Annotated in this window: 54 protein-coding genes (1 of these 54 running past the window's edge); 34 read left to right on the top strand and 20 right to left on the bottom strand. The window is 71.9% G+C overall.

Going from position 1 to position 55991, the window contains the following annotated elements:
* Positions 1–303, bottom strand: the start of a protein-coding gene (locus OHB44_RS25935) for a helix-turn-helix domain-containing protein (protein ID WP_330438505.1). 504 nt of this gene lie to the left of the window's left edge; only the first 303 of its 807 coding nucleotides appear in the window; it begins with the start codon at positions 301–303; the stop codon falls past the left edge of the window.
* Between the two features lie 239 nt (positions 304–542).
* Here OHB44_RS25935 and OHB44_RS25930 point away from each other — a divergent pair, with 239 nt between their 5' ends.
* Both OHB44_RS25930 and OHB44_RS25925 read left to right on the top strand, forming a co-directional pair.
* Complete coding sequence (locus OHB44_RS25930; RefSeq protein ID WP_330438504.1) at positions 543–818, top strand: hypothetical protein; 276 nt, start codon at positions 543–545, stop codon at positions 816–818.
* Positions 815–1069, top strand: a complete 255-nt coding sequence (locus OHB44_RS25925; protein WP_330438503.1) for a hypothetical protein — start codon at positions 815–817, stop codon at positions 1067–1069. Before OHB44_RS25930 ends, OHB44_RS25925 begins: the two co-directional genes overlap by 4 nt.
* A 64-nt stretch (positions 1070–1133) precedes the next feature.
* Here OHB44_RS25925 and OHB44_RS25920 read toward each other — a convergent pair whose 3' ends face one another.
* Together OHB44_RS25920 and OHB44_RS25915 are read right to left on the bottom strand one after the other, a co-directional pair.
* On the bottom strand, positions 1134–3929 hold the full coding sequence (locus OHB44_RS25920) for a TIM-barrel domain-containing protein (protein WP_330438502.1): 2796 nt from the start codon (positions 3927–3929) through the stop codon (positions 1134–1136).
* Between the two features lie 192 nt (positions 3930–4121).
* On the bottom strand, positions 4122–4493 hold the full coding sequence (locus tag OHB44_RS25915) for a hypothetical protein (protein WP_238687261.1): 372 nt from the start codon (positions 4491–4493) through the stop codon (positions 4122–4124).
* Positions 4494–4655: 162 nt separating this feature from the next.
* Between OHB44_RS25915 and OHB44_RS25910 the strand changes: the two genes are divergently transcribed.
* The 3 genes from OHB44_RS25910 to OHB44_RS25900 all read left to right on the top strand — a co-directional run bounded on the left by OHB44_RS25910 (position 4656) and on the right by OHB44_RS25900 (position 7672).
* On the top strand, positions 4656–4982 hold the full coding sequence (locus OHB44_RS25910; protein WP_442932712.1) for a YciI family protein: 327 nt from the start codon (positions 4656–4658) through the stop codon (positions 4980–4982).
* Positions 4979–6175: an RNA polymerase sigma factor gene (locus tag OHB44_RS25905; RefSeq protein ID WP_238687263.1), complete on the top strand. Its 1197-nt coding sequence runs from the start codon at positions 4979–4981 to the stop codon at positions 6173–6175. The genes OHB44_RS25910 and OHB44_RS25905 overlap by 4 nt, the downstream gene beginning before the upstream one ends.
* Before the next feature lie 78 nt (positions 6176–6253).
* A complete protein-coding gene (locus OHB44_RS25900; protein WP_330438501.1) occupies positions 6254–7672 on the top strand; it encodes a hypothetical protein in 1419 nt (472 codons plus the stop codon).
* A 52-nt stretch (positions 7673–7724) separates the two neighbouring features.
* On the opposite strand, the gene OHB44_RS25895 is transcribed toward OHB44_RS25900, so the two are convergent.
* Both OHB44_RS25895 and OHB44_RS25890 read right to left on the bottom strand, forming a co-directional pair.
* Complete coding sequence (locus OHB44_RS25895; RefSeq protein WP_330438500.1) at positions 7725–8654, bottom strand: expansin EXLX1 family cellulose-binding protein; 930 nt, start codon at positions 8652–8654, stop codon at positions 7725–7727.
* A gap of 55 nt (positions 8655–8709) precedes the next feature.
* Positions 8710–9312: a TetR/AcrR family transcriptional regulator gene (locus OHB44_RS25890; RefSeq protein WP_330438499.1), complete on the bottom strand. Its 603-nt coding sequence runs from the start codon at positions 9310–9312 to the stop codon at positions 8710–8712.
* Between the two features lie 119 nt (positions 9313–9431).
* Between OHB44_RS25890 and OHB44_RS25885 the strand changes: the two genes are divergently transcribed.
* The 3 genes from OHB44_RS25885 to OHB44_RS25875 all read left to right on the top strand — a co-directional run bounded on the left by OHB44_RS25885 (position 9432) and on the right by OHB44_RS25875 (position 12583).
* Positions 9432–10259 carry an SDR family oxidoreductase gene (locus OHB44_RS25885; RefSeq protein WP_330438498.1) on the top strand — a complete coding sequence of 276 codons (828 nt, stop codon included), beginning with the start codon at positions 9432–9434 and terminating at the stop codon, positions 10257–10259.
* A gap of 155 nt (positions 10260–10414) precedes the next feature.
* Positions 10415–11641 (top strand): epoxide hydrolase family protein, encoded by a 1227-nt coding sequence (locus OHB44_RS25880; protein WP_330438497.1) that lies wholly within the window; start codon positions 10415–10417, stop codon positions 11639–11641.
* A complete protein-coding gene (locus OHB44_RS25875; RefSeq protein WP_266304804.1) occupies positions 11642–12583 on the top strand; it encodes a redoxin family protein in 942 nt (313 codons plus the stop codon).
* Here the strand turns inward: OHB44_RS25875 and OHB44_RS25870 are convergent.
* Positions 12570–13454: a transglutaminase domain-containing protein gene (locus OHB44_RS25870; RefSeq protein WP_330438496.1), complete on the bottom strand. Its 885-nt coding sequence runs from the start codon at positions 13452–13454 to the stop codon at positions 12570–12572. The genes OHB44_RS25875 and OHB44_RS25870 overlap by 14 nt on opposite strands.
* Positions 13455–13522: 68 nt before the next feature.
* On the opposite strand from OHB44_RS25870, the gene OHB44_RS25865 reads away from it, so the two are divergent.
* Together OHB44_RS25865 and OHB44_RS25860 are read left to right on the top strand one after the other, a co-directional pair.
* The gene (locus tag OHB44_RS25865) at positions 13523–14095 is read left to right on the top strand and encodes a GNAT family N-acetyltransferase (protein WP_330438495.1); all 573 of its coding nucleotides are present in this window, start codon (positions 13523–13525) and stop codon (positions 14093–14095) included.
* A 34-nt stretch (positions 14096–14129) separates the two neighbouring features.
* A complete protein-coding gene (locus tag OHB44_RS25860) occupies positions 14130–15029 on the top strand; it encodes a hypothetical protein (RefSeq protein WP_330438494.1) in 900 nt (299 codons plus the stop codon).
* Between the two features lie 123 nt (positions 15030–15152).
* On the opposite strand, the gene OHB44_RS25855 is transcribed toward OHB44_RS25860, so the two are convergent.
* Positions 15153–15743, bottom strand: coding sequence for a GrpB family protein (locus OHB44_RS25855; RefSeq protein WP_330438493.1), 591 nt, complete (start codon positions 15741–15743; stop codon positions 15153–15155).
* Between the two features lie 144 nt (positions 15744–15887).
* Here OHB44_RS25855 and OHB44_RS25850 point away from each other — a divergent pair, with 144 nt between their 5' ends.
* From OHB44_RS25850 to OHB44_RS25835, 4 genes are read left to right on the top strand one after another with little or no spacing between them, the layout of a single operon-like run.
* Positions 15888–16760, top strand: a complete 873-nt coding sequence (locus OHB44_RS25850) for an AraC family transcriptional regulator (RefSeq protein ID WP_266304809.1) — start codon at positions 15888–15890, stop codon at positions 16758–16760.
* Between the two features lie 20 nt (positions 16761–16780).
* Positions 16781–17116, top strand: a complete 336-nt coding sequence (locus tag OHB44_RS25845; protein ID WP_238687275.1) for a PadR family transcriptional regulator — start codon at positions 16781–16783, stop codon at positions 17114–17116.
* Entirely contained in the window at positions 17110–18144 is a 1035-nt protein-coding gene (locus tag OHB44_RS25840; RefSeq protein WP_330438492.1) for a hypothetical protein, read from the top strand. Before OHB44_RS25845 ends, OHB44_RS25840 begins: the two co-directional genes overlap by 7 nt.
* A gap of 31 nt (positions 18145–18175) precedes the next feature.
* The gene (locus OHB44_RS25835; protein WP_330438491.1) at positions 18176–19132 is read left to right on the top strand and encodes a hypothetical protein; all 957 of its coding nucleotides are present in this window, start codon (positions 18176–18178) and stop codon (positions 19130–19132) included.
* Between the two features lie 3 nt (positions 19133–19135).
* Here OHB44_RS25835 and OHB44_RS25830 read toward each other — a convergent pair whose 3' ends face one another.
* Positions 19136–19633, bottom strand: a complete 498-nt coding sequence (locus OHB44_RS25830) for an NUDIX hydrolase (protein ID WP_330438490.1) — start codon at positions 19631–19633, stop codon at positions 19136–19138.
* 59 nt (positions 19634–19692) lie between these two features.
* Positions 19693–20793, bottom strand: a complete 1101-nt coding sequence (locus OHB44_RS25825) for a M48 family metallopeptidase (protein WP_238687279.1) — start codon at positions 20791–20793, stop codon at positions 19693–19695.
* Between the two features lie 340 nt (positions 20794–21133).
* On the opposite strand from OHB44_RS25825, the gene OHB44_RS25820 reads away from it, so the two are divergent.
* The 6 genes from OHB44_RS25820 to coaD all read left to right on the top strand — a co-directional run bounded on the left by OHB44_RS25820 (position 21134) and on the right by coaD (position 25665).
* Complete coding sequence (locus OHB44_RS25820; protein WP_238687280.1) at positions 21134–21337, top strand: hypothetical protein; 204 nt, start codon at positions 21134–21136, stop codon at positions 21335–21337.
* Between the two features lie 83 nt (positions 21338–21420).
* Positions 21421–22287, top strand: a complete 867-nt coding sequence (locus OHB44_RS25815) for a histone (protein WP_330438489.1) — start codon at positions 21421–21423, stop codon at positions 22285–22287.
* An 80-nt stretch (positions 22288–22367) separates the two neighbouring features.
* On the top strand, positions 22368–23798 hold the full coding sequence (locus OHB44_RS25810) for an RNB domain-containing ribonuclease (RefSeq protein ID WP_238687282.1): 1431 nt from the start codon (positions 22368–22370) through the stop codon (positions 23796–23798).
* 114 nt (positions 23799–23912) lie between these two features.
* Positions 23913–24611 (top strand): NADPH-dependent F420 reductase, encoded by a 699-nt coding sequence (gene npdG / locus OHB44_RS25805; RefSeq protein WP_238687283.1) that lies wholly within the window; start codon positions 23913–23915, stop codon positions 24609–24611.
* A gap of 59 nt (positions 24612–24670) precedes the next feature.
* Complete coding sequence (locus OHB44_RS25800; RefSeq protein ID WP_238687284.1) at positions 24671–25204, top strand: DUF6817 domain-containing protein; 534 nt, start codon at positions 24671–24673, stop codon at positions 25202–25204.
* A 56-nt stretch (positions 25205–25260) separates the two neighbouring features.
* Positions 25261–25665 (top strand): pantetheine-phosphate adenylyltransferase, encoded by a 405-nt coding sequence (gene coaD / locus OHB44_RS25795; protein ID WP_330438488.1) that lies wholly within the window; start codon positions 25261–25263, stop codon positions 25663–25665.
* A 216-nt stretch (positions 25666–25881) separates the two neighbouring features.
* Here the strand turns inward: coaD and OHB44_RS25790 are convergent, their stop codons facing one another.
* From OHB44_RS25790 to OHB44_RS25780, 3 genes are all read right to left on the bottom strand, one after another.
* Complete coding sequence (locus OHB44_RS25790) at positions 25882–27132, bottom strand: HNH endonuclease signature motif containing protein (RefSeq protein WP_330438487.1); 1251 nt, start codon at positions 27130–27132, stop codon at positions 25882–25884.
* A gap of 225 nt (positions 27133–27357) precedes the next feature.
* On the bottom strand, positions 27358–28203 hold the full coding sequence (gene panB, locus OHB44_RS25785; protein ID WP_124855798.1) for a 3-methyl-2-oxobutanoate hydroxymethyltransferase: 846 nt from the start codon (positions 28201–28203) through the stop codon (positions 27358–27360).
* Positions 28204–28413: 210 nt separating this feature from the next.
* Complete coding sequence (locus OHB44_RS25780) at positions 28414–30171, bottom strand: NAD+ synthase (protein ID WP_238687288.1); 1758 nt, start codon at positions 30169–30171, stop codon at positions 28414–28416.
* A 285-nt stretch (positions 30172–30456) separates the two neighbouring features.
* On the opposite strand from OHB44_RS25780, the gene glnA (OHB44_RS25775) reads away from it, so the two are divergent.
* From glnA (OHB44_RS25775) to OHB44_RS25755, 5 genes are all read left to right on the top strand, one after another.
* Entirely contained in the window at positions 30457–31806 is a 1350-nt protein-coding gene (gene glnA / locus OHB44_RS25775; RefSeq protein WP_091409557.1) for a type I glutamate--ammonia ligase, read from the top strand.
* An 88-nt stretch (positions 31807–31894) separates the two neighbouring features.
* Entirely contained in the window at positions 31895–32320 is a 426-nt protein-coding gene (locus tag OHB44_RS25770) for a DUF350 domain-containing protein (protein WP_112582646.1), read from the top strand.
* 114 nt (positions 32321–32434) lie between these two features.
* Positions 32435–32815, top strand: a complete 381-nt coding sequence (locus tag OHB44_RS25765; RefSeq protein WP_330438486.1) for a helix-turn-helix transcriptional regulator — start codon at positions 32435–32437, stop codon at positions 32813–32815.
* On the top strand, positions 32806–33126 hold the full coding sequence (locus tag OHB44_RS25760) for a helix-turn-helix transcriptional regulator (RefSeq protein ID WP_330438485.1): 321 nt from the start codon (positions 32806–32808) through the stop codon (positions 33124–33126). The genes OHB44_RS25765 and OHB44_RS25760 overlap by 10 nt, the downstream gene beginning before the upstream one ends.
* Positions 33127–33274: 148 nt before the next feature.
* Positions 33275–33658, top strand: a complete 384-nt coding sequence (locus tag OHB44_RS25755; protein WP_238687291.1) for a VOC family protein — start codon at positions 33275–33277, stop codon at positions 33656–33658.
* 141 nt (positions 33659–33799) lie between these two features.
* Here OHB44_RS25755 and OHB44_RS25750 read toward each other — a convergent pair whose 3' ends face one another.
* Entirely contained in the window at positions 33800–34270 is a 471-nt protein-coding gene (locus OHB44_RS25750) for a hypothetical protein (RefSeq protein ID WP_266305291.1), read from the bottom strand.
* Positions 34271–34455: 185 nt separating this feature from the next.
* On the opposite strand from OHB44_RS25750, the gene OHB44_RS25745 reads away from it, so the two are divergent.
* Positions 34456–35343 carry a Vgb family protein gene (locus OHB44_RS25745; protein ID WP_330438484.1) on the top strand — a complete coding sequence of 296 codons (888 nt, stop codon included), beginning with the start codon at positions 34456–34458 and terminating at the stop codon, positions 35341–35343.
* A 183-nt stretch (positions 35344–35526) separates the two neighbouring features.
* Here the strand turns inward: OHB44_RS25745 and OHB44_RS25740 are convergent, their stop codons facing one another.
* Positions 35527–36462, bottom strand: a complete 936-nt coding sequence (locus OHB44_RS25740; RefSeq protein WP_330438483.1) for a S66 peptidase family protein — start codon at positions 36460–36462, stop codon at positions 35527–35529.
* Positions 36463–36564: 102 nt separating this feature from the next.
* Between OHB44_RS25740 and OHB44_RS25735 the strand changes: the two genes are divergently transcribed.
* The 5 genes from OHB44_RS25735 to mptB (OHB44_RS25715) are packed head-to-tail and all read left to right on the top strand — an operon-like array spanning position 36565 to position 45005.
* Entirely contained in the window at positions 36565–37332 is a 768-nt protein-coding gene (locus OHB44_RS25735) for a type 1 glutamine amidotransferase (protein ID WP_238687294.1), read from the top strand.
* Positions 37332–40394: a bifunctional [glutamine synthetase] adenylyltransferase/[glutamine synthetase]-adenylyl-L-tyrosine phosphorylase gene (locus OHB44_RS25730; RefSeq protein WP_330438482.1), complete on the top strand. Its 3063-nt coding sequence runs from the start codon at positions 37332–37334 to the stop codon at positions 40392–40394. The genes OHB44_RS25735 and OHB44_RS25730 overlap by 1 nt, the downstream gene beginning before the upstream one ends.
* Positions 40387–42006: a hypothetical protein gene (locus tag OHB44_RS25725; protein ID WP_330438481.1), complete on the top strand. Its 1620-nt coding sequence runs from the start codon at positions 40387–40389 to the stop codon at positions 42004–42006. Before OHB44_RS25730 ends, OHB44_RS25725 begins: the two co-directional genes overlap by 8 nt.
* Before the next feature lie 39 nt (positions 42007–42045).
* On the top strand, positions 42046–43455 hold the full coding sequence (mptB, locus tag OHB44_RS25720; RefSeq protein ID WP_442932626.1) for a polyprenol phosphomannose-dependent alpha 1,6 mannosyltransferase MptB: 1410 nt from the start codon (positions 42046–42048) through the stop codon (positions 43453–43455).
* 14 nt (positions 43456–43469) lie between these two features.
* A complete protein-coding gene (gene mptB, locus OHB44_RS25715) occupies positions 43470–45005 on the top strand; it encodes a polyprenol phosphomannose-dependent alpha 1,6 mannosyltransferase MptB (RefSeq protein ID WP_330438479.1) in 1536 nt (511 codons plus the stop codon).
* A gap of 164 nt (positions 45006–45169) precedes the next feature.
* On the opposite strand, the gene OHB44_RS25710 is transcribed toward mptB (OHB44_RS25715), so the two are convergent.
* The 3 genes from OHB44_RS25710 to glnA (OHB44_RS25700) form a co-directional block, all read right to left on the bottom strand.
* Positions 45170–46153, bottom strand: coding sequence for a hypothetical protein (locus tag OHB44_RS25710; protein WP_330438478.1), 984 nt, complete (start codon positions 46151–46153; stop codon positions 45170–45172).
* Positions 46150–46515 carry a PadR family transcriptional regulator gene (locus OHB44_RS25705; protein WP_266304823.1) on the bottom strand — a complete coding sequence of 122 codons (366 nt, stop codon included), beginning with the start codon at positions 46513–46515 and terminating at the stop codon, positions 46150–46152. The genes OHB44_RS25710 and OHB44_RS25705 overlap by 4 nt, the downstream gene beginning before the upstream one ends.
* 131 nt (positions 46516–46646) lie before the next feature.
* On the bottom strand, positions 46647–48071 hold the full coding sequence (gene glnA, locus OHB44_RS25700; protein ID WP_124822537.1) for a type I glutamate--ammonia ligase: 1425 nt from the start codon (positions 48069–48071) through the stop codon (positions 46647–46649).
* A 262-nt stretch (positions 48072–48333) separates the two neighbouring features.
* Here glnA (OHB44_RS25700) and OHB44_RS25695 point away from each other — a divergent pair, with 262 nt between their 5' ends.
* Positions 48334–48732, top strand: a complete 399-nt coding sequence (locus OHB44_RS25695; RefSeq protein ID WP_308193766.1) for an RDD family protein — start codon at positions 48334–48336, stop codon at positions 48730–48732.
* A gap of 330 nt (positions 48733–49062) precedes the next feature.
* Here OHB44_RS25695 and OHB44_RS25690 read toward each other — a convergent pair whose 3' ends face one another.
* The gene (locus OHB44_RS25690; RefSeq protein ID WP_088949492.1) at positions 49063–49749 is read right to left on the bottom strand and encodes a DUF4191 domain-containing protein; all 687 of its coding nucleotides are present in this window, start codon (positions 49747–49749) and stop codon (positions 49063–49065) included.
* Positions 49750–49956: 207 nt separating this feature from the next.
* Between OHB44_RS25690 and OHB44_RS25685 the strand changes: the two genes are divergently transcribed.
* Both OHB44_RS25685 and OHB44_RS25680 read left to right on the top strand, forming a co-directional pair.
* Positions 49957–50127: a hypothetical protein gene (locus OHB44_RS25685; protein WP_167493919.1), complete on the top strand. Its 171-nt coding sequence runs from the start codon at positions 49957–49959 to the stop codon at positions 50125–50127.
* Positions 50128–50276: 149 nt separating this feature from the next.
* On the top strand, positions 50277–53168 hold the full coding sequence (locus OHB44_RS25680) for a helix-turn-helix transcriptional regulator (protein WP_330438477.1): 2892 nt from the start codon (positions 50277–50279) through the stop codon (positions 53166–53168).
* Between the two features lie 44 nt (positions 53169–53212).
* Here the strand turns inward: OHB44_RS25680 and OHB44_RS25675 are convergent, their stop codons facing one another.
* The gene (locus OHB44_RS25675) at positions 53213–54931 is read right to left on the bottom strand and encodes a hypothetical protein (RefSeq protein ID WP_330438476.1); all 1719 of its coding nucleotides are present in this window, start codon (positions 54929–54931) and stop codon (positions 53213–53215) included.
* 53 nt (positions 54932–54984) lie between these two features.
* Positions 54985–55980 (bottom strand): lipoyl synthase, encoded by a 996-nt coding sequence (gene lipA, locus OHB44_RS25670; RefSeq protein WP_091407425.1) that lies wholly within the window; start codon positions 55978–55980, stop codon positions 54985–54987.
* Positions 55981–55991 lie beyond the last annotated feature (11 nt).

The raw sequence follows: 55991 nt of genomic DNA, 5'->3' as shown, positions 1-55991 counted from the left end.
GTTGGGCTCGAAGTAGCGGAGCTGTGTCGCTTCGCGCTCAGCGTCCAGCCAGGGCAGGAACCACGACGGTGCGCCGAACTTCGTCGCCAGGCGCTCGAAGAGCCCGCCGTTGTTCAGCGCTCGGTCGGCACCCTTGATGAAGTCGATTGTCAGCGCTCTCGTGCCGCTCTCCACGGCGCTGACGTGTGAAGCGCTGAAGCCCGCAGCGCGGCCGAACGACTCTTGCGTCATGCCGGAAGCCCCTCGGGCTCGGCGGATCTCGCCAACGATGAACGCTGATAACGGACCTGGTACGTCTGCCATTCAACGCCCCTCAACTCGAAGGTCGACTACCCGAGGTGCCACACGTCGGGGCCCTGTTGGGCCAGGTCACCCCGGACGCCGGAAGCACCTTCCGAGCGTAGTGGTCTCCACAGCAGAGTGTCACCAGGCGGCGCGGCTGGCAGGCCCACGAGATCCGGTGGTCGCGTTCGCAGCGGGGCCGCTCCCGGCGGGCGAGCACGCACGGAGCGGCCCCTTCCCAACGGCACCAAGGGGAGACCGTGCCCGACGACAAACCCGAAAAGCCCCTGAAGGCCGGCGACGTGATCCACCTGACCACGGCGGCGAGCGTGCAATTTCTGCGCCCGATCTTCGTACGCGTCATCCGCGAGTTGCCCGAGCGGCACACGTACCACGGTTGGGTTTGGATTGAGGGTTACCAGCTGAACGCGGCGGGCGACGCGGTCGCGCACCGCGAGTTGTACGTGCGGCGCGCAGGTGTGCGGATGCAGGCCCTGCCGACCAGACGCCCGCGACGTCCGGTGCGGGTCGGATGATCCCGCACCTGCCGATGCGCCCGGCGTGGCTGTGCCGCAACTGCGCCGCGCCCTGGCCGTGTGGTCCGGCCCAGCTCGCGCTCGTGACCGAGTTCTACGGTCATTCGATCGCGTTGGCGTTCTACCTGGCGGCGTCGATGCAGGAGGCGACCGACGACATGTACGGCCTGGGGCTGCGTCCGGACCTGGCCGCGCTGCACGCCAGGTTCCTCGGCTGGTTGTCGCGGGCCCGTCGGTCCCGCGGACGTTGAACCAGAGGACACCGGCCGGGTGGGTTGTTGCCCCCACCCGGCCGGCGTTCGGAACCCTGGAACGTCAGTGCTTCTTGAACACCGGCATGGTGTCCAGCGTGGTGGTGATGTTCTGCGTGGTGCCGCCCCGGTACGTCTTCCCGGTGAAGATGTCGGTCCAGCTGTTGCCCGGCGGGAACCACACCGACGTCGTGGCGGTGGTGCCGGGCGTCGTCACCGGTGCCACCAGGTAGTCCGGGCCGTAGAGGTACTGGGAACCGGCGGTGGCGTAGGCGGCCTGCTCCCTCGGGTACGCCAGGTACATCGAGCGGACGATCGGCGTACCCGTGCGGGTGGCCTCCTTGGCGGCGGCGTAGGTGTACGGCAGCAGCTTTTCCCGCAGGTTCAGGAACTTCTTGGCTGACGCGTTCGCCGCCGGGCCGTACTGCCAGGGCAGCCGGTCGCTGTGGTTGGAGTGCAGCCGGTCGATCGGCTGGAACGTGCCGAACTGCACCCACCGGGCGTAGAGGTCGTCGGGCAGCTTGGTGCTGCCCGGTTCGCTGCCCGGCTCCTGGAGGCCGCCGGTGTGCCCGCCGATGTCGTGGCTGACCGCGGCCAGCCCGGTCGCTGCCGACTCGCCCGGCGTGTAGCCGACCTCCATCTGCAGGGTGGACCAGTCGGAGGTGGTGTCGCCGGTGAAGTGCAGCGTGGTGCGCTTGTCGGCCCACGGGCCGGTCGACACCGGGGTCGGGCTGCTGTAGCCGCCGGCCTGCAACGAGCCGTACGCCCGGGAGAAGGCGAAGCCGGTCTTGTCGGCGTACTGCTTGTTGATCCAGGCGTCACCGGTCACCCCGGCGAGCGAGGACTTCGTGTTGTCGCAGCACCAGTCCAGCCACCACAGGTCCGGGCCCTTGGTGCCCTTCGGGATCATCCCGTCGTGCAGCTGCATGTAGGCCTTGAGCTGGTCCGGGTCGCCGAAGTCGAACGCGTAGCAGTCGGGGCCGCCGTTGCAGCCGACGCGTTGGAGCTTGCCCTTCGCGGTGGCCTGCGCCTGCGCGAACTTCGGGTCCGAGCCGAGGATGCTCGGGTGGATGTTGATGCCGGTGTGCAGGCCCTGCTTCCTGGCCCAGTCGAAGAACGCCTTCGGGTCGGGGATGCGGGTGGGGTCGATGCTCCAGCCGTTCCACTTGTCCGGCGCCTTGACGTCGGTGTCGAGGACGAGCACGTCCAGCGGGACACCCTCGGCCTTGGCCCGGGTCACCAGGTTCTGGAACTCGGCGGCGGTGCGGTCGTAGTACTCGGAGTACCACACCCCGTACGCCCACTTCGGCAGCAGTTTCGTGGGCCCGGTCAGGGTCGACAGGTCCTGCAGAGCACGGGTGAAGTCCTGCCCGTACGCGAAGACGTAGCCGTCCTGTTCGGCGGCGGGCCGGGGCTTGGTGGTGCTCAGGGCCGAAGCCGAGTCGTCGAGCAGGTACCAGCCGTCCTGGTAGAGCAGGCCCGGAGCGGTCAGAGCGGAACCGGTCACGCCGTCCAGGCCCCGGCGGTAGCCGCCGAGCGGCGCGTGCGGGGCGAGCAGTGGAGAATCCTTGCCCGTGACGGCGACCGTGTCCACGTTGACGTTGCAACTGGCGTCCGTGGGGCAGCCCAGCGTCACGGTGTTGGTGCCCTTGTCGAGGTGGACCGGGACGGAAACGGTGTTCCAGTAGTCCCACCCGCTGGTCGGCGGAAGGGTCGCCGTGACCGGCGCCGCGGTTCCCGCGGTGACCGACATGGTGCGCGTCTGGCTCGGCTGGGCGCCGGCCTGGCCGTTGGCGTAGCGGATCTGCACCTGGTAGTCACCGGCGGCCGGCACATCAGTCACTGTGAGCGTGTCGGCGGACGTGGTGCTTTCCAGGCCGGCCAGGAATCCCGTACCGGATGCGCCGTTGTGGTCGTTCGCGGGCCTCGCGCCGCCGGTCCGCGCGCCGGTCTCGGCCTCTCCCAACGTGCCGAACCGCAGGGGCTGCGGCTGGGGCGGGGTCGGCGCCGGGAACGAATCACCCGGGTTCACCACCGCGAGGCTGTCGACGTTCACGTTGCCGGAGTCGTTGGAACCCCGCACGACGCTGATCTCGTGCCGGCCCTTGGTGAGGTCGACCGGCACGGTGGCCAGGCCCCAGGTGTCCCAGTTCGCGGTGGGCGGCAGCGTCAGCGTGTGGCCGGCGTCGCCGTCGACCTGGACAGTCAGGGTGCGGTCCACGTTCTGGCCGTCGCCGCCGGTGCTGTTGGCGTAGCGGACGGCGAGCTGCTTCGTGCCGCCCTCGGGAGCGTCCAGCGCGAACGTGACCGAGTCGCCGGACGAGGCGAAACCGGCCGCGAAGCCGCGTCCGGTGAATCCCTGGTGGTCGGTGGCCACGCCGGGGCCGTTCAACTGCAGCGATTCGGCCTCGCAGAGCGCGCCGAACGCGCAGGTCGGGGCGGTGTGGCCGGCCCAGGGTTGGCCCTGCACTACCTGCTTGCCGGTCTTGAGCTGCACGGTGAGGTTGTCGGCGGTGAACGCGCCCGAGCCGACCCGGTAACGCACCGTCATCGCGCCCGTGTCGATGGTGAGCCAGCCGTTGTCGACGTGCTTCGTGAAACGCGTGCGGGGGAAATCGTCGCGCCCGATGGCGTTGAACGTGGCGGCGTCGGTGAACCTGCCGTCCTTCTGGTACTCGGTGCGGATCAGGGTCGGGGACAGCACCTCGAAGCGTGTGCCACCCGACCGTACGGCTCCGTCTTGCGCCCGGTGGCGGCTCGCCTGGGCCGGCGCGGACGGAGCGAGCGCCAGCCCCGTGATGAGAATGCCGACGGCGGCGGCTGCTGTCGCGCTGCGGCGGGGTGAGTTCCGATAGAGCAAGATGCGCTCCTCGTCTCAAATGGAGGAAATGAGTCGATGACAACGCTGTCACTCGCTCGAAACGCATGTCAACGGGCCTCGGAGGGTGTCCCTTCTCTCTTTCGTCACAGTCCGTACTCGTCCGACAGGCGTCGCTCCGCACGGTGACGAAGGCGGGTCGCCAGGGCCGTGGGCTACCGCACGACCACCGGCTCAGACGTACGGGTTCCAGGGCTCGGGCTGTTCGGCGTCCCAGCCCAGCCTGTCGAGTGCACGCAGGACCGCGCCCGCGCGGGGAGTCCAGAAGAGCAGGATCTGGTCGCGTCCCTCGACGTCGAAGGAGACGGCGGTCGCCGGCAGCGGGAACCGTCGGTAGAACGGATGGTGCGCCAGCGCCGCCACGTTGAACTGCTCCAGGGTGTCCGATCCGGAACGCGACGTGAAGGTCAGCCTCCTGTCGTCGGCATGCAGCGTCACTGTCGGCCAGGCCATCCGTCGAACGGCCCTGAGGGGGTTGCCTCGGGTGACGTCGAGGCGGTCAACGTAGGTGAGCCCGCCGCGCGCATCGAAGGTCTCCGAAATCATCGTCGGATGGTACGAGGGGCGTCGCTGACCGTGTTGACACGTACCCGGAAACAAGTTCGGCTGGTTGTCGGATTGGGACCCTCGCTGGTCGTCTGGTTGGTGGAGGCGCATACCCGCCTCGTCCCGTTGACCGCCGTTGGAGGAACGATGAAGTACGTGCTGATGTTCGTCGACACGCCGCAGTTCGCCGCCGACCTGGCCGCCATGGATGAGCCCGAGCGGAACCGGGCCTACGCCCGCGTGCAGCAGTGGTTCGCCGACCACCATGACAAGATCACTCATCATGCCTACCTGATGCCGCCGGACACCGCCACCACTCTGCGGCTGGACCGGGGCGAGCCGCTGGTTTCCGATGGTCCGTTCGTGGAAGGCAAGGAGATCGTCAGCGGCTACGCCGAGATCGAGGTGGCCAACCTTGACGAGGCATTGCGGGTCGCCAAGTCCTGGCCAGCCTGCCCCGTGGTGGAGATTCGCCCCATCGCCGGATGAGCCAACCGACGTACGCTGAGCTGGCCCGCGTGGTCCGCGATCACGCGGGCCAGCTCGCCGCGTCCCTGGTGCATCTGGTCGGTGACTTCAGCGCCGCCGAGGACCTCGTTCAGGACGCCATCGAGGCTGCGCTGACCCACTGGCCGGTCGAAGGGATTCCTGACCGGCCAGCTGCGTGGATGTACACCGTGGCCCGTCGCCGCGGTCTGGATCAGCTCCGCCGCGAGCAGCGCCACCGCCGGAAGATGGCGTTGGTGGCGTGGCCGGTCGAGCCGCCAGCGGACGACCGGCTTCGGCTGATCTTCACCTGCTGCCATCCGGCTCTGCCCCGGGCCGCCCAGGTCGCCCTCACCTTGCGGGTGGTCTGCGGTCTGACCACCGCGCAGATCGCCCGAGCGTTCCTCGTCCCGGAGAGCACCGTCGGGCAGCGCATCACCCGAGCCAAACGGAAAATCAGCGACGCGGCCATCCCGTACCGGATCCCGTCGGCCGACGATCTCGGCTCGCGGCTCACCGAGGTCCTTGCAGTCATCTACCTGCTCTTCAACGAGGGCTACCTGTCCACGGGCGGTGACCAGGCCCAAGCTCGCGACCTGACCGACGACGCCGAGTTCCTCGCCGCTCTGCTGCATCAGCTCATGCCCACCGAACCGGAGGTCGCCGGTTTGCTAGCGCTTATCCGGCTGCACCGAGCCCGAACCAGCGCCCGCTTCGACCGGCACGATGAGATCATCCAGCTCCAGCACCAAGACCGATCTCTCTGGAACCTGCGCGCCATCGCCGCCGCCGGCCGGCTGATCGCCCAAGCAGCTACGCAGAAAAGGCCAGGCCCGTACCAGCTGCAAGCCGCCATCGTCGCCTGCCACGCCGAGGCCACCAGCTGGGAGGAGACCGACTGGACCCAGATCACAGTGCTCTACGACCTGCTGCTGCGCCTGGCACCGTCACCGGTCACCCGGCTCCACCGGGCAATCGCGCTGCGCTACGTCAGCGGAGCATCAGTCGCGCTCGCCGAAGTCGATGCCCTGGCCAGGGAACTGGACGACTACCACCTGTTCCACGCCACCCGAGCCGAGCTGCTCCGCGACCTAGGCGCCACCGCCCGGGCCCGGACGGCCGACGAACGCGCCCTCGCCCTCGCCACCAACCCTGCCGAACGGTCCCTCCTGCGCCACCGCCTCAACTGGGCCTGAACTGGTATGCCGTCGCCCCGTGCCGGTTCACATCGTTTGTCGCGACGCCGGCTTGACCTCGTGCTGGACGATGAGCTGGTGAAGGTACGGCGACCGTACTTCGACCGTCTCGTCCCCCTGGTGTTCGGGATGCTGCTGCTCGCCGGAGCTGTCGGTATCGCGTACGGATTAATGGACATCGCCTGGGTCGGCCTGTTCTTGAGCGCGGCGGCTGTGGCGCTCGGCCTGGCGACAGGTGGCCGGCTGGTGCGCGACGCGGTGGTGCCGTTTCGCGTCGATGTCGACTCGCACGGCTTGTCGGTGCGGATTCCGAAGCTCAACCGCCATCTGCTGTGGGACGAGGTTGCCGCGGTCGTGCTCGCCGACGCGCCCGCGACCGCCGACGCGCCCGGCACCGCCGACGCGCCCGCGACCGCCGTCCGACGCATGCTGCGGGGTCCACGTCTGCTCCTGGTGCCTGCGGCCGGGGTGAGCCTGGGCGTCCCGCTGACCGAGAAGAGCCCGGTGGACGGCCAGGCGGCCGTCGAACTGTTCGAACTCGGTGAGGTGGCCTACAAGGAGGACCAGTTCACGCGGGACCTGGCGCTGCTGGCGGGTGAGCGCTTCCACCCCCTGTTCCGGCCACCGATCCCGCCGATCAGCGGTGTTCCCCTGCGGCACTTTCCGGACCAGACCGACCGTGCCCGGCTCAAGCGGTGGCTGGACCGGCGCAGGGCCCTGCTGTTCGTCGGCTGGTACCTGCTCGTCCTCGTCCCGTTGCTGTCGCTCACCATCGTGGCGACACAGCACAACGAGCTGCTCGGCGGCATCGTGTTGGTCGTGTCCCTGGTGGTGGTCGGCATCGTCACCACTGTCGTTCGGCACTTCACCGAGAGTTGCCGGGACCTGCTCGACGACGAAGCGAGGATCGACGGCACCGACCTCGTCATCGGTGCTGGTCCGGAGTCGCCCCGGATCAGCCTGGTGTCCGGGATCGTCACGGTGCGGCAACCGGGGCAGCTCAAGGGCTTCGGCGAAGCGTGGGTGCTGGCCCGCTCGGCAGACGAGGAACCTCCCGTTCCCGTGCTGCTCCTCGCTGATCCGCGTACCGGACTGCTTCGCGATCGGGACGACCTGCGTGCCGTGGAGGCGGTCCTGCGTGACTCCGCCGACGAACGGGACCGCGCCGCAGGTCGGCAACTCGACGAACTGGCGTCGCAGGCACCGACATCCGTCGCCTTGCCCGCCAGGCCATCAGAGGGAGCCCAGCCGGCCCGCGTGCACGCGACAGCCCTGTGGCAGGCGTCGAAGGGGGTGGGACGCGCTGTCGTGCTGCTCGGCGTCGTGGTCACAGTGATGATCGCGGGCGGCTGGGTGGTCGAGGAAACGACAGTCGTGGGGCCCGCCCTGATCGTCAGCGCCATCGGCATGTTCGTCGTGTGGATCGTCTACGCGGTGTACCGCGTAGTGGTGCTGCTCAGGGCGCTACTGATGCTTGTCGCGCGCGTGTTCCGCTGAGGCGGGTTTCCCGTCGCGCGGCAAGGCTGGCGATCGTGCCGCCACGGCTCGGTCAGCAGCGGGGGCGGTCGAGTGGAGCGGCAGCACCCGCGAGCGCCTCGACTGTCGCCGTCGGCGCGACCGACTCCGCCGGCGTCGGTGCGGGCGCGACGGTGGGGCTCGGCGGGGCCGAGGGCGAGTTGCTGGGCGTGGGGGAGGCGCTGGCGAGGGTGGCAGTGCTGCGTTGCACCTGCTTGGTGACCATGCGGATGCCGGTGGCGGTCGCCTGGCGTCCGTACACGTCGGTGACCCTGATGCTGTACGGCCCGGGGCCGATCCCGCCCTCGATGGTCCAGTGGTTGTCGCTCTGCCGGGCGGCCTTGCGGAAGCCGCCGCCCGGTCCCTTCGCCTCGACCGAGCGGAGCGGGTTGCCGTGATTGCCGACCTGCACCGCGAACCAGTACTTCGAGGCGCCGCCCTTCATCCGGAAGGTGAGCCCTCCGTCGAGCGGCGGGTTCACCACCGCCCGGTACGTCACGCGTGCGATGCCCTGCGACCGGTCCGCGATCCTGGTGAACGCCTCGGTGGACAGGTCGATCTTGCTGGGTCCGCAGCCGCCGCACTGGTCCATCACCATGACCCGGACCTTGCCCTTCGGGCCGCTCACCTCCAGGTAGCTGCCGCAGGCCGCCGATCCGGAGTACTGGGATGCGCCGAGGGCCACGTAGAGGCGGTCCGCCGGCGGACCCGGGAAGGAACAGTTGCCGCCCGAGCGGCCCGCGTCGTAGAAGCTGGCGGTTCCCTTGTGGATGGCGTTGCCCGACGGCGGCGCGGCACAGGCCGGGGTGGCGCCATCACGGACCGCGAGGGTGATGCCCAGGACGGCGGCCAGGGCGGTGACCCCGGCACCGGCCAACCAGTGTCTGACCCGCCGACTCGACCGAGGCGTGCCGTCGTCGGCCGCCGGGATGTCGTTGTCGGGAGCCGTGCCTGGTGCCGTCACGGCGCCTGATGTTGCCGCACCGTGCTGTGGCAGCGCAAAGCCGTCCCACCGATCGTCACTCGCCGGATCGGCGGGGGCGCAGTCCGTTGAGGGCGGTGGCGACGACGAGATCGGCGTACTCGGCGGTGAGCGGCCCGCTGCGGTGCAACCAGCGGTTGAGCACCGGCCCCCAGATCATGTCCACCGCCACGCCGAGGTCGACGTCGTCGGCGATCTGACCGGCCTGCTGGGCGCTGCGCAGGCGCTGCCGCTTGGCCTGCTTCAACGGCCCGTCCAACCGTTCGGCGTACGCCGCGGCCAGCTCGGGGTCGAGTGCGATCTCGGTGGCCAGCGCGCGCATCGGTTGCTCGTACCGGGGGTCGTTCATCTCCTCGACCGTCGCGCGCAGCACCACTGTCAGGTCCGCCGCCAGGTCGCCGGTGTCCGGCAGCGCCGGCGGCCCACCCTCGGTGGCCTCGCTGAGCATGAGGAAGGCGTCGAAGATGACAGCGCCCTTCGACGGCCACCAGCGGTAGATGGTCTGTTTGCCGACGCCGGCCCGCGCGGCGATGCCCTCGATGCTGAGCTTCGCGTACCCCGTTTCCTGGAGCAGGTCGAAGGCCGCGGTGAGGATGGCGCGTCGGGAGGTCTCTCTCCGCCGGGCCGTGTTGGGCGTCATGGACGGAACGATACCAGCGGACGAGACGAACCGTCTCGTCTTGACGGCGGCGACGTCACGGGCCTAGTCTCGGTCCATCGCGAGACGGACCGTCTCGTCTTGAAACGCTGGGAGAACACATGCGTACCTGGTTCATCACCGGTGCCAGCCGCGGCCTGGGCCGCGCCTTCGCCGACGCCGCACTCGACCGGGGTGACCGGGTGGTCGCCGCCGCCCGGACCATCGCCCAGGCCGACTTCGACGAGAAGTACGCCGACCGGCTACTGACCCTGACCCTCGACGTGACCGACCGCGCGGCGGTCATCGCCGCCGTGAACACCGCCGTCGCGCACTTCGGCCGGCTCGACATCGTCGTCAACAACGCCGGAACCCTGTCCATGGGCATGATCGAAGAGTTCACCGAGGCCGAGGCGCGCGCCCAGTTCGAGGTCAACCTCTTCGGCGCGCTCTGGGTCAGTCAGGCAGTGCTGCCGCACCTGCGCGCCCAACGGTCCGGCCACATCGTGCAGGTCTCCAGCATCGCCGCGCTCGGCGGCTTCCCCAGCACCGGCCTCTACAGCGCGAGCAAGTTCGCCCTGGAGGGCATGAGCGAGGCGCTGGCGATGGAGGCGGCAACCTTCGGCATCAAGCTCAGCATCGTGCAGCCGGGCGGATACTGGACCGACCTCTACACCAACCTGCGCGCCACCACCCCGATGGACGCCTACGCGCCACTGCGTGCCGAGCTGGAGCGCCAGTGGGCGGAAGGCTCGATCGACAGCGAACCGCGGCTCGCCGCCGAGGCGCTCCTGCAACTGGTCGACAGCGACGAGCCGCCGCTGCGGCTCCTGCTCGGCAGCATGGTGTACGACCTGGCGTTCGACATCGCCCGCCGACGGATGGACACCTGGGCGAGCTGGGAGCAGGTCAGTCGCGCCGCCGAACACGCCGTCGTGGCCCCCGAATGAGAGGGCTGCTCGTATCGCCACGAGCAACCGGTACGGCGTTCTAGGCTCCGAGATATGGCGGCGGCGTGCCCATCGTTGGCACATAAGTCCGGGCAGAGCCTTTCACCCATGATTTCTCCTCGCGAGGCGCACACCTAGACGGAGAGGAAACACGCATGGCTGTCAAAACCAAGACTCGTCCCGGCACCACGGAGATTCGGCCGTTCTCGGTCGACATTCCTCAGGCCGACCTCGATGACCTCAAGAGGCGCATCAAGGCCGCCCGCTGGCCGGACAAGGAAACGGTGGACGACCAGTCGCAGGGCGTGCCACTCGCGACCATTCAGGCCGTCGCCCGCTATTGGGAGAAGGAGTACGACTGGCGCAAGGTCGAGGCACGAATGAACTCTGTGCCGCAGTTCATGACCACCATCGACGGCGTCGACATCCACTTCATCCACGTGCGCTCGAAGCACGAGGACGCGCTGCCGCTCATCGTCACCCACGGATGGCCCGGGTCGATCATCGAGCAGATGAAGATCATCGAGCCGCTCACCGACCCGACGGCGCACGGCGGGAGCGCGTCGGACGCCTTCCACCTGGTGATCCCGTCGCTGCCCGGCCACGGCTTCTCCGGCAAACCGACCGAGCCGGGGTGGAATCCGCAGAAGATCGCAACCGCCTGGACCGAGCTGATGAAGCGGCTCGGCTACAACCGGTTCGTCGCGCAGGGCGGAGACTGGGGTGCGGTCATCGTCGACCAGATGGGCATCCAGGCGCCTCCGGAACTGCTCGGCATCCACACCAACATGCCCGGTGCGATCCCACCGGAGATCGACCTGCTGTTCCAGGGCGACACCACCGGCGCGAACAACGCCATGGGCTCGCTGCCATCCGGGCTCTCCGACGACGAAATGCGTGCCGCCGAGGAAGCCAACTACGTCTGGAAGCACGTCGCCTACGCCCTCATGATGGCGACACGTCCGCAGACGCTGACCGGGCTGGCGGATTCTCCGGTCGGTCTGGCGTCCTTCCTGCTCGACCACGACGCGAAGAGTCTGGCCCTTATCGCGCAGGTGTTCGACGGGGCCAAGGCGGGCCTCACCCGCGACGACATCCTGGACAACATCTCGCTCTACTGGTTGACGAACACCGCGGTCTCCGCGTCCCGTCTGTACGCGGAGAACAAGCTGTCGTTCTTCGCCGCCAAGGGCGTCAACGTCCCGGTCGCCGTGAGCGTCTTCCCCGACGAGCTGTACGAGGCGCCGCGGAGCTGGGCCGAGCAGGCGTACTCCAACCTCATCTACTACAACAAGCTCGACGTGGGCGGGCACTTCGCGGCCTGGGAACAGCCGAAGATCTTCTCCGAGGAGCTTCGCACCGCCTTCCGGTCACTGCGCTAGATGGCCGTGCACGTGCCCCCGCTCAACGGGGCGGCCGAGTGGCTCAACGCCGAGCCACTCGGCCCCGCCGACCTGGGTGGGCGCGTCGTCCTGGTCAACTTCTGGACGCTGACCTGCATCAACTGGCTGCGCCAGGAGCCGTACGTGCGTGCCTGGTCGCAGGCCTACCGCGATGACGGGCTGGTCGTCATCGGTGTGCACACCCCGGAGTTCGCGTTCGAGCACGACGTCGACTGGGTGCGGCGGGCGGTGGCGGCCCGATCGATCGACTACCCGGTGGCGGTCGACAACGACTACGCGATCTGGAGTGCGTTCGACAACCACTACTGGCCGGCGCTCTACTTCGTCGACACCGACGGCGTCATCCGCGACGAGCACTTCGGCGAGGGACGCTACGAGCAGTCCGAGCGGGTGCTCCAGCAACTGCTCGGCATCGAGCGGGAACCCGTACCCGTCAAGGGGCTCGGCCCGGAGGCGGAGGCCGACTGGGCCAACCTGCGCACACCCGAGACGTACCTCGGTTTCGGTCGCGGCGAACACTTCGCGTCGCCCAACGACCCCGCGCTCGACGAACGCCGCGCCTACCAGGTGCCGCAGAGCCTCGGCCTCAACCAGTGGGCGTTGGCGGGGGAGTGGACGATCAGGTCGGAGAACGTCGTGCTGGACCGGGCCGGTGGCGGCATCGCCTTCCGGTTCCACGCCCGCGACGCGCATCTCGTGCTGGCCCCCGGGGCGGGAGCGTCGATCCCGTTCCGCGTGCTGCTCGACGGTGACGCCCCCGGCCCGGCACACGGAGTCGACATCGACGAGGCCGGCAACGGCGTGCTCCAGGACGGCCGGCTCTACCAGCTCGTCCGCCAGGACGGCGCGGTCCGGGAGCGAACCCTGGAGATCACGTTCGACCAGCCCGGCGCCGAGGCGTACGCCTTCACCTTCGGCTGACGCGCAGATCGACAGTGCGCACCGTGCCGGAGACCGGTGAGAAGCTGCGTACCTGAGCGCCGGGACGCAAACGGCTGTCGGTCGCGTACCGGTCGGCGAGCGCCTTCTCCGCGGCCTCGTCGCCGTCGTCGGCTTCGAGCAGCAGGGCGGCGATCTCGTCGGCGAGCGTGAGGTCGGCGTTGGCGAGGTCGTCGGTCATCGCGCCGAAGCTGTCCCACAGCAGCAGCTCGTCCTTCTGCCGGTGGGCCAGCTCGTGCAGGACGTAGGTGTAGATGAACCAGGCGCCGTGGACGGGCACGTCGGGGGCCACGCCGTAGACGTTCGGATCGATCGTCCCGGCCCGGTACGCCGACCACACCCGCGCTGCCGAGTCGAAGAGCCCCGCCGTCGGGTCGATGTCGTAGCCGTCGAACCGCCGGTCGTCGGCCGGGTCGAGCTCCGGGTCGGCCCAGACCCAGCGTTCGCCGTTCCAGTACTCCAGCAGCACGTGATCGTGGTGCCAGCCGGGGGTGAAGTAGGAGGCGAAGCCGACCCGGCTGCGGCTGGGAATGCCGTGCTGGCGGAGGATCGCGACCGATAGCAGTGTGTGGTCTCGGCAGCAGCCGGCCACCCGGTCCACGGCCGGGCGCGCAGCGGGGAGCGGTAGGGGAAAGCGGGACTGGTCGGTGTCGAGGATGCGGTCCACCCAGCGGCGGTTCACCTCGTCCAGCCGGTCGACGGGCAGCTCGACGCCGCCGGCCCGGTAGTGGACGATCACGTTGCGGGCGGTCGCCGCCACTGTGGGGACGTCGGACGCCACGGCGTCGAGGAGCCCGCCGTGCCGACCGGGGTCGCTGTAGGGGGAGTGTCCACGGTAGAAATCGAGGTCCATGGGGGCAGTCTCCGGTCCGCCACCGTGTCAGGGTCAAGGCACCTTTTCGGATAGTGTCGACTGCTGTGATGACGCCCGAGATCACCATCGCCACCCCGGCGGACCGCGATGCGGTGGTTAGTACCCTGGTCGCCGCGTTCGTCAAGGATCCGATCCTGCGGTGCCTCTTCCCCGACGAGGAGACCTATCCGCGGTACGCCGCCACCTTCTTCGGGCACCTCTTCGACAAGCGGGTGCACCAGTCGTCGATCTGGACGCTCGGCGGGGGTGCGTCGGTCGCCATCTGGGAGCCACCGGCGGGGTCGCTGACCGGGTCACCGGCGGGCCGGCTCGCCGCTCACTACCCCGCTGACGTGCTGGCCCGCGTCCAGGGCTACGACGACGCCGTGCACGCCGCCCTGCCGACGTTCCCGTTCTGGTACCTCGGCGTCCTGGGCACCCACCCCGACAGCGCCGGACGCGGTTGGGGCCGTGCCGTCATGCGGGCCGGCCTGGCCCGTGCCGCCGCCGAGGGCCTGCCGGCGATCCTGGAGACCAGCAACCCGGGCAACGTCGAGCTGTACCGCCGGGCCGGCTGGGAGGTGGCGGGCTTCCTGCCGGAGCCCGTGCCCACCTGGATCATGCAGCAGCCGCCGCGCTGAACACGCTGATCGCGCGCCTCCTACGATCGGCGGCGTGCACACCACCCCCTCCAGCCCCATCGACGTGCCACAGATCTTTCCGGCGGTTGCGCCGTTGGCGCGGACGACCGTCCGGTTGCATCCCCGTCCGGGTTCGCCGACAGCGGAGCAGAGTTCGGTAGGCGGCCCGCTACTGTGGCCGGCCGACGAAGCCTGGCCGATGTGCGACGGGCCGGAGCCGGGCGACCATTACCTCGACTATCCGGGTGAGCCGGCGGCACCGCTGGTGCCGGTGGCGCAGTTGCTGGCCGAGGACGTGCCCGAAGTGCCGTTCCCGGCCGGCACGGACGTCCTACAGGTGTTGTGGTGCCCATTCGACCACGACCCGTGGACGTCACCTCGCCCTTCACTGCGGTGGCGTCGCCGCGCCGAGATCGGCGCCCGGCTTCACGACATGCCCGTACCGGATGTGGAGTCAGATCCAGCGCACGTCCCCAACCCGTGCGTGCTCGACCCGGAGCGGGTCACCGAGTACCCATCCTGGGACCTCCCGCGTGCCGTCTGGCCGCAGATCGAGGACACGATGAAGCGGGTGGCGCAGGAGACCGGTTGGGAGTACGAAAGCGATCTGGCGGTCGCCTCGGGGATCAAGGTCGGTGGTTACCCCGGCTGGACCCAGTCTCCGGACTGGCCGGTCTGCGGGTGCGGCTCGCTCATGGACCATCTGCTGACGGTCGCGAGCTGGGAGTTCAGCCGCGGTGACGAAAAGCGGTGGATTCCGGTAGAGGATCGTCCGGCGATGTCCGGTTGGGAGACGGCCACCACCGACGATCATCCGTGGTCGACGATCCAGAACCCCACCGGGCTCATGCTGGGCGACGTCGGCGGGATCTACCTCTTCGTCTGCACCGCCTGCCCCACCAGGCCGTTCGAGTACCGCTTCGACTGTTCCTGACGAACCCCGGTGGTCACTGGCATGCTCGCGTCCCCGGCCCACGGCCCAATCTTGGACAGTTTCCGTTAACTGATAACGGAAACTGTCCAAGATCTACGCGGGACCGCCGCCGACGTGAGGTCATCAGGCGGCGAAGATTCGCGCGTAGATCTCGTCGATGACGTCGTTCTTCGCGAGGCTGTAGTCGCGGGGCCGGTGCGCGGTGTCCCGTGCGAGGCGGCGCTTGGTCGCGGCGTACCGCTCCCGGTCGTGCGGATGCGCGCGCAGCCAGTCGCGGAAGAGCCGGTGCCGGATCGGCTCCGGCGCACCCTGCGGCCAGACGTGCAGGTTGACGTCCTCGGCGGGGCTGAGAAGCATCCGGTGCCCGTGCCACCAGGGTTCCCGGAGGACGAGCCGGTACCCGAGCCGTTCCAGGGCGGGGAGATAGGCGTCCTCCTGGGCGGTGTCCTCGATGACGAGGTCGACATCGATGACGGGCTTGGCGGCGAGCCCCGGTACCGCCGTCGACCCGACGTGTTCCACAGCGATGATCAGCCCACCCAGCGCCCCGGTGAGCGACGACCGGACGGCGATGAACCGCTGCGCCCAGGACGTGTCGTACTCCTCGATGACGACGGACTCCCACGTCCGCGGCGGCTCGCCCACCAGGCCGGCGTCGACCTGGTCGGGGGTGCCGTGGAAGCGCTGCACGACGTCCTGCGGATACTCGGCCACGTCAACCTCCTTGGGAAGCAAAGTCCGCCAGGCTACGACACGGGCTATCGGTGCCGCCGTACCCGACCGATGCGGGCATCGGATGTCGGGTGGGCGACCGACCCCGCGACCTAACGTCGGTGCTCGAAAGGGAAGGAGGCCCGGGTGCTGGATCGGCTCAACGAGGCCATGGCGTACATCGAGCGTCACCTCGACCAGAAGATCGAGGTGGCCGAGCTGGCGCGGATCGCGCTGACGTCGGAGTACCACTTCCGGCGGCTGTTCTCCGCACTGGCCGGAATGCCGCTGTCGGAGTACATCCGGCGGCGTCGGCTCACCGTCGCCGGTGCGGACGTGCTGGCGGGGGAGCGGACGTTGCTCGACGTCGCTGTGCACTACGGCTACGGCTCGGCGGAGGCGTTCGCCAGGGCGTTCCACGCCGTGCACGGCGTGGGGCCCGGAGAAGCCCGGCGTACGGGCGCAGCGTTGCGCGCCCAGCCCCGGATGTCCTTCCGACTCACAGTCGAAGGGAGTGGCAGCATGGAGTACCGGATCGTCGACAAGGACGCGTTCGCACTGGTGGGGCGCAAGGCCCGGGTCCCGTTGGTGCACGAGGGGATGAACCCGGCGATCGTCGCGTTCATCCGGAGCATCGACAAGGAGACGACCGAACGGATCGAGGCGCTCTCCGATCAGGAGCCGAAGGGGATCGTCAACGTCAGCGACAACCTCGCCGACAGCCGCCAGGAGGGCACCGAGCTGGACTACTGGCACGGGGTGGTGACCGCCGCCGAGCCGCCGGAGGACCTGGACGCGCTGCCGGTGCAGGCCGGGTCGTGGGCGGTGTTCACCACCTCCGGCGCGTTTCCGCAGGCGGTGCAGTACCTGTGGCGTGACGTGTTCACCCAGTGGTTTCCGTCCAACCCGTACCGCAGCCGACCTGGACCGGAGATCAGCCGGGTCCGGGTGTCGGCGGACGGCACCCAGGCGGACGCCGAGCTGTGGATTCCCGTCGAACGGGTACCCACCCCTATGTAGAGTTCCGATACAGTGGTCACATGCGGATGACCATTCCGGTCGCGAAGGTGCTCGCGGCGCTGCTCGCCGAGCCCGACGAGCAGCGCTACGGGCTCGACCTGATGCGATTGACCGGCCTGCCCAGCGGCACCCTCTACCCGGTGCTGCACCGGTTGCAGGGGGCCGGCTGGCTGGCCGCCGACTGGGAGGCGATCGATCCCGTCGCGGCCGGGCGGCCGGCCCGCCGCTACTACCGACTGACCGCCGTCGGGGTGACGCAGGCCCGGCAGGCGCTCGCCGACCTGCGGGCCGCGATCCCCGACGGTGGCCGTCGCCCGTGGGGCGGCACCGAGCCCACCGGAGCGCCGGCGTGGTGACCCGCCGTGCCGCCGAGCTGCTGCTGGAGTTGGCCGCGCGCCGTTGGCCGGCCGGCGTTCGCGACGACCTGCGCCGCGAGTGGGCCGCCGAGCTGCACGTGCTCGCCGAAAGCGGTCACCGGACGAGGATGCTGGGCTTCGCGGTGAGCCTGGCCGTCAGTCGCGCCGGCGCCCCGATCGTCGACCGCCGCCTGATGCGCGGTCGGATCGGCCACACCGTCGCCGCTCTACTGCTGTCCCCGATCGCCTGCGTCGGGATCGTGGCCCTCGGTGTGTTGGCGCTGTTCTTCGTCGACTCGTTGCTGGTGCGGGCGAGTTGGGTGGAGCGGGCGCAGAGGCCGATCTGGGCGGCGTTCACCATCGTGCTGGCGGTCGTGCTGGCCGTGTTCGCCGCCCGCTGGGCCCGGCACAACGCACTTGACGGCCCACTGCGTATCGCGCTCGGCGTGGTGCTCCCGGTCGGTGCGGCCGTCATCCTGTTCGTGTACGTCGTCAACTTCAGGTACGTCGTCAACGCCGAGGGCCTGGCCGACGCCGTACCCGGTCTGCTGCTCTGGTCGGCCGGCCTGACGCTCACGCTCTGGGCCGCGGCGAGCCTCGCCGCCCGGGGTCGCGTCCGCACCGCCTGGTGGGTCGGCGTCCTCGGCGCACTCGTCGCCGCGGACCTCGCGGTGATCCTCGTCATCGTCGACGCGTACCCCGCCGGATTCGGCGCTGGGCCGACGATCGAGGCACGGGAGCGCGTCGACCCGATCTCCGCGCCGCTGTGGCTCTTCGCCTGCTGGACGGACTGGAACTTCGGCCTGCCCCGGCCGATCGAGTGGGAGATCTTCCTGATCACCAACCGGGTGTTGATAGAGCCCATGCTCTACCTGGCCTGCACGCCGTACGCGCTCGCGTACACCATCCGGGCGGCCCGGTCCTCGCCCGACGCGCCGGTCGCTCTGGCCCAGACGCGCAGCGCCACGGGCTGGGCATACACGGCGAGCGGAAAGCCCCACCGGGGCACCCGAGCGGCGAACGGGTGAGGAAAACGGGAGCGACCATCGGAGCGCCGGCATGGTGACCCGCCGGATCGCCGAGCTGTTGCTGGAGTTGGCCGCGCGCCGTTGGCCGACCGATGTCCGCGACGACCTGCGCCGCGAGTGGGCCGCCGAGCTGCACGTCCTCGCCGAGAGCGGTCGCTGGACGACGATGGTCGGCTTCGCCATGAGCCTGGCCGTCAGCCGGGCCGGCGCCCCGCTCGTCGACCGCAGCATGATGCATCGGCGGGCCCGCCGTACCGCCGCCGCCCTGCTACTGGCCCCGCTCGCCTGCGCCACGATCGTGGTCGTCAGCGCGCTGGCCATGAGTCAGGTCCACAACGTGCTGTCGATACGGGTGAGCTGGTCGACAGCGGCGCAGTTGCCGCTCTGGTCGACGCTGACAGTCGGCTTCGCGGTGCTGTTGGCGAGGTACACGTCACGGTCGGCCCGGCACTCCGCACTTCGGGGCCCGCTGCGCATCGCGCTCGGCGTGGTGCTCCCCGTCGGTGTGGCCGCACTCGGGCTCATGTCCGTCGTCAACGGCAGTGTCTTCGGCAGGTTCGTACCCGGTCTGCTGCTCTGGTTGGCTGGCCTGACGCTGGCCCTGTGGGCTGCGGCGAACCTCGCCGCCCGGGGTCGGGTTGGCGTCGCCTGGTTGGTCGGCCTCGTCGGCGCGCTCGTCGCGGCCGACCTGGCAGTGATTCTCTTCGTGCTCCAGACCATTCCGGGGCCCGGCACCGTCCCGGCCGACGCGATGACACCGGACAGCGTCGACCGGATCTCCGCGCCGCTGTGGCTCCTGGTCTGCTGGACCGACTGGAACTTCGGCCTGCCCCGCCCCACGTCGTGGGAGATCTTCCTGATCACCGACCAGTTGTTGCTGGAGCCGATGTTCTACCTGGCCTGCACGCCGTACGCGCTCGCGTACACCATCCGGGCGGCCCGGTCGGCGCCCGCCGAGACGGTCGCGCTCGCGCCGACCCCGGTGTGAACCTCAGTCGGGTACGTCGTCCCACGTCGTACCCGGCTCCAGGTAACCGGCCACCTTGTTCTCGCGCAACGCGTACGCGATGACCAGCAGGGCGTGCTTGTCCAGCTCGGGCAGGCGGTCCAGCGGGAACCACCGCACGGCCAACGACTCGTCGTCGTTGACGCGGGCGGTGCCGGCCACCAACCGGCACAGGAACCCCAGGTTCAGGTATTCGCAGCGGTCGCCATTCGGGTACGTGTGCGGGTGCGACACGGCGCTGGACATCCGCACCGGCGCCACCTCCAGGCCCGTCTCCTCGCGCACCTCACGGACGAGCGCGGTGGCCGGCTGCTCGCCCGGCTCGACGAAACCGCTGACCACCGACCAGCGCCCGTCGTCGGCACGCTGGCCGAGCAGCAGCTCACCGGCGTCGTTGCGGACCACCGCGCTGACGCTCGGCAGCCAGAGCAGGTCATGGCCGACGTGCTTGCGCAGCCCCACGATGTAGTCCGGTGTCGCCATTCGGCGATCATAGGCCGCTGCCGCTCTGCCCAACGCCGCCCGCGGGTGCGCGTCCGGCGTCAGCCCGACCAGCTGACGGTACGGCGGAAGCGGTCGTACTCCTTGCCGAGTTCGGCGTCGATCCGTTCCATCCGGGCTTCGGTGAGCACCACCGAGGGATCCTGCCATCCGCGCCCGGCGAGCATCTGGCGACGCAGTCCGGTCGGTGGGTGAGCGGCGAACAGCGACGCCTCGTCGCGGACCGACAGCTGCCGCAGCAGCGGCAACCGGTCCGTCCTGGCCGCACGGGACTCGGCCAGCGCCGAGCGCCACCGGTCCGGGCCATGCCCCGCCCGGCTCTCCCGACGCACCGCCAGCGCCAACGACTCGGTGGCGAGCAGGGTGTCGAGGAAATCGGTAGCGGCGGTCGTGCCGGCCACCCGGGCGGCCAGTTCGTCGGCGAGGTACTCAGCGCGCTGGCTGTCCCGCAGTGCCACAGTCACCAACAGCAGGTACGCGACGAACAGCACCCGCGACACCACCCACTGGAACGCGCGGCCCACCGCGTCGCCCAGCATCTCCACCAGCCCCGCCCCGACGCTGGTCCGCACCGGCCGGAACAGGTCGGCGGCCGAGCCGAGCATGGTGAACGCGGGCTGGGTGAACAGGCCCCGGCGCGGGTCACCGTTGACGAAGTGACCGAGTTCGTGGCCGAGCAGCGCCACCCGGCCACCGGCGGGAAGCGAACCCCACAGCGGAAGTCCGAGACCGAGCACCTTCCGCCGCCGCAACCCGACAGTGCCCGCGTACGCGTTGATGGTGTCGTCCACGCCCACCACGTCCGGCGCAGGCGCCCCGACCGCAGCGGCCACCTCGTCGATCAGGCCGAACAACTCCGGCGCCTGGTCGCGGGTGAGCACCTCCAGTTCCGGGTCGAGGCGACCGAACCGGGGCCGCAACGCGATCGCCAGACCGACCATCGCCACACCCGGCACGATCGCCAGGTTGGGAAACGGGAACGCCACGATCAGCCAACCACCGACGACCGCGAGCGCGAGCACCGCGGCGATCAGGAGCAACGAGGCTGCTGCGGTGAGCGTCCGGGCGGCGTCGGATCCGTTGGTGCCCAACGGTCGCCCAACCAGTTCGGTGAACTGCCGCCTGGTCGCCCGGAACGCCATTCGGTAGGTCCACCGGTCGACCCAACTCCACCCGAACTCACGTTGGCGACGTGCCTGGTCATAGGCGTCCAGATTCCATTCACAGCTGGGACACCAGGGCACCGCGTCGCGTACCGATGCCGTCGTCGCCGCACACCCCGGGCACGCCCCCGCGCCGGTCACCGTATTGATCACGAGCGCAGATCATGCCTCAGCCCTGGATCGCACCGGAACTGACTGTTCGTCCGACCCTATTTCCGCGTTCCGCCCCGACGAACGCAATGCATATCTACTGTGGAGATCGTCGGCGACTTGTGCGATCCGGTGGCGGCCGGCCGGTTCGCGGTGCACAGTGATTCCCATGAGCGACAGCGGACGTGGTGGGCAGTTCTACTGGTGCACCCGGCATCACCGGGTCGAGACGGACACCAACGTGTGTCCGGCGAAGCACGTTCTCGGCCCGTACGACTCGGCGGCCGACGCGGAGAACGCCCTGCAACGAGTGCAGGAGCGGAACGAGGCGTGGGATGCCGAGGACGCTCGTTGGGCCGGGGACGACAGATAGGCGGCGCGGGACGGCTCGCGCCGAGGTATTTCGTGCTCCGCGAGGACGCACGCGAGAGCACGTCCCCCGAGGAGGGAACCACGATGGCCGAAGCACAGCAGGCCACCAAGCGCCCGGCCGCCCGACGCACCACCGCGAAGAAGACCGCCGCGGCGGAGCGGAACACGGCGGCGAGCCGGACCACCCCCGTGCGCAAGTCCACCGCGGCTGCCGCGAAGGCACCGGCCCGCAAGGCCGCCGGCGGGGCGGGCCGCGCACCGGCCAGGAAGACCACCACGGCGGCCACGAAGGCCCCCGCGAAGAAGGCCACGACCAGGACCACCGCCGCGGCCAAGAAGGCCCCCGCGAAGGCCTCGACCACCACCCGCAAGACGACCACCGCCGCCAAGCGGGCCCCGGCGTCCACCGCGCGCAAGACCACCACCGCCGCGCGCAAGACCACCACCGCCGCGAAGAAGACGGTGAGCGCGGCGAAGAAGACCACCGCCAGCGCGGCGAGAAAGACCACCACCGCCGCCAAGGCCCCGGCGAAGAAGACCACCACCGCCGCCAAGGCCTCGGCGCGCAAGACCACCACCGCCGCGAAGGCCCCGGCGCGCAAGACCACCAGCGCGGCGAAGGCCCCGGCGCGGAAGGTGGCGACCAAGGCGTCCGCCGCCAAGAAGACAGCGACGAAGAAGACGGCCGCTGCGAAGAAGACCGCGTCGACCCGCCCCAGCGGCGGCGCGCGCAAGGCTCCGGCCAAGAAGGCCCCGGCCGCGAAGGCGACGGGTACCTCGTCGACCACCGCCCGCAAGGCGGCGGCGAAGAAGGCCCCGGCGAAGAAGACCGTCGCGGCCAAGGCGCCGGCCCGCAAGGTGACAGCCCGCAAGTCTCCGGCCAGCCCGGTCGCCGCCCGAGCCACCGCACCCAGGGGGCCCCGCAGCGCCGCCCGCAAGGCGACCGGCTGAGCGCGGAGCATCCCCTCACCGGTCGGATTTCCGGCCGGTCACCGGAAGCGGATCACCCGTGGCGCTGTCAGGATTGACCCGTGGTCATCCGACGCGTACTCGCGCCCCGCATCGACTTCGGCGCGTTGCGCCGCGAGCTCGGCCTGCCCGAGGAGTTTCCGGCCGACGCCCAGCGTGAAGCCGACGAGGCGGCTGCGGCACCGCCGCAGCCGCCCGTCGACCGCACGGACATACCGTTCGTCACTCTCGACCCGGCCACCTCGCGGGATCTGGACCAGGCGATGCACCTCAGCCGCCGCCCCGACGGGGGCTACCGGGTGCGGTACGCGATCGCCGACGTCGCCGCGCACGTCAGACCGGGTGGGGCGTTGGAGGCGGAGACCTGGCGGCGGGGGCAGACCATCTACCTGCCCGACGGCAACGTGCCGCTGCACCCGCACACCCTCAGCGAGGGTGCGGCGAGTCTGCTGCCCGACGACGACCGGGCAGCTGTGGTCTGGACCATCGACCTGGACGCCGACGGCGGCACCGTGGCCGTCGAGCTGGAACGCGCCCTGGTCCGCAGCCGCGCCAAACTCGACTACAGCGGAGTGCAGGCGGCAGCCGAGGCCGGGCGGCTACCCGACCCGATCGCGCTGCTGCCGGAGATCGGCGACCGACTGACCGCGCGAGGGCTGAGCCGGGGCGCCATCAACCTGCCGCTGCCCGAGCAGGATCTGGAGCCCGACGGTGAGGGCTGGCGGCTGGTGCTGCGCGCGCCGGTGCCGATGGAAGAACACAACGCGCAGATCTCCCTGCTGACCGGGATGGCTGCCGCCGACATCATGCTGGCCGGCCGGGTGGGTCTGCTACGGACGATGCCGGCGCCCAAGCCGGAGGCGGTGCAGCGGCTCCGGGCCGCCGCCGCGCCGCTGGGCGTGCACTGGCCGGACGACGTGGGCCCGGGACAGGTCATCGCCGGTCTGGACGCCGCCCAGCCACGCGCCGCCGCGTTCATCGACCAGGCGGCCGAGCTGATGCGCGGTGCCGCGTACACATCCTTCGACGGGGAGCTGCCGGAGCAGCCGGAACATGGTGGCGTGGCGGCCGCGTACGCCCACGTGACGGCGCCGTTGCGGCGGCTGGCCGACCGGTACGCCACCGAGGTCTGCCTGGCCCTGCACGCCGGCCAGGCGGTGCCCGACTGGGCCCGCGCCGCGCTGCCCCGGCTGCCCGAGGTGATGGCGAGCACCGACCGGGTCGCCTCGGCGGCCGCTCGTGGTGCCGTCGAGTTGGCCGAGGCGGCGGTGCTGGAGCACCGGGTGGGCGAGACCTTCGACGCGGCCGTCCTCGACGTCGACGCCCCGCCCAACGGCAAGTCCCGGCCCCGACCGCCCGGCGGCACCGTCGCGCTGGACGCCCCGCCGGTACGCGCCCGCTGCCTCGGCCAACTGCCGCTCGGCGAACGGGTCCGGGTCCGTCTGGTCACCGCCGACCCGGCGGCCCGTACCGTCCTGTTCGAGCTGGCCTGACCGGGCCGCCGTCGCTGGCCCAATCCTCGCCCGGGGGTGCGGTCGCTCGCGGTAGCGGGGATTCTCACAGTGCTCGGCGCTGCTGCCGGACGAGCGGTTTGCGAGGATGAGGCCATGGCATACGACGCGAGCACGCTGCCCGACGTGTCCGGGCTGACTGTCGGCATCATCGGCGGCACCGGCGACCAGGGGCGGGGCCTCGCCTACCGCTTCGCGCGGGCCGGCCAGACAGTGCTGATCGGGTCCCGGTCGGCTGAGCGGGCCGCCGAGTCCGCGGCGGAGATCGCCGCCCTGCCCGGGGTGCCGGCCGGCGGCAGCGTCACCGGTGCGGCAAACGACGAGGTGGCCCGACGCAGCGACGTGGTGATCATCGCGGTGCCGTGGGACGGGCACGCCGCCACCGTCGCCGCCCTCGCCGAGCCGCTCGCCGGCCGGATCGTCGTCGACTGCGTCAACCCGCTCGGCTTCGACAAGCAGGGCCCGTACGCGCTGACCGTCGCCGAGGGCAGCGCCGTGCAGCAGGCCGCCGCGCTGCTGCCCGACTCCCGGGTCTGCGCCGCGTTCAACCACGTCAGCGCTCCGCTGCTGGCCGACCCCGAGGTCGACCGGATCGACCTGGACGTGCTGATCTGCACCGAGGACCGCGAGCTGGTCGACATCGTTGGCGCGCTGGCCGCCCGGATCCCGGGCATGCGGGGCATCTACGCCGGCCGGTTGCGCAACGCCCACCAGATCGAGGCGTTCACCGCCAACCTGATCGCCATCAACAAGCGCTACAAGGCGCACGCCGGCCTCCGCGTCACCGACCTCTAGACAGACGTGCCCACGCTCAGGGGCCGGCTAATCCGCCGGCCGACACATACCGTCGGGCCATGAGCACCGACGACGGTGTGCGGGTCTGGCTTCGCCGGCAAGGAGCTGAGCGGATCGCGCACCCCGGGGGCAACCTGTACGCCCACCTGTGTCGAGTCAGCGAACGACTCGCGCTGCTTGGCTGCGGCAGTGACGTGCAGGCCGCGGGCCTGACCCATGCCGTCTATGGCACCGACGGGTTCGACCTCGCCCTACTTGATCGGGCCGATCGTGCGGTGCTCCGGGATCTCGTTGGTGCCGACGCCGAGGAGCTTGTCTATCTCTACGGCGCCTGCGACCGTGGCCGCAGCTGGCGGGAGCTGGCACAGACCGGCCAGGTCTTCGACCGCTTCGTAGGTCAGGTGAGAACGCCGGATGCGGCTCACCTCCGGTCACTCATGGACCTGAGCATCGTCAACGAACTGGATGTCATCGAGCACGATTCCGCGGTGGCGGACCGGTACGGCGCCTACTTCCGGAACCTGTTCGCCTCTTGGGCGTCACTGGCCTCCGAGCAGGTCATCCGCGATGCGCAGCGGGTCTTGCGGCCGTGACACCCGAACCCTCGGCAGGGCCACGTTCGTCGGCACGCACCCCCGGTCGCGTACACGTGCGCGCCGTCTACCCCGGCAGCTTTGATCCCTTCACCCCTGGGCACCTGAATGTGGTGAAGCGGGCACATGCCCTCTTCGATGAAGTGGTGGTGCTCGTCGCGGTCAACAGCCTTAAGCATCCGGACAGCGACGAGGAGGAGCGCGCGGCCGCCGTCCGGGCCATTCTGCCGGTCGGCTGGACCTCCGTCACCGTCGTGGCCTGGAGCGGGTTGACCTCCACCTACTGCCGACGCCATGACGTGGGAGTGATCGTCCGCGGCGTACGTAACACCACCGACCTTCAGGCCGAGTACCCGCTCGCCGCGATGAACCAGTCGCTGGGCGTCCCCACGGTATTCCTGCCTGCGCAGGCCGACCTGGCCGCGGTGTCATCGACTGCGGTGCGCGCGCTGAGGACGTGACCTTCGTCCACCCGGCCGCAGACCGTCGGACAGGGGAGAACCCTCACCGGCCACAGTGCGGTCGTCGGTTGCCGAGTCCGGTCTCCATCGCCGTAGGGGCAGGACGGTGGTCGGTGACTGCGGCACCTTGCTGCTCGACGCTGGCCCGGCGTGACTGGGCCGTCCCGGTGAACGCCGCGCCGGCCTGACCAGGAGGAATGGTCGCCCCCGAAGTGCTCACGTTCGTCGGTGGTAGTGGTTGCGGCGGGGGAGTTGTGTGGGGTCGAGCCAGGTGGGCGGGATGAACTCAGGGTGGCCGTCTCCGCTGAGCCGCACGGTCCAGTCGCTGTGGTGGAGGTGTCGGTGATGGTGGCCGCAGAGCAGCACCGCGTTGGCGAGGCTGGTCGGGCCGCCGTCGGCCCAGTGCCGGATGTGGTGGGCGTCGCACCAGCGGGGCGGACGGTCGCAGCCCGGGAACGCGCAGCCGCGGTCGCGCAAGACGAGGGCGCGGCGGAGGGGCCCGGTGATGAGGCGTCGTTGCCGGCCGACGTCGAGTGGTTGGCCTGCGCCGCCGAGGATGGCGGGGAGGACGGTGGCGTCACAGGCGAGGCGGCGCACGGTGTCGGAGGTGAGCTGCAGGCCGGTGTCGAGGGCGCCGCTGCCCAGCTGTCGGGTCAGCTCGTCGTAGCTCGTGGTGACGACGACCTGGGCGACGTCACCGCCGTGCTCGGGTAGGTCGCCGGTGCGCAGAGCGAGTCGGCAGACGTCGGCAAGGGCGTCGTGGCGGCGTTGGCCCGGGGTGCGGGTGTCGTCCGGGCCGGATGGTGCTGTCAGCGGGTCGATGGCGGCGCGGAGCGCGGCGGCGGCTTCGGTGTCGAGGACGCCGGTGAGTCGGAGTCGCCCGTCGGGCTGTTCGTTGATGGTGACGTGCCGGTCGCGTGCGGCCCGCGACTCGGCCGCCCGCAGCGCGGCGTCGGCGGCAGCGTCGGCAACCTCGGGGGCGACGTGGTCGAGGATGCGGGTGCCGAGTTTGCGCAGCAGGCTGGCGTCGAACTCGGCTGCCCAGTCGACGAGGACGCCGACGGCCTTGTCGGCCGCTTCAGGCCCTGCGGTGGCGTGCACGGTGGTGATGGTGTCGGCGATGACACGGACCTGCTCCACGTCGACCGTCCCGCCGGTCAACGCATCGCGCACTCCGGGCGGCGCGCTGTCGAGGGTCGCGGCAAGCTCGACCAGGCGACGGGCGGCACCGACCCCGAGACGTAACCGGTCGCGCAGCCACACTGCCGTCGAGGATGTGCCGTGCGCGGTCGCGGTGCCGCGGCCGTCCACCTCGCGCACCAGCATCAGTTTGACCGCCGCGAGGCGTTGCTCAAGGCGGTGTGCGGCGTGGAGCGCGGTGATCAGGTCATGCTCGGTGAGGGCCCAGGCGGCGACACTGACGCAGGCCGCGACCGCGTCCTCTGCCAGCGCCAACTCCTCAACCATGAACCGAGACTAGAACACACGTACGACAAAATCGGTTTTGCCGTGATCGATTAGTTCGTCGTCGTCGGCGGGCCCGGTCGACGCTGGCGTTGGTGCCGGCGGCGTGGACACCAACCGTCCTGGTCGATGTGCTGGCGAACTGTCGGCTGGCCGCTGTGCCGGCTCGGACCAGTCCGTCCGGTGGGCCAGCCCGGTCCGTGGACCGAGCTGGCCGGTGGGACCGGGCTAGAAGGTGTGTTCGGCGGCGGGGAACTCGCCGCCGCGGACCTCGTCGGCGAAACGGCGGGTGGCGTCGGTGAGAGCGCCGGCCAGATCCGCGTACCGCTTGACGAAACGGGGCGCCTTGCCCGTCCGCAGGCCGGCCATGTCCTGCCAGACCAGCACCTGCGCATCGGTGTCCGGGCCCGCGCCGATGCCCACAGTGGGAATCGGCAGCTCGTGGGTGATCCGCTTGGCCACCTCGCCGGGCACCATCTCCAACACCACGGCGAACGCGCCCGCCTCCGCCACAGCCCGTGCGTCGGCCAGCACCTCGTCGGCGGCGTCGCCGCGACCCTGCACCCGGTAGCCGCCCAGTGTGTGCTCGCTCTGCGGGGTGAAACCGATGTGCGCCATCACCGGGATGCCGGCGCCGACGATCGCGGCGATCTGCGCGGCGTTGCGGCGGCCACCCTCCAACTTCACCGCGTGACAGCCACCCTCCTTCATGAACCGGACGGCGGTGCGCAGCGCCTGGGCCGGACCTTCCTCGTACGAGCCGAACGGCAGGTCACCGACGACCAGCGCCTGCCGGGTCGCCCGCACCACGGCCCGAACCAGCGGAAGCAGCTCGTCGGCGGTGATCGGCAGGGTGGTCTCGTAGCCGAACACGTTGTTCGCGGCCGAGTCGCCGACCAGCAGCACCGGAACACCGGCCTGGTCGAAGATCGACGCCGTGTACTGGTCGTACGAGGTGAGCATCGGCCACCGCTCGCCGCGCTCCTTGGCGGCCATCAGGTCGCGGGTGCGGACCCGTCGGGTGGCCGGGCCGCCGTACAACGCGGTCACCTCGTGCGGAGTGGACTCCACCATCTCTGTCTCCCTTCCTCGAGGCCGCCTGCGCGGTCCCCGGGTTCCGTCGCGATCGTCGCACCGCGAGACGGGCTGACGGCAGGGCCCAGTGCAAGATGTCACTCCACCAGCGCGGGGCCGCCCCCACCTGGCCAACCGGGACCGCGCCGCGCGGTCACCGCGAGGCGGCGCCGGGCCGCGCCACCGACCCGGCACCCCCAGGGGTACGGCTCAGCCGTGCTCGCGCCACCGGCTGGTGATCGGCAGACGGCGGTCCCGGCCGAACGCCTTCATGGAGATCTTCGTGCCCGGCGCCGACTGCCGTCGCTTGTACTCGGCGGTATCCACCAGCCGCAGCACCTTGTCCACGATCGCCGGGTCGTGACCCGACTCGACCAGCCCGTCGCGGCCGAGGTCACCGTCGACGTAGCCGATCAGGATCGGGTCCAGGACGTCGTAGTCGGGCAGGCTGTCGCTGTCGAGCTGCCCCGGGCTCAGCTCGGCGCTCGGCGGCTTGCCGATCGAGTTCTCCGGGATCGGGGCGGTCTCACCGCGCCGGGCCGCGTCCCTGTTGCGCCACTTCGCGAGCCGCCAGATCAGCGTCTTCCACACGTCCTTGACCGGGTTGAAGCCGCCCACCGAGTCGCCGTACAGGGTGGAGTAGCCGACCGCCAGCTCACTCTTGTTGCCGGTGGTCAGCACCAGGTGGCCCTCCTGGTTCGACAGCGCCATCAGGATCACGCCACGGACCCGGGCCTGCAGGTTCTCCACTGCTACGCCGGACAGCGACAGGTTGGCCAGGAAGCCGTCGACCATCGGCTGGATCGGCTCGACGCGGTAGTCCAGGCCGGTGCGCTTGGCCAGGTCGGCGGCGTCCTCCCGGGAGTGCTCCGAGGAGTGCTGGCTGGGCAGCGACACCCCGACCACCCGGTCCGGCCCGAGCGCGTCGACGGCGAGCGCGGCCACCACCGCCGAGTCGATGCCGCCGGACAGGCCGAGCACCACCGACGGGAACCGGTTCTTGTTGACGTAGTCACGCAGACCCAGCACCAGCGCCTGCCACACCTCGGCCTCGTCGGCCACCGGCTCGATCAGCCCGCCGGTGGCGGCCGGGCCGGACGGCGTGGGCGGAATGCCGTCCAGCGTGCTGTGCACGATCCGCATGCCGTCCGCGACGGTCTCCGTGGTCGTCGCGGCGCTCGCGGCCGGCAACTCGACGTCGTGCACGAGCAGGTGCTCGACGAACTGCGGTGCCCGGGTGAGCAGCTCACCGTCGGCGCTCACGATCATCGAGTCGCCCTCGAAGACCAGCTCGTCCTGGCCGCCGATCATGTTGACGTACGCGATGGCGGCGCCCGCCTCGGCGGCCCGGCGGCGAACCAGCGGCAGCCGGATGTCGTCCTTGTTCAGCTCGTACGGCGAACCGTTGATGTTGACGACCAGGCCGACGCCGGCCATCCGGGCGGCGGCGAACGGACCGCCGGCCTGCCACAGGTCCTCGCAGATGGTCAGCGCGACGTCCACGCCGCCGATCCGCACCACTGTCAGCGCGTCACCGGAGACGAAGTACCGGTCTTCGTCGAAGACCCCGTAGTTGGGCAGGTGGTGCTTGAAGTAGCGGGCGGCCACGACGCCCCGGTGCAGCAGCGCGGCGGCGTTGCGGGCACCCCGGCCCGGCTCGGCGTCCCCGCTGACCTGCGGCGGGCCGTCGGCGTCCAGGTAGCCGACCACGACCGGCAACTCGCCGAGACCGTCGGCGGCCAGGTCCGCGGCTAGCCGCTCCACGGCGGCCCGGGACGCGGCCACGAAGGAACGCCGGAAGACGAGGTCCTCGACCGGGTACCCGGTCAGCATCATCTCCGGGAAGAGCACCAGCTGGGCACCGGCATCGGCGGCCTGGCGAGTCCAGCTGCGGACCAGGTCGGCGTTTCCGGCGAGGTCGCCGACGCTCGGGTTGACCTGGGACAGGGCGAGACGCAGGGTGGGCATGCCTTCATCTTGCCCCAGCCTCGTCGCGACAATCCGTACCCTCCGACGAGATTGCCGCCACCCGCCCGCGACCGGCGTCCGAGAGGCCGCGGCGGCAGGAGCTCGGCCGTCGTGGAGGCGGTCTCGGCGGCACGGCGCTGGCCCGCGCTCGCCGGGCGGGGACACGAGAGGACGGCCGGCGGCAGTTCGCGTAACGTCTGCGTAACCAGGCCCGGGAACACTGGGCGATCAGGCCGGGTACAGCCCGGCCAAGGCGGACAAAAAGTGTCGCGAGGGGTTGGGGAAGTGGACCGTCAGCAGGAGTTCGTCCTCCGCACGCTGGAAGAGCGGGACATCCGGTTCGTCCGGCTGTGGTTCACCGACGTTCTGGGCACGCTCAAGAGCGTTTCGGTGGCACCCGCCGAGCTCGAGGCGGCCTTCGAGGAAGGCATCGGCTTCGACGGCTCGGCGATCGAGGGCTTCGCCCGGGTCTTCGAATCGGACATGGTGGCCATGCCCGACCCGACCACCTTCCAGGTCTTCCCCTTCGAGGGCGGCGTCAGCGGCGAGAGCGCCCGGATGTTCTGCGACATCCTGCTGCCCGACGGCGGGCCGTCCTGGGCAGACCCCCGGCACGTGCTGCGCCGCGCGCTGTCCAAGGCAGCCGAGAAGGGCTTCACCTTCTACACCCACCCCGAGATCGAGTTCTTCCTGCTCGAGAACGGTCCGCAGGACGGCTCGGTGCCCACCCCGGTCGACACCGGCGGCTACTTCGAGCACACCACCCACGCCGTCGCCCGGGACTTCCGCCGTCAGGGCGTCCTGGCGCTGGAACGGATCGGCATCTCGGTGGAGTTCAGCCACCACGAGGTCGCGCCCGGCCAGCAGGAGATCGACCTGCGCTACGCCGACGCGCTGACCACCGCCGACAACATCATGACCTTCCGGCACGTGGTCAAGGAGGTGGCACTCTCCACCGGTGTGCAGGCCAGCTTCATGCCGAAGCCGTTCACCGACCAGCCGGGCAGCGGGATGCACACCCACCTGTCGCTGTTCGAGGGGGAGCGCAACGCCTTCCACGACAGCGGCGACCCGATGAAGCTGTCCAAGGTGGCGAAGTCGTTCATCGCCGGCCTGCTGGTGCACGCCCGCGAGTACACGGCTGTCACCAACCAGTGGGTCAACTCGTACAAGCGGCTCTTCCCGCAGCACCTGCCCGACCGGATCACCGAGAGCCCGGCGTACGTCTGCTGGGGTCACCTCAACCGGTCCGCGCTGGTCCGGGTTCCCGCGTACGGCAAGCCCAACTCGGCCCGGGTCGAGGTCCGCTCGCTGGACTCGGCGGCCAACCCGTACCTCGCCTTCGCGGTGCTGCTCGGCGCCGGCCTCAAGGGCATCGAGGAGGGGTACGAGCTGCCGCCGGGCGCCGAGGACGACGTCTGGTCGCTGACCAGCGCGGAGCGGCGCGCCATGGGCTACGAGGCGCTGCCGGAGAACCTCGCCGAGGCGATCGACGTGATGGCCGGCTCGGAACTGGTCGCCGAGGTGCTCGGCGAGCACGTCTTCGACTTCTTCCTGCGCAACAAGCGGGCCGAGTGGGAGCAGTACCGCCGTGAGGTCACCCCGTACGAGCGGCAGCGCTACCTGGCCCTGTAGACGCGGGGGCTGACGCCGTTGCGCGCTGCCGCTATCGTCTCGATCACCGCGCCGGTACCCTCCGGGCGGAGAGTCGGGAGGCAAGTCGGTGCTGGAGGATCTGTTCAGCGGTGCCTGGCAGAGCGTCGTGTTCGGGATCGTCGGCGTCGGCCTCATGGCCGCCGGCTTCGGGCTCGTCGACCTGCTCACCCCGGGCCGGCTGCGAGACCTGATCTGGGTCGAGCGCAACGCCAACGCGGGGTTGCTGCTCGCCGCCAACCAGCTCGGCATCGCCGGGATCGTCTTCACCGCGATCCTCACCAGCTACAGCGACTTCGGCAAGGGGCTCGCCTCCACCGTGGTCTTCGGACTGGTCGGGTTGGCGATCATGGCGCTGGCCTTCGTGGTGCTGGACCTGCTCACCCCCGGCAAGCTTGGCGAGGTCATCTGCTCGCCCGAGCCGCACCCGGCCGCCCGGGTCAGCGCCGCGACCCACTTCGGGGCCGCGCTGATCGTCTGCGCCTGCATCGCCTGAGCCGGTTGTCCGCGTCGACGCGCGGGTTGTCGTCTGCGGCGCTGTCTCAGTCGTCCGCGTTGCCGTGCGGGCGGGCGCCGGTGGGCGTCGTACCCCGGCCGTAGCGTGCCGGGCATGAACCGCACTGATCGCCTGTACGCGCTGGTCGAGGAGCTACGGGCGGTGTCACCGCGGCCGCGCAGCGCCCGTTGGCTGGCCGCGCGCTTCGAGGTGAGCAGCCGGACCATCGAACGGGACCTGGGCGCGTTGCAGGAGGCCGGGGTGCCGATCTGGGCCGAGCCCGGGCGCACCGGCGGCTACGTCCTGGACCGCGCCCGCACCCTGCCGCCGGTCAACCTGACCGCCGCCGAGGCGGTGGCGATGGCAGTGGCGCTGCACCGGCTCGCCGGCTCGCCGTTCGCCGGGCCGGCCGCCACCGCGCTGCGCAAGCTGGTGGCGGTGCTGCCGGCCGCCGACGCCGCCGAGGCACACCGCCTCGCGGCCGGGTGCACCTGATCGGCGACGGGCCGGCCGCGCCCGTCCCGGCCACCGTCGCCGACGCGGTCACCGCGCGGCGGGTGCTGCGCATCCGGTACGCCGACCGCGCCGGCGCCGACTCGACCCGTGACGTCGAGCCACTCGGCTACCTCGGCAACTCCCGACACTGGTACCTGGTCGCCTGGTGCCGCCTGCGCGACGAACTGCGGTGCTTCCGCACCGACCGGATCCGGAGCGTCTGGGCGCTGCCCGACGTGGTGGCCCGGGAGCTACGCCTGACGGATCTCGACATCCCGCACGAGCGGGTCCGCCCGCTGAGCCTGGTGTGAGACGAGTTCGGCGCGGCGGGCTGGTGGGTCTCGTCGCGGGGAACCCCGCCGGGTGATCCGGAAACACCGACAGGACGCTGTCGCCAACGGCCCCGAGACTGCTCCAGACGACGGCCGAACGGCCGGCACGAAATTCTGGAGGCAGTAGATGTCCAGGTCCACCACGCCCATCACCTGGTTCGAGATCGGCACCGACCGGCCCGAGGACGCGGAGCGGTTCTACGGGGAGCTGTTCGGCTGGACCTTCGAGGAGCAGGGCTCGACCAACGGCGGGTCCTACCGCGTGACCGAGGCCGGCGGCGACACCGGGATCGGCGGGGCGATCCGGGCGACCGACGGCACGTCGCCGAACTACACGGTGTTTTACGCCGAAGTCGCCGACGTGGCGGAGACCTGCCGGCAGGCCGAAGCTGCCGGCGGCCGGGTCCTGGTGCCAGCGCGTACGGCACCGAGCGGTCTCACGTTGGCCCACCTACTCGACCCGGCCGGCAACCACTTGGGCGTGTTCACGCCCCCACCCCCGCAGCCCTGACCCCATTCCCAGGGCCGCGCTGATGCCCGGTTGGCCTGGCCGTGGGATCGGCACCGACAGAGCGGACCTGGCCTGCCCCGGGCACGACAGGCCAAAGCCGGCCCCGGCCTGCTGGTGCCTGCCGGGGCCGGGCTCGCCGGACTACTTGCCGGGCGTACCAGCGCCGTGGTGGCCGCCCGGACCGCGGTGGCCGCCGGGGCCGGGGAAGACGCCGGCCTCGACGGCCTTGGTGATGGCGTCGGCCTGCTCCTGGGTGAGCTTGCCGTCCTTGACGGCCTGGTCCAGGCGCTGCGTGAGCGCGGCCTGCCGGTCCTCGGCGGACGGGCGCTGCGGGCGGTCGGTCGGGCGGTGCTGCTCGCGGATCTTCTCCAGTGCGGCGGTCACCTTGTCGGTGGGCACGCCCAGCTCCTTGGCGAGCGCCTCGGCGAACTCGCCCTGCCGGTCGGCCTTCGCACCCGGGGCCCCGCCGGGAGCCGGGGCGGTGCTGGCGCTCGGTGTCGGCGTGGCGGTGTCGGCGGCGAACGCGATCGTCGGGGCCGCGATCCCGACGCCGAGGACGCCGGCGGTGGCCAGGCCGGCCAGCAGGTGCTTCCTACGGATGGTGCGGGACATGCTGTCCTCCAGAGGTTCGGTCATCCTGCGCTGTCATCACCGACAGTGACCGGGCAGTCTGGGTGGGAGCCGTGGCGACCCTGTCAGCGAGCTGACAATCAGGGCCGGCGGTGGGCGAAATCGGTTGTGTGGTCGCTGGCCGAGCGGTCAGGGTGGACGATCCACCGACGGAAGGACACCACGGTATGACCGTCGAGATTCGGGAGATTCCACTCGTCGAGGCGGGCGCCGGGCCGTACGGCATCACGCCTGGCCCGGACGGCGCGCTGTGGCTGACGCTGGCCCATGCCGGCGGCATCGCCCGGTTGTCGCCCGACGGCGCGGTCCGGACCTACCCGCTGGATCCGGCCGGCGGTCGCCCGTTGATCATCACGACCGGGCCGGACGGGGCGCTCTGGTTCACCCGCTCGGGAGACGACCGGATCGGTCGGATCACCGTCGACGGTGAGCAGCGCACCATCGCCCTGCCGGCCGGTACCGGGCCGGGTGGCATCGCGGCGGGGCCTGATGGCGCGCTCTGGTACGCCGGGATGACCTCCGACACCATCGGCCGGGTGGGGACCGACGGCACCCACACGGCATTCCCGCTGCCGGTGACCGGGGGATTCGCCTCGATGATCACTGCTGGCGCGGACCAGGCCCTCTGGTTCACCCTCAACCAGGCCAATGCCATCGGCCGGATCGACCTCGACGGCAGGGTGACGCTGCATCCATTACCGACCGCGAACGCGGGCCCGGTCGGCATCACAGTGGGCGACGACGGCGTCATCTGGTTCGTGGAGATCGCCGCCGGTCAGCTTGGCCGGATCGACCCGGACGGCGAGATCGTCGAGTTCCCGCTGCCGGACCGGGCCGCCCGCCCGCACGCGATCGTGGCCGACCCGGACGGCGGCGTGTGGTTCACCGAGTGGGGTGCCAACCGGATCGGTCACCTCGACCCCACCGGACGGATCGAGGGCCACGCCCTACCCACTCCCAACGCCGAACCGCACGGCATCACCCGCACCCCCACCGGCATCTGGGCCGCCCTGGAAGTGGGCGCAGTAGCCCACCTAACCCCACCCACCTTCTGACCGACCCCCGCCCGACCCCACCAACCCGCCGATCTCCCTCCCCCTCCCCCCGCCCCCCGCCCCCCGCCCTGGTTGATCAAGAGATTTGCGTCAGGATCCGCCCCGAACATGACGCAAACCTCTTGATCACCGGGGACGGCCGGGGGAGGGGGAGGGGCCGTAGGGGAGCGGGTGGGGTGGGGGTTAGTGGACTGCTGGGGTTGCGGTGAGGGTGGCGGTGTTGGTGTCGAGGGTGGCGGTCGTGCCTACCGGGACTGTGAGCTGGTCGGGGCCGTGGCCGATGGGGAGGCCGCCGAGGACCGGTACGCCCAGGTCGCCGAGGCGTTCGGTGAGCACGTCGACGATTGTGGTGTCCCAGCCGTCGCCGCAGTCGGTGAACTGCCCGACCGCCACCCCGGCCAGTCCGTCCAGCGCGCCGGCTCGACGTAGGTGGGTGAGCATCCGGTCGACCTTGTACGGGGGCTCCTGCACGTCCTCGATCAACAGCACCGCACCGGTCAGGTCGGGTAGGTCCGGCGTGCCGATCGAGGCGGCGATCATGCACAGGTTGCCGCCGAGCAGGGTGCCGGTGGCGCGACCCGGTACGCGTACGTCGAAGGTCTCCTCGGTGGGGACCGCGGTGATCGACACCGGTTCGGTGGTCATCAGCGCCGCGTGCAGGGATTCGGCGGAGCGCAGTGGCGTCCGCTCGTCGCGCCAGGCCGCCCCGGGGCCGTGCACCCCGGCCAGGCGGGCGCCCCGCCACAGTGCGAACTGCAACGCGGTGATGTCCGAGAAGCCGGCCACTACCTTCGGGTCGCGGCGGACGGCGGCCATGTCGATGGCGTCCACGACCCGCTGGGCGCCGTAGCCGCCGCGAGTGCAGATCACCCCGCGCACCTGAGGATCGGAGAAGGCCACGTTCAGGTCGGCGGCGCGCAGGTCGTCGGTGCCGGCGAGGTAGCCGTGGCGGGCGTACGCGTTCGGCGCCGGCACCGGGCGTAGACCCCAGCCGGTGAGCAGTTCCATGCCCCGGGCCACCCGCTCCGGCGAGGTCGGCCCGGACGGCGACACCAGTAGCACCGTGTCACCCGGGCGCAGCAAGGGCGGGCGTACGGCGGTGGTGTCCTCGCTGATCACAACCGCAGAGCCTAATCACCCCGACCATGGCCGGGCCGCCACCCAGCGGGCGGGCCCGTGCCGGGGGGTGGTGCCGTGCGGCGTACCGGCTAGCCTCGACCTGTGGCAACCGCGCTGGTGATCGAGAACGACCCGACGGACGACGCGCGCCGGCTGGGTGAGTGGCTGACCGAGGCTGGGCTGGAGCTGTGGGTGGTGCGCCCGCACGCCGGCGACGAGCTCCCCGCCGACCTGGAGGGGTACGCGGCGCTGGTAGTGCTCGGCGGCGACCAACAGGCGTACCCGTTGCCGGACGGCTCGCCCGGCGCGCGGTGGTTTCCCGCAGTGGAGGGCCTGCTGCGCAAGGCGGTCCGGTACCGGGTGCCGACCCTGGCGGTCTGCCTGGGCGCGCAGCTGCTCGCCACCGCGCACGCCGGGTTGGTGGAGCGCAGCCCGTCCGGGCCGGAGATCGGCCCCGGCGTGGTCGGCCGGCGCGACGCCGCCGAGAACGACCCGTTGTTCCGGTACGTGCCGTTGATCCCGGACGTGCTCCAGTGGCACGCCGACGAGATCACCGAGCTGCCTCGGGGCGCGACCCTGCTGGCCGCCTCCACCCGCTACCCGCATCAGGCGTTCCGCCTCGGGGACCGGGCCTGGGGGTTGCAGTTCCACATCGAGTGCGACGCCGCGATGATCGCCGACTGGGCCACCGACTCGGCGCAACTCGCCGAGCTGGGCTACGACCCGGAGCTGGTGGTCGCGGCCTGTGCCTCGGTGCTGCCCGACGTCGAGGAGGTCTGGCAGCCGTTCGCCGCCCGGTTCGCCGCGCTGGCCCTCGGCGAGTTGGACGACAGCACGACGCGGCGCGGCCTGCCGTTGCTCGGGCACTGATGAGCCGGCCGACCAGGGCACCGGGCCGGCTCGCCCGGTACGGCTTCGGCACCGCCGAAGGCGACGGCGGCGCGCGCGCCGCGGACCTGCTCGGCCCGGAGGGGCTGCGGCTGTGGCGGCCGGCCGAGCAGGAGCCGGTCGACGAGGCCGCCGCGGAGTTGCTCGCCGCGCTGTCCCGGGCCGCCGACCCGGACCTGGCGCTGCGCCAACTGCACCGCATCGTGGAGGCCGAGGGCCGCACCACCGAAGGCGGCGCCGGAAGCCGGGCCGCCGACGGCCGCACCGCCGAAGGCGGCACCGAATCGCCGCTGCTGGCGGACGTGCACGCCGATCCCGGACTACGGCGGCGGTTGATCGCCGTGCTCGGCGCGTCGGCGGCGCTCGGCGACCACCTGGTGGCCCACCCCGAGCACTACCGGGCGCTGCGGACCGCACCGGACGGGCTCGCCCCGATCGCCGAGGGGCGGCTGGAGCCGGCCGACGGCGGCACCGCGGTGGCGGCGCTGCGGACCGCGTACCGCCTGGCGTTGCTGCGGATCGCGGCGGCCGACCTGACCGGCGGTCGCGGCCTGGAACAGACGATGGCGGCGCTCTCCGCGCTGGCCGACGCGACGCTCTCCGCGGCGTACGAGATCGCTGTCGCGGAGCTGGCGGAGGGGACCGAGCGGCCCCGGCTCGCGGTGGTGGCGATGGGAAAGTGCGGCGGCGGCGAACTGAACTACGTCTCCGACGTGGACGTCATCTTCGTCGCCGCCGAGGACGCCGACCTGTCCGCCGCGACACTGGTGGCGACCCGGTTGATCTACATCTGCGGGCTGGTCGCCTGGCCGGTGGACGCCGCGCTGCGCCCCGAGGGCAGCCGCGGCCCGCTGGTGCGGACCCTCGCCAGCCACCTTGCCTACTACCGGCGGTGGGCGCGCACCTGGGAGTTCCAGGCGCTGCTCAAGGCCCGCCCGGCAGCCGGTGACCTGCCGCTGGCCCAGGAGTGGATCGACCAGCTCGCGCCGCTGGTCTGGCGGGCGGCCGAGCGACCCGAGGCGGTCGAGGACGTCCGCGCCATGCGCCGCCGGATCATCGACCACATCCCGCCGAAGGAGCTGGAGCGCGAGATCAAGCGCGGTCCCGGCGGGCTGCGCGACATCGAGTTCGCCGTCCAGTTGCTGCAACTCGTGCACGGTCGCGGCGACGAGACGCTGCGCCCACCGGGCACCATCCCGGCGTTGCGCGCGCTCGTCGCCGGCGGCTACGTCGGTCGGGCCGACGGCGAGGCCCTGCTGCGCGGCTACCGCTTCCTGCGCGGCGTCGAGCACCGGCTGCAACTCCAGGGCCTGCGTCGTACGCACACGGTGCCCGCCGAGCCGGGCGCGCTGCGCTGGCTCGCCGCCGCGCTGGGTTTCACTGCCGCGCCGGGGCGCAGCGCCGTGGAGAGCTTCCGGGCCGAGTGGGTCACCCACGCCACCGAGGTACGCCGACTGCACGCCAAACTGCTCTACCGGCCGCTGCTGGAGTCGGTGGCCCGGGTGCCGGCCGACGGGTTGCGGCTCACCCCGGAGGCGGCCAGGAACCGCCTGGAGATCCTCGGCTTCGCCGACCCGGCCGGGGCGTTGCGTCACCTCCAGGCGCTCACCGGCGGGGTGAGCCGCACGGCGGCCATCCAGCGCACCCTGCTGCCGGTGCTGCTCAGCGAGTTCGCCGACGCGCCGGAGCCGGACCGGGGGCTGCTCAACTACCGCAAGGTCTCCGACAAGCTGGGCAGCACCCCCTGGTATCTGCGGCTGCTGCGCGACGGCGGCCCGGTCGCCCGTCGGCTGGCCCGGGTCCTCGCCCTGTCCCGGTACGTGGCCGACCTGCTCGCCCGAGACCCGGAGGCGCTGCGGCTGCTGGCCGAGGAGAACGAGCTGGCGCCACGCGCGCCCGAGGTGCTGCGGGAGGGCTTCCTGGCGGCGGCGGCCCGGCACACCGACCCGGTCGAGGCCACCAGCGCGGTGCGCGCGCTGCGACGTCGCGAACTGGTCCGGGTGGCCTGCGCCGACGTGCTCTGCCGGGCCGGCGCGCTCGCGCCCAGCCCCACCCGGGCGGACGGCGCGAACCGGCCCGCCCGCGGGCTGTCCGACATCACCGCTGTCGGTACGGCGCTCGCCGACGTCACCGACGCCACACTGGCCGCCGCGCTGCGGGCCGCTCAGGCCAGCCAGCCGGCACCGGCGGGGCTGCGGTTCGCGGTGATCGGCATGGGCCGGCTCGGCGGGTACGAGTCGAACTACCTCTCCGACGCCGACGTGCTCTTCGTCTACGACCCGCCGCCGGGCACCAGCGAGAGCGCCGCTAGCGCCGCCGCGCACGCCGTCGCCGAGGAACTGCGCCGACTGCTCGGCGTGCCCGCCCCCGACCCGCCGCTGGGCGTCGACGCCGACCTGCGGCCGGAGGGCCGCCAGGGTCCGCTGGTCCGCAGCCTCGCCGCGTACGCGCAGTACTACGCCCGCTGGTCGCGGGTGTGGGAGGCGCAGGCGCTGCTGCGCGCCCGGTTCGTCTGCGGCGACGCCGAGCTGGGCGCCGAGTTCGAGGCGATGATCGAGCCGGTGCGCTATCCGGCGGACGGGCTGACCCGCGAGCAGGTCGTCGAGATCCGGCGGATCAAGGCCCGGGTGGAGACCGAACGGCTGCCCCGGGGCGCCGACCCGGCCACCCACACCAAGCTGGGGCGCGGTGGGCTCGCCGACGTGGAGTGGGCGGTGCAACTCGTCCAGCTCCGGCACGCCGGCGCGAACCCGGCGCTGCGCGGCACGCGTACCCTCGACGCCCTCGCGGCGGCCGAGCGGGCCGGCCTGATCGACCCGGCGGACGCCGCCGAGATGGCCGCCGGTTGGGCCCTGGCCGCGCAGGTCCGCAACGCGTTGATGCTGGTCCGGGGCCGGGCCGGCGACCAACTGCCCCGGCACGGCGTGGAGTTGGCCGGCGTGGCCCGGCTGCTCGGCCGAGACGACCCGGGGGAGTTCCTCGACGAGTACCTGCGCACCGGCCGCCGCTCCCGCGCCGCTGCCGAACGGGTCCTCGATGCCTGACGCGTCGCCGCCCCCAGTCGGGCTGAGCGTCACGGGTTGGGCGGCGGCGACCGGTGTGGCGGTGCTGCTCGCCGTCGCGTTCCTCCTCGCGCCGCCGATGGGCACCGACCTCGCCGCCCAGGTGGCCCGCGCCGAGTTCACCGAGCGGTACGGGGCCGCGCCGGTCGACTTCGGCTGGTACGGGGGCGTCAACCAGTACGGCTACAGCCTCTTCACGGCCAGGTTGGGCGCGCTGATCGGGGTGCGTCCGCTGGGGGCGGTCGCCGCCGTGGTCGGTGCTGCCGCGCTGGGTTGGCTGTTCACCCGCAACCGGGCCCGCCGACCGCTGCTGGCCGGCGTCCTCGGCGCTGTGGTGCTGGTCGGCAACCTGGCGAGCGGTCGCATCACCTTCGCGGTCGGGCTGGCGTTCGGGCTGCTGGCGCTCTGCGCGGTCAGCGCGCAACGCCCACCGCGCTGGCTCCGGTTGACGCTCGCCGCCGTCTGCGCCGCACTGGCGACGGCGGCCAGCCCGGTCGCCGGCCTGTTCACCGGGCTGGCCGGCGCGGCGCTGCTGCTGAGCGCGCTGCGCACCGGTGACGGGCCGGGCCGCCCGCTGCCCGGAGGCTGGCGAGCCGAGCGACCACTGGCCGAGGGGTTCGTCCTGGCCGTGGCGCCCGCCGTCACGCTCGCCCCGATGGCGTTCGTCTTCGGCAACGGCGGCACCCAGCCGTACTCGGCCGAGTCGATGCGCATCAACGTCGCGCTCGCGGTGCTGGTGGCGGTCGTGCTGCCGCGTCGCCGCCGGGTACTGCGCGTCGGCGCGGTGCTCACCGTGCTGCTCCTGATCGGGGCGTACTACGTGCCCAGCCCGATCGGTTCCAACGCGCTACGGCTGCCGATGCTGTTCGCAGTGCCCGTGCTGGCCGGATACGCCGCGTTGCCGGGACCGTGGCTGGCCGGGCTGCTCGCCGCGACCGTCTGGTGGCAGTCCCCGGTGATGACGAGCGACGTGACCCGGGCCGGCGCCCCGGAGAGCGCCGAAGGCTTCTACCAGCCGCTCGTCGCCGAACTCGACAGGCGGCAGCCGGTCGGGCGGGTCGAGGTGGTGCCGCTGCGCGACCACTGGGAGTCCGCGTACCTGCCGCCGACGGTGCCACTGGCCCGAGGTTGGGAACGCCAGGTCGACAGCGACCGCAACGCGCTGTTCTACGACGGCAACCTGAACGCGCAGACGTACGAGCAGTGGTTACGGCACGAGGCGGTGAGCTACGTGGTGCTCGCCCCCGACGCACCCGCCGACCGGTGGGGCCGCGACGAGGCCGCGCTGATCCGCGCCGGCCTGCCGTACCTGCGGGAGGTCTGGCGAGACGCCACCTGGCAGATGTACGCAGTGGTCGATCCGACCCCGCTGGTCGGTGCCCCGGGTCACCTCGTCGCCGCCGACCGCGGCGCGGTCCGCCTGACCGCCACGCCCGGGGACGTGCCGGTCCGGGTGCGCTGGTCACGCTGGCTCACTCTGAACGGCCCGGACGGTTGTCTGCGACCGGGCGCGGACGGGTGGACCGAGGTACGGGTCCGCGCCGCCGGCGACTACTCGATCTCCAGTGGGCTGGCACCGGCGCGCCACTGCTGACAGTGCCTGCCGTCGGCCTCCCACCGACGGGCTGGCAGCATGTCCGGCGTGCCCTCCCACCTCGCGCGCTGGACCGGCCTGGCCGGCTCGATGCTGCTCGCGCTCTCCGCTTTCCTCGGCGGCGCGTTTCCCAGCGGCCCCCTGCGCAGCACCCCGGTCAGCATCTGGCAGGGGCCCAACGGCCCGCTGATCCTCGCCGCCTGGGCGGTCGGCACCGGCCTGATGGCGTACGCCTGGTGGGCGCTGCGTGACGGGGGGCCCTCGACGCGGTGGGCACTGGTCACCGTCGGGCTCTGGCTGCTGCCGTTGCTGATCGCGCCGCCCTTCGGCAGCCGGGACGTGTACGCGTACACCTGCCAGGGCGCCAGCTTTGTCGGCGGCATCAGCCCGTACGAACAGGGCGTCTCCGCGCTGCCCTGCCCGTGGCTGGACACGGTGTCGGTCATCTGGCGCGACACCCCGGCGCCGTACGGGCCGCTGTTCGTGCTCATCGCGGGCGCCGTGGTGAAGGCCACCGGTTCGCTGACCGCCAGCATCGTGCTGTTCCGTGCGCTGTCGCTGGTCGGCGTGGCCGTCGCCGCGTGGGCCCTGCCGGCGCTGGCGCGTCGGGCCGGTGTGCCGGCGAAGCGGGCGGTGTGGCTGGCGTTGGGTTCCCCGCTGGTCGCCGCGCACCTGATCGGTGGCCCCCACAACGAGGCGCTGATGCTCGCCGCGTTGGTCGGTGGGCTGGCAGTGGTGGCGACGCACCCGGGCCGACGCGGAATGCTGCTGGTCGGCGGGCTGCTCCTCGGACTCGCGGTGGCGATCAAGGTGACCGCCGTGGTGGTGGTGCCGTTCGCCGCACTGGCGGCCACCGCCGGGCCGTACCGGATCCGCACGCTGATCCGTGACGGCGGCTGGGTGGTCGGCGGCACCGTCGCCACCGTTGTCGGTGTGACAGTCGCCGGTGGGCTGGACTTCGCCTGGGTCGGCGGACTGTCCCAGAGTGGCGCCGCCATCGCCTGGACGTCCCCGTCGACAGCAGTGGGCCAGACGGCCGGGTACGTCGCGGCGCTGTTCGGCGGTCACATCGACGCGCTGCCGGTCACCCGCGGGATCGCCGTGGTCCTCCTGGCCGTACTGCTCGTCTGGCTCTGGTGGCGGGCCCGCACCCGCGACCCGCTGTACCACGCCGGCCTCGCGCTCGCCCTCACCGTCGCGCTCGCCCCCGTCGTGCACCCCTGGTACTGGACCTGGCCGCTGTTCGTGCTGGCGGCCACCGCCCAACGGACCAGATGGTTCATCGTGGTCGCAGTGGTCGCGTCCTTCCTGGTCCTGCCCGACGGCACCGGGTTTCCCCGGTACACCAAGACGGTCGGGGCGCCGCTGATGACGCTGTTGGTGATCGTGCTGGTCATCCGGTTGGTACGGTCGGCTCGGGCGGCCCGTCAGCCGGTCGCCGTCGATTGAGGGAAGGTGCGCCGGTGACCGCTCCCGGCCCGCCTGTTCCGCCGCCGCCTGTGTCGTCGGCGTCATCGGGTGCCCGGTACGCGGGCCTGGCCGGCGCGGTCCTGCTCGCCGTGGCCGGATACCTCGGCGGGGCGCTGCCCGACGCCCCGCTGGGCGCGACACCCGCGTCGATCTGGCGAACCCCTGACGGCCCGGCGACGCTGACCTGCTGGCTGATCGGCACCGTGCTGCTGGTCGGGGCGTGGTGGTCGCTGCGCGAGGGTGCGCCGTCGACCCGTTGGGCGTACGTCACCGCCGGGCTGTGGGCGCTACCGCTGCTGGTCGCGCCGCCGCTGGGCAGCCGGGACGTCTACTCGTACGCCTGCCAGGGCTGGACGTACGCGCACGGCGTCGACCCGTACACAGTGGGGGTGGCGGCGGCGGGCTGCCCCTGGCTGGACACCGTGGCGCCGATCTGGCGGGACACCCCGGCACCGTACGGGCCGGTGTTCGTCCTGCTCGCGGCCCTCGCCGTCGGTCTCGGCGGCGGGCTCACCGGCACCATCGTGGCGCTGCGCGTGATCGCCGTGGCGGGGCTGCTGCTGGCCGCGCTCTGCCTGCCCGCTCTGGCGCGGGCGGCCGGGGTGCCGGCCCGGCAGGGGCGGGGAGCGTCGACCGGCTGGGCGGCCGGGGTGCCGGCCCGGCGCGCGGTCTGGTTGGCGCTGGCCGGTCCGCTGGTCGGCGTCCACCTGGTGGCCGGCGCGCACAACGACGCCGTGATGCTGGGCCTGCTGCTGTGTGGACTGCTGGTCGTGGTCCGTCGACCAGGTCGGCCGGCGGCGCTGCTGCTGGCCGGAGCGCTGCTCGGGCTGGCGGTCACTGTGAAGGCCAGCGCCGTGGTGGTGGTGCCGTTCGCCGTGCTGGCCGGGATGCCCGACCAGTACACAGTTCGGGCGTTGGTACGCCACTGTGGTTGGCTGGCCGGTGGGCTGCTCGGCGCGCTGCTGGTCACCTCGGCGGTGTCCGGCCTCGGCTTCGGCTGGGTGGGCGGGCTGACCCACAGCGGCGACTCGGAGCAGTGGACGTCACCACCCACCGCCGTGGGCTTCGTGGTGGACTACGCCGGCGCGCTGGTCGGCCGGGACCCGCAGGCGGTGCCGGTCCTCCGAGCGGTCGCGCTGCTGCTGCTCGTCGGGGTGCTGGTAGTGCTCTGGTGGCGGGCCTGGCAGACCCTGCGCGGGCTGAACGAGGTGGGGTGTTCGGGAGTGGCGCGGTCCCGGGTGGCGCTGCGCGGCGCGGCGTTGGCGCTGGTCGCCACCGTCGTCCTGTCCCCAGTCTTCCACCCCTGGTACGCGACCTGGCCGCTGGCGCTGCTGGCGCTCACCGCCGCCCGTACGACGTGGTTCGTGCTGCCTACCGCGGCGGCGGCCTTCCTGGCCCTGCCCGACGGCACCAACCTGGCCCGCGTCACCAAGGCACCCGGTGCACTGGCGATGACCGCCCTGCTCCTGACCGTGCTCGCCCGCACCCTGCGCACCCGGCGCGCCGCCCGCGCCGCCCGCCGCCGTTGATCATGAGGTTGACGGGGACAATCTGGACGGAACGCCCCGCCAACCTCATGATCGTCATCGTCGTGCGGGCAAGATCGTGCTCGAACGTGGATGTAGTGGTGTCCGACGCGATCGAGGCCACTACATCCAGGATCGAGCACGATCTTGAGGCGGGACGAAGGGGGTCAGGTTCGCGCGCCGCAGGTGGGGCAGGGCTGGCCCGAGGGCTGGGGGGTGGAGGTCCGGCGGGAGCGGAACACGACGGCCAGGAACAGTGCGGCCGGACCGGCGAGCGCGACGGCGACAGCGGTCACGGCCAGTTCCGCGAAGGTGATGGCGCCGTACGCCGGGCCGAAGCTGTCCGCCAGGCTGGGCACCGCCAGGAAGCCGGCGGGGGTGAGCAGTGTGACGAGCGCCCAGCCGCCCCGGGTGTCTCCGCCCAGTGCCAGACCCATGGCCAGCAGAGCCCCGACGACCAGCAACAGTCCGCCGACGGTGGGCAGGAAGACTTCCATGGCGACGCCGTAGTAGATGAAAACCGGGTCCAGGCCTCCCAGGAATTCCGTCGCCACCACCGCCGACAGCGCGGACAGCGCCGGCGCGAGGCGGGTCGCCCGGGATGCTCGGTCGGGCAGGGCGAGCCCCAGTAGGCCCAGGGCCACCTGCGGCAGCAGCACCATCAGCGGCGGTCGGAGTGCGTCGAGCGCCGCGGCCACCGGTGGCAGCGCGATCGTGACCAGGAGCGCGAGGGTGATGGCCCACCGGGCGACCCGGCTCGGCGCGACGGCGATCACCGCCGCCGCCAGCAGCCATGCCGCCCACGCGACGACGCCGAGCGAGACGAACGGGCCGACGTGGGGGAGGCCCCACTCCACGGGTGGCGGATGCAGCTCCGCCGTAGCCCAGACGCCGGCGAGGGCGCTCGCGGTGACCAGGGCGAGCAGCGCCGCGAGGCGTACCCCGGGGATCAGGTCGGTGATGCCCGCGGCCCGCAGTCGCTGGCGGAGGCCCCCGCGCAGCAGGTCCGCGGCGTCCACCGGCGCCGGCCAGCGTTGGTCGGGGGCGGCCAGGTCGAGGTAGGTACCGACGATTTCGGCGCCTCGGGCACGCCGGTAGTCGGCGGGGTACGCGCGCAGCAGCCGGAGGTATCGGCGTTCCAGGTCGTTCATGCCAAGCCTCCGGCCGTGCGTGGGGTGGTCGGGAGGGCGGCGCGAGTCCGCTTGGACAGCCGGGTGGTGGCGGCTTCGACGTTGCGGCGCAGCCGCTCGGTCTCGGTGCTCAACGTGGTCTCGCCGCCGGGGGAGAGGCGGTAGTAGCGGCGCAGTCGGCCGTCCACCACCTCTTCCCTGTCGACCTCGACGAGGCCGGCGTCGACCAGCCGGTCGAGCGCCCCGTAGAGCGTCCCAGGGCGTAGCGACACGCGGTTGTCGGAGAGGGCGGCGACCTCACCGATCAGCCCGTAGCCGTGCATCGGCTGGCCGGCCAGCGCGGTGAGGATCAGGAAGGTCGGTTCGCGCAGTGGTGTGTCCACCGAAGCAATATATCGGACGCGAAGGTATGCCGGAGGGCGGCGCACAGCGAGCCGGGCCGGCTCCGCGGTGAGCGGAGCCGGCCCGGCCGGTGTTCCAGCGACTGCTCAGCAGTCGTCGTGCGTCTGACTGCTCAGCAGTCGTAGTACATGGCGAACTCGTGCGGGGTCGGGCGCAGGCGCACCGGGTCGACCTCGTTGGCGCGCTTCCAGTCGACCCAGGTGGAGATCAGGTCGGGGGTGAAGACGCCGCCGTCGAGCAGGTAGTCGTGGTCGGCCTCCAGCGAGTCGAGCACGGCCGGCAGCGAGCCCGGCACCTGCTTGACGTCGCCCCACTCCTCCGGCGGGAGGTCGTAGAGGTCCTTGTCGATCGGCGTCGGCGGCTCCATCTTGCTCTTGATGCCGTCCAGGCCGGCCATCATCATGGCCGAGAAGGCCAGGTAGACGTTGGCCGACGGGTCCGGGACGCGGAACTCGACGCGCTTGGCCTTGGCGTTGCTGCCGGTCACCGGGATGCGGGTGCAGGCGGAGCGGTTGCGCTGCGAGTAGACCAGGTTGACCGGCGCCTCGTAGCCCGGCACCAGGCGACGGTACGAGTTGACCGTCGGGTTGGTGAAGGCCAGCAGCGACGGCGCGTGGTGCAGCAGGCCACCGATGTACCAGCGGGCCATGTCGGACAGGCCGGCGTAGCCGGTCTCGTCGTAGAACAGCGGCTCACCGTTGAGCCAGAGGCTCTGGTGGGTGTGCATGCCGGAGCCGTTGTCGCCGAAGAGCGGCTTGGGCATGAAGGTCGCGGTCTTGCCGTTGGCCCACGCCTCGTTCTTCACGATGTACTTGAAGAGCTGGAGCTGGTCACCGGCGTGCAGCAGGGTGGAGAACCGGTAGTTGATCTCGGACTGGCCGGCGGTGCCCACCTCGTGGTGCGAGCGCTCCACGTTGAAACCGGTGTCGACGAGCCGGCGCACGATCGAGTCACGCAGGTCGGCGTAGTGGTCGACCGGCGGGACGGGGAAGTAGCCGCCCTTGTACGCGGTCTTGTAACCGAGGTTGCCGCCCGCCTCTTCGCGGCCGGTGTTCCAGGCGCCCTCGATCGAGTCGATGTAGTAGAACGACTGGTGCGCCGAGGTCTCGTGGCGGATCGAGTCGAAGATGTAGAACTCCGCCTCGGCGCCGAAGTAGGCGGTGTCGGCGATACCGCTCGCCGCCAGGTACGCCTCGGCCTTCTTCGCCACGTTGCGCGGGTCGCGGCTGTAGGCCTCGCGGGTGAACGGGTCGTGGATGAAGAAGTTGAGCGCGAGCGTCTTCTGCGCGCGGAACGGGTCGATGAACGCGGTGGCGACATCCGGGAGCAGGAGCATGTCCGACTCGTGGATCGCCTGGAAACCGCGGATCGACGAACCGTCGAACGCGAGGCCGTCGGTGAAGAGGTCGTCGTTGACGGACTCGACCGGCAGATTGAAGTGCTGCATCACGCCGGGCAGGTCACAGAAACGAACGTCGACGAACTTCACGTCCTCGTTCTTGAGGTATCGCAGCAGTTCCTCGGGATTGGCGAACACACATCCTCCTGGCACGTCCACGGGGTGGCTAGGCTTCTGGCGACGCTAGGGCCGGGGGGTTGCCCGGCCGTGTCTCCGTTGTTTCTGCCGTGTTACGTCCCTCGCGGAGCGTCAGCGACGCCCCGGTCCGCGCCTCGGCCCGCCAGGAACGCCGTACCGACTGTGCCAGTGTAATGACATCTGATGCCTTTGGCCTGAATCGGCACACAGCGGCGGCGGCACCCGGCAAGCCCTCATCCCGGCGCGGATACCCTTGACCGCTGTGACCAATCCGCACCTTCCGGCAGCGCCGGCCACCGATCCCACGTTCACCGCGCCGAGCCTCGGTCGGCGGTTCGGGGCGCTGATCATCGACTGGGTGCTCTGCCTGCTGGTGTCCAACTTCTTCGCCGACCCGGTACGCGACGGATGGGCCCCGGTGCTGGTGCTCGTCCTGGAGTACGGCATCTTCCTCGGCCTGTTCGCCCAGACGCCGGGCATGTACATCACCAGGATCCGCTGTGTGACCTGGCACGACGGTGGCCGGATCGGCGTGCTCCGGGGGCTGATCCGTGGCCTGCTGCTTGCCCTCGTCGTCCCCGCGCTGATCATGGACGAGCACCGGCGTGGCCTGCACGACCGAATCGCCGGCTCGGTCATCGTCGACGCCCCCCGCGGCTGAGGCCGACCCCGCCAAGGCCGGTCCGGGGCCGCGCGACCCCGCAAGATCGCGCTGATCGCGCTGATCGCACTCGATCCTGGATGTAGTGGCATCCTCCGCGCCTGAGGCCACTGCATCCAGGATCGAGCACGATCATGGCGAGGGCGAGGGCGAGGGCGAGGGCGAGGGCAAGGGCAAGGGCAAGGGCAAGGGCAAGGGCAAGGGCAAGGGCAAGGGCGACGGCGACGGCGACGGGCAAGGGCGGGCGGAGCGTCGGGGGTGGGCACCTCAGGGTGTACGTGAAAAGAGCCGGACCCGTGCGGGTCCGGCTCTTTACGCGTACACCTGGGGTCAGCGGCCCCGCGACTGGCGGAAGGCGCCTGGGGGCCGCATGTTCTTCGGGATCGCGCCCTTGGGCATCTGTGGCCGGGCGGTGAGCGCCTTGAGTCGCTTGTCCAGCGAGTTGACGTCCTTGCCGGAGAGGGCGCGGGGCAGGCGCAGCAGCGTCGTCCGCAACTTGCGGATCGGCAGCTCGCCTTCCTCCTGCCCGATCACGTAGTCGTGCAGGGGAGCGGAGCCGATCACCTTGGACAGCCGCCGCTTCTCCTGGCCGAGCAGGCCGCGCACCCGCTGCGGGTTGCCCTCGGCCAGCAGGATCACGCCCGGGCGGCCGATCACCAGGTGGACCATGTCCATCTGGGTCGTCGAGCTGACCGCCGGGGTCACCCGCCAGTCGCCGCGCATGTTCTCCATGATCTGCGCCGCCGCGCCGGGTTGCCCCTCGGCGGCGTTCATCATTGCCTTGTTGGACCGCAGGTTGAGCACGATCAGCACCGCGAGCAGGACGAACAGGATGCCGATCGGCAGCCAGATCCAGCTCCAGAGGATGACCGCGACCACGGTGAGCGCGAGCGGGATGAGCACCGCGGCGGCGACCAGCGGCGCGAACCACCGGTCCTGCTTGGCGGTGAACTTGAACACCATCCCGATCTGCTTCAGCCGCTGGCCGAACGAGACCTTCTCCTGGGGCTTTGCCATGCCGCAGAGTCTAGTGGTCGCCGCCGGCCCGGTTGATCCGCGTCCGGGTGCCGGGGCAGCTGAGTACCTTACGTCGCCGTACGCGCCCGGACAGGACGGGTAAGGAGGCTGTGGGCGGCGAAGATGAGGCGCCATGCCCATGCCCGGGTGGGGCCTTCGCGCGAAGAGTCGTCAGCAGAAGACGACGACGCCACGAAGGAGCCCGACATGTTCGGCAACGACGCAGATTTCCTGCTCACACTGCACCGTACCCACGCCGCCGAGCTGCGCGCCGACGCGGCCGCGGACCGGCTCGCCCGGTCGCTGTCGCGTCCGGTCAGCCGAGGGTGGTTGGGCCGGCGCAGGCAGGCCGGTCGCACCAGCGACGCCCGCCGGTGACCGCGCCCACGGCGCCCGCCACGCCCAGCGCGCCCGCCACGCCCACGGCGCCCGGCGGGCTGACCGCTCGACCCGATCCGGCCCCGCCGCCCGGCCACCGGCCGATCGGCGGGGCCGGCGGGACGGGCCGCCATGGCATGCTCGAACACGTGACCGTACGCGCCGCCAGCTCAGTCCTCGTCGGGCGCCACCGCGAGACCGCGGCGTTGCGAGACGCGCTGGGCCGGGCGCGGGCCGGCGAGCCGACCACGGTGCTGGTCGGCGGCGAGGCGGGTGTGGGTAAGACCCGGCTGCTGGAGGAGTTCGCGGGCTGGGCCACCGACGGCGCGTCGCGGGTGCTCGTCGGCCAGTGCCTGGAGCTGGGCGAGGCGGGTCTGCCGTTCGCGCCGTTCGCCGCCGCGTTGCGCGCGGTGCTCCGCGCCGACGGCCCCGAGGTCTTCGCCGGCTACGAGGCGGAGTTCGCTCCGCTCCTGCCGGAGCTGGGCCGCGCCTCGGCGGCGCTGACCACCCCGCGCGCGGTCCCGCTCAGCGACGCCCCGCGTGGCTACCTGTTCGACCTGGTCGCCGAGCTGTTCCAGCGGCTGGCCGATGCTCGCCCGCTGGTCCTGATCATCGAGGACCTGCACTGGGCCGACCGCTCCACCCGCGACCTCATCGGCTTCCTCGTCCGGGCGGCGAGGCCGGGCCGGCTGCTGCTGGTCTGCACCTATCGCACCGACGAGTTGCAGCGCGGGCACCCGCTGCGCCCGTTCCTCGCCGAGCTGGATCGGGCCCGGGGTGTGGAGCGGGTCGAGCTGGCTCGCCTGGACCGCGACGGCACCGCCGCGATCCTCGCCGACCTGCTCGGCGCCGAGCCGCTCGCCCGCGCCGTCGACGACGTCCACGACCGCACCCAGGGCAACCCCTTCTTCATCGAGGAGTTGGCGGTCGCCGGTGACCCGATCGGCTGCGCGGCGCTGCCTGAGACGCTGCGTGACCTACTGCTGGCCCGGGTGGACCGGCTCCCCGAGCCGGCCCAGCGGGTGTTGCGGATCGCGGCCGCCGGCGGCACCCGATTCGCCCATGACCTGCTCGCCGAGGTCGCCGGGCTGCCCGAAACCGAGTTGGAGGACGCGTTACGCGCTGCCGTCGCCGCCCAGTTGGTGGTGGCCGACCGGGACGGTGACTACGAGTTCCGACATGCGCTGGTCCGCGAGGCCGTACACGACGAGTTGTTGCCCGGTGAACACGCCCGGCTGCACGCGCGCTTCGCCGCCGCCATCGAGGCCCAGCCGCATCTGGTCGCCGCCGGCCGCGCCCCGGCCGAGATCGCCCACCACTGGCACGCCGCACACGACCACCCGCGTGCCCTCGTCGCCGCACGAGCCGCGGCGTGCGCCGCCGCCGACCGCTACGCGTACGCCGAGCAGCGCCGACTGCTGGAGCGGGCGCTGGAGTTGTGGGAACTGGTGCCGGACGCCGCCGACCTGCTCGGCATGGACCACCTGGCGTTGCTGGAGCAGACCCTCGACGCCGCGGTCACCGCAGGCGACTTCAGCCGGGCCATCACGCTGACCCGGGCCGGGCTGGCCGAGGTGGACGCCGACGCCACGCCGCTGCGCGCCGCCCGCCTGCTGGACCAGCGCGGTCGACTGATGGCCCTGCTCGGCAAGAGCGACGGCAGCCGCGAGCTGGATGAGGCGTACCGGCTGGCGGCCGGTGGCCCGCCCGGCGGGGAGCGGGTCCGGCTGCTCGCCGACATCGCCACCCACCTGGTCAAGATCGACCCACAGAAGGCGGCCCGGGTGGCAGCCGAGGCCGCCACCGACGCCGAGGCGCTCGGAGAACACGTGGCCCTGCTGTCGACGCGGATCGCGTTGCTCTGTCACGGCGAGCGGGACCTGACCGGCGGGCTGGCCGAGCTGGGCCGGGCGGCCGCCGCCGCCCGTGCGGCGGGCGACGCGCCGACCCTGGTGCTCGCCATGGTGTTCGAGTCGGACATGCTCTGCGAGCTGGGCCGCTACGCCGAATCGGCGCAGGCCGCCGAGGCCGGCGTGGCCGAGGCGCGACGGGTGGGGATCAGCCGCTCCACCGGGGCGTACCTGCTCTCCAACCGGGCCGAGGCGCTCATCGCGCTGGGTCGGTGGGACGAGGCCGAGGCGGTCTGCGCGGAGGCCGCCCGGATCGACCTGTCCGGTGTCACAGGTCTGCACTGGCTGCAGTTGGGCGCCGGGCTGCGGCTGGCCCGCGCCCATCCGGGCGCCGACGAACTGGTCGACCGGGCGCTCACCTTCCTCAATCGACCGTACCTGTGGCCGAACCACCGCCTGCCCCTGCACGAGCTGGCGATCGAGGCGGCGCTGGCCGCGGACGACAAGGTCGAGGCGGTACGGGCGGCCCGCGTCGCCGTGGCCGACGAGAGCCTGCCACAGCTGCCCCGGGAAGGTTGGCCGGTGCTCAGCGCCGTCGCGCGTACCGCCGCCCGGGTGGGTGACCGGGAGTTGGCGGCGGCGGTGGGGGCGCTCGCCACCGACCTGCCGGCGCGACACCCGGCGGCCCGCGCGCACGCCGCCCAGGTCACCGCGCTGCTCGCGGTCGGCGACCAGGCACTGCCGGCCTGGCGTGCGGCGGTCGACGCGTGGCGGGCCGATGGGCAGCCCTACCCGTTGGGCAGGGCGCTGCTGGCACTGGCCGAGGCGACCGCCGCCGCCGGGGAACGTGACGAGGCGGCGGCAGCGGTCACCGAGGCCACCGAGATCGGCCGGCGGCTGGGCGCGACCCCGCTGGTCGAGGCGGCCGCCACCCTGGCGCGGCGGGTCGGCCTGCGCGCCGGGGGCGGGGCCGGAGCGGACCTGCTGACCGCCCGGGAGCGGGAGGTGCTGCGCCTGGTCGCCGAGGGGCACAGCAACAGCCGGATCGCCGAGCGGCTGTTCATCTCGCCGAAGACGGCAAGCGTGCACGTCTCCCGGATCATCGCGAAGCTGGGTGTGACCAACCGGGTGGAGGCCGCCGCCCTGGCCCACCGCCTCGGCCTGCTCACCGAGGCCGCCGAGCCGCGCTGACGCGCGCCGAGACCGCCGCGCCGCGCTGACGCGCGCCGCCGAGGTCAGCGCGGCAGGTAGATGCGCCAGCCCTCGATGGCCACCAGGTCGAGTCCGCCGGGCGTGACTCGCTGCCGCTCGTCGAGCACCTCCGCCAGGGGTGAGCCGGCCGGCGCGACCCAGGCCGGTGCCGCCGCGCTGTCCACCTCCCGCCGGTACGCGGGGTAGCGGTCGAAACCGGGGCGCAGAGTGTCGTCGACGACCGCGCAGACCACCTGCTCCGCGCTGGCGAAGGTGAGCCGGTTGCAGGTCCAGTAGCCGGCGCGCACGTGCCGTACGCCGAGCTGACGCAGGGTGCTCACCAACTCGGTGTGCCGGGCCTCGGCGGCCCGGGTCGCCGGTACGGTCTCCGCTGCCCGCCAGGTGGCGTGGGCCGCGGTGCCCAGCGTGGCGGCGAGCAGCACCGCCGCGAGCGACCGGGCCAGCGTCGACCCGACGCCGCGCCGGCCGGTCGCCGCCGGACGCGGCCCGTGCCGGGCCACCGTCCACACCGGCCAGAGCAGCGCCGGCAGGGAGATGAGCAGGCAGGACAGGTAGCGGGAACTCTCCACCGGGGTGAGCCCGGCGGAACTGCTGACCGTGTACGCGCCGAGGGTGGCCACCGCGGCCAGCACGAGCGCCAGGCGTGCCGCCGCCGCCACCCGCGGCGACACCGCGTCGGGGCCGACAGCGGCAGAGCCAGCAGGGTCGGGGTCGGGGGCGCGCAGGGCACGCCAGGCGGTGGCGGCGGCGATGACCAGCAGCAGTGGCAGGGCGAGCGCCCACCACAGTTGCCAGGCGGCGCACTGGCCGGGAGCGCAGAAACCCATGCCCAGCGGCGGGCCGAGCACCAGGCCGCCGTGCAGCCGGTCCGGCCAGCCCGCGCTGGCGTTCGCACCGCTGGCCGCGAGCACGGCGTGCAGCGGGTTACGCCCGGCCAGCAGGCTGTGCAACAGCAACGGGGCCGCCCCCAGCACGGCCGCCGCCGCGAGCAGCGCCCCGGGGGCACCCCGCAGCTCCCGGCGGCAGAACCCGACGAGGACCGCGCCGGTCGTCGCGACGTACGGCAACACGAGCGGGTCGACCCAGAGCATCAGCCCGGCCAGGAACCCCCACGCGGCCCAGCGCGCCAGCCGCCAGCCGGGTCGCCCGGTGCCGGCCGTCGGCCCGTCGGGTCGCCCAGCGTCGGCCGACCGCCGCCCCGGTCGACCGGTGGCCAGATCCACTGCGAGCAGGGCCAGCGCGGCCCCGGCCGCGTTCATCTCGGGGTAGCCGCCGCCGGCGATCAGCTGGTTCTTGACGATCCGGTCGGAACCGAGGGCCAGCAGCGCCACCATCAGCAGCCCGAACCACCGGTCCCCGGTCAGCCGCAGCGTCAGCCGCCAGGCCACCAGCAGGAACAGCGCGTACAGGGCCAGTGTGGGCAACCGCAGCCCGAGCAGCGACGGCCCACCGGCGAGGGCGAACACCGGCGCGGCCAGGTACGCCTCCAGCGTGCCCATGTACTGCTGGCCGTAGAACCAGACCGGGAAGCCCTCACCCCGGGCGATGTGCAGCGCGGCCAACCCCATGGTGGCCTCGTCGCTGTTGGTCGGCGGGGCGGCGTGCAGCAGCAGCCAGAGCCGGTGACCCACCCCGGCGAGCACTGCCAACCCGGTGAGCCAACCGACCAGGCCGGGGCGTGCGCCGGGTCGCGGGCGGGGCGAGTCCGCGCCGCGCGGCTGCTCGCGTACGCCGACGGTCATCACAGGATCATGACACCCGGGCGCCGAACGGCCGCGCGGCGCTGCCCGCGACGTCAGCTGGCGGTGGCGACCGAGGCGGCGGCGCGGGCGTCGATGGCCTGCTTGTAGAGCCGACCGGCCCGGTACGACGAGCGCACCAGCGGCCCGCTCATCACCCCGGCGAAGCCGATCTCCTCGGCCTCCTCGCGCAGCTCCACGAACTCCTCCGGCTTGACCCAGCGGGTCACCGGGTGGTGCCGGGGCGAGGGGCGCAGGTACTGGGTGATGGTGATCAGCTCGCAGCCGGCCTCGTGCAGGTCGCGCAGCGCCTGCGAGACCTCGGCCCGCTCCTCGCCCATGCCCAGGATGAGATTGCTCTTGGTGACAAGGCCGTCGGCGCGGGCCTGGCGGATCACGTCCAGCGAGCGGTCGTAGCGGAACGCCGGCCGGATGCGCTTGAAGATGCGCGGCACTGTCTCCACGTTGTGGGCCAGCACCTCGGGACGGGAGCTGAAGACCTCGGCCAACTGCTCGGGGACGGCGTTGAAGTCCGGGATCAGCAGCTCGACGCCGCAGCCGGGCTGCAGGGCGTGGATCTGACGGACGGTCTCGGCGTACAGCCAGGCGCCGCCGTCGGGCAGGTCGTCACGGGCGACACCGGTGATGGTGGCGTACCGCAGCCCCATCGAGACCACCGACTCGGCGACGCGACGCGGCTCGTCGGCGTCGAACTCGGCCGGCTTGCCGGTGTCGATCTGGCAGAAGTCGCAGCGCCGGGTGCACTGGTCACCACCGATGAGGAAGGTGGCCTCCCGGTCTTCCCAACACTCGTAGATGTTGGGGCAGCCGGCCTCCTGGCAGACGGTGTGCAGCCCTTCGCGCGAGACGAGCCCGCGCAGCTGGGTGTACTCCGGGCCCATCTTGGCCTTGACCTTGATCCATGGCGGTTTGCGCTCGATCGGCGTTTCGGCGTTGCGCGCCTCGATCCGCAGCAGGCGCCGCCCCTCGGGGGCCGCCGTTGCGGTGCGCGCTGCCTGGCCGGTCGTCGGCGCGGAGTGCTCGATCGTCACGAAAATGAGCC

The organism is Micromonospora sp. NBC_00821, from assembly GCF_036347035.1.
GTDB lineage: Bacteria > Actinomycetota > Actinomycetes > Mycobacteriales > Micromonosporaceae > Micromonospora > Micromonospora hortensis.
This window is presented reverse-complemented; position numbering and strand designations above follow the sequence as displayed.

Bases quoted from the DNA above. Each gene is read 5' to 3' on its own strand.
- OHB44_RS25890 (WP_330438499.1), bottom strand. From the start codon at position 9,312: ATGACGCCCAACACGGCCCGGCGGAGAGAGACCTCCCGACGCGCCATC.
- mptB (WP_442932626.1), top strand. From the start codon at position 42,046: ATGTCCGGCGTGCCCTCCCACCTCGCGCGCTGGACCGGCCTGGCCGGC.
- OHB44_RS25910 (WP_442932712.1), top strand. From the start codon at position 4,656: ATGTTCGTCGACACGCCGCAGTTCGCCGCCGACCTGGCCGCCATGGAT.
- OHB44_RS25755 (WP_238687291.1), top strand. From the start codon at position 33,275: ATGTCCAGGTCCACCACGCCCATCACCTGGTTCGAGATCGGCACCGAC.
- OHB44_RS25875 (WP_266304804.1), top strand. From the start codon at position 11,642: ATGGCCGTGCACGTGCCCCCGCTCAACGGGGCGGCCGAGTGGCTCAAC.
- OHB44_RS25865 (WP_330438495.1), top strand. From the start codon at position 13,523: ATGACGCCCGAGATCACCATCGCCACCCCGGCGGACCGCGATGCGGTG.
- OHB44_RS25745 (WP_330438484.1), top strand. From the start codon at position 34,456: ATGACCGTCGAGATTCGGGAGATTCCACTCGTCGAGGCGGGCGCCGGG.
- OHB44_RS25815 (WP_330438489.1), top strand. From the start codon at position 21,421: ATGGCCGAAGCACAGCAGGCCACCAAGCGCCCGGCCGCCCGACGCACC.
- OHB44_RS25915 (WP_238687261.1), bottom strand. From the start codon at position 4,493: ATGATTTCGGAGACCTTCGATGCGCGCGGCGGGCTCACCTACGTTGAC.
- OHB44_RS25885 (WP_330438498.1), top strand. From the start codon at position 9,432: ATGCGTACCTGGTTCATCACCGGTGCCAGCCGCGGCCTGGGCCGCGCC.
- OHB44_RS25765 (WP_330438486.1), top strand. From the start codon at position 32,435: ATGAACCGCACTGATCGCCTGTACGCGCTGGTCGAGGAGCTACGGGCG.
- OHB44_RS25820 (WP_238687280.1), top strand. From the start codon at position 21,134: ATGAGCGACAGCGGACGTGGTGGGCAGTTCTACTGGTGCACCCGGCAT.
- OHB44_RS25870 (WP_330438496.1), bottom strand. From the start codon at position 13,454: ATGGACCTCGATTTCTACCGTGGACACTCCCCCTACAGCGACCCCGGT.
- npdG (WP_238687283.1), top strand. From the start codon at position 23,913: ATGGCATACGACGCGAGCACGCTGCCCGACGTGTCCGGGCTGACTGTC.
- panB (WP_124855798.1), bottom strand. From the start codon at position 28,203: ATGGTGGAGTCCACTCCGCACGAGGTGACCGCGTTGTACGGCGGCCCG.
- OHB44_RS25750 (WP_266305291.1), bottom strand. From the start codon at position 34,270: ATGTCCCGCACCATCCGTAGGAAGCACCTGCTGGCCGGCCTGGCCACC.
- OHB44_RS25835 (WP_330438491.1), top strand. From the start codon at position 18,176: ATGGTGACCCGCCGGATCGCCGAGCTGTTGCTGGAGTTGGCCGCGCGC.
- OHB44_RS25725 (WP_330438481.1), top strand. From the start codon at position 40,387: ATGCCTGACGCGTCGCCGCCCCCAGTCGGGCTGAGCGTCACGGGTTGG.
- OHB44_RS25925 (WP_330438503.1), top strand. From the start codon at position 815: ATGATCCCGCACCTGCCGATGCGCCCGGCGTGGCTGTGCCGCAACTGC.
- OHB44_RS25675 (WP_330438476.1), bottom strand. From the start codon at position 54,931: ATGACCGTCGGCGTACGCGAGCAGCCGCGCGGCGCGGACTCGCCCCGC.
- OHB44_RS25905 (WP_238687263.1), top strand. From the start codon at position 4,979: ATGAGCCAACCGACGTACGCTGAGCTGGCCCGCGTGGTCCGCGATCAC.
- OHB44_RS25780 (WP_238687288.1), bottom strand. From the start codon at position 30,171: ATGCCCACCCTGCGTCTCGCCCTGTCCCAGGTCAACCCGAGCGTCGGC.
- OHB44_RS25790 (WP_330438487.1), bottom strand. From the start codon at position 27,132: ATGGTTGAGGAGTTGGCGCTGGCAGAGGACGCGGTCGCGGCCTGCGTC.
- OHB44_RS25880 (WP_330438497.1), top strand. From the start codon at position 10,415: ATGGCTGTCAAAACCAAGACTCGTCCCGGCACCACGGAGATTCGGCCG.
- OHB44_RS25690 (WP_088949492.1), bottom strand. From the start codon at position 49,749: ATGGCAAAGCCCCAGGAGAAGGTCTCGTTCGGCCAGCGGCTGAAGCAG.
- OHB44_RS25800 (WP_238687284.1), top strand. From the start codon at position 24,671: ATGAGCACCGACGACGGTGTGCGGGTCTGGCTTCGCCGGCAAGGAGCT.
- OHB44_RS25825 (WP_238687279.1), bottom strand. From the start codon at position 20,793: ATGGCGTTCCGGGCGACCAGGCGGCAGTTCACCGAACTGGTTGGGCGA.
- OHB44_RS25830 (WP_330438490.1), bottom strand. From the start codon at position 19,633: ATGGCGACACCGGACTACATCGTGGGGCTGCGCAAGCACGTCGGCCAT.
- OHB44_RS25730 (WP_330438482.1), top strand. From the start codon at position 37,332: ATGAGCCGGCCGACCAGGGCACCGGGCCGGCTCGCCCGGTACGGCTTC.
- OHB44_RS25845 (WP_238687275.1), top strand. From the start codon at position 16,781: ATGCGGATGACCATTCCGGTCGCGAAGGTGCTCGCGGCGCTGCTCGCC.
- OHB44_RS25710 (WP_330438478.1), bottom strand. From the start codon at position 46,153: ATGAACGACCTGGAACGCCGATACCTCCGGCTGCTGCGCGCGTACCCC.
- OHB44_RS25685 (WP_167493919.1), top strand. From the start codon at position 49,957: ATGTTCGGCAACGACGCAGATTTCCTGCTCACACTGCACCGTACCCAC.